53 protein-coding genes and 2 tRNA genes (1 of these 55 cut by a window edge) are annotated in these 56674 nt (G+C 64.1%); 17 read left to right on the top strand and 38 right to left on the bottom strand.

The features are described from left to right. Positions 1-369 carry the 5' portion of an ABC transporter substrate-binding protein gene (locus ABIB56_RS13345; RefSeq protein ID WP_354569706.1) on the bottom strand. The gene continues 996 nt to the left of window position 1, outside the view, so 369 of the gene's 1365 nt are visible here — the first part of the coding sequence; the start codon lies at positions 367-369; the stop codon falls past the left edge of the window. A gap of 271 nt (positions 370-640) precedes the next feature. Between ABIB56_RS13345 and ABIB56_RS13340 the strand changes: the two genes are divergently transcribed. Together ABIB56_RS13340 and xylB are read left to right on the top strand one after the other, a co-directional pair. After that, positions 641-1651: a sugar-binding transcriptional regulator gene (locus ABIB56_RS13340; RefSeq protein WP_354569705.1), complete on the top strand. Its 1011-nt coding sequence runs from the start codon at positions 641-643 to the stop codon at positions 1649-1651. Continuing rightward, the gene (gene xylB, locus ABIB56_RS13335; RefSeq protein WP_354569704.1) at positions 1648-3063 is read left to right on the top strand and encodes a xylulokinase; all 1416 of its coding nucleotides are present in this window, start codon (positions 1648-1650) and stop codon (positions 3061-3063) included. Before ABIB56_RS13340 ends, xylB begins: the two co-directional genes overlap by 4 nt. Positions 3064-3066: 3 nt before the next feature. On the opposite strand, the gene ABIB56_RS13330 is transcribed toward xylB, so the two are convergent. From ABIB56_RS13330 to ABIB56_RS13300, 7 genes are all read right to left on the bottom strand, one after another. Further along, complete coding sequence (locus ABIB56_RS13330) at positions 3067-3855, bottom strand: TrmH family RNA methyltransferase (RefSeq protein ID WP_354569703.1); 789 nt, start codon at positions 3853-3855, stop codon at positions 3067-3069. Between the two features lie 112 nt (positions 3856-3967). Continuing rightward, a complete protein-coding gene (locus ABIB56_RS13325; RefSeq protein WP_354569702.1) occupies positions 3968-5440 on the bottom strand; it encodes an NAD-dependent succinate-semialdehyde dehydrogenase in 1473 nt (490 codons plus the stop codon). A 33-nt stretch (positions 5441-5473) separates the two neighbouring features. Then, the gene (locus ABIB56_RS13320; RefSeq protein ID WP_354569701.1) at positions 5474-6052 is read right to left on the bottom strand and encodes an isochorismatase family protein; all 579 of its coding nucleotides are present in this window, start codon (positions 6050-6052) and stop codon (positions 5474-5476) included. 187 nt (positions 6053-6239) lie between these two features. Further along, a complete protein-coding gene (locus ABIB56_RS13315; RefSeq protein ID WP_354569700.1) occupies positions 6240-7949 on the bottom strand; it encodes a D-alanyl-D-alanine carboxypeptidase/D-alanyl-D-alanine-endopeptidase in 1710 nt (569 codons plus the stop codon). Between the two features lie 40 nt (positions 7950-7989). After that, a complete protein-coding gene (locus ABIB56_RS13310) occupies positions 7990-8973 on the bottom strand; it encodes a Gfo/Idh/MocA family protein (RefSeq protein WP_354569699.1) in 984 nt (327 codons plus the stop codon). Between the two features lie 55 nt (positions 8974-9028). Further along, positions 9029-9907 (bottom strand): hypothetical protein, encoded by an 879-nt coding sequence (locus ABIB56_RS13305; RefSeq protein ID WP_354569698.1) that lies wholly within the window; start codon positions 9905-9907, stop codon positions 9029-9031. Between the two features lie 192 nt (positions 9908-10099). Next, positions 10100-10579, bottom strand: a complete 480-nt coding sequence (locus ABIB56_RS13300) for an Lrp/AsnC family transcriptional regulator (protein WP_354569697.1) — start codon at positions 10577-10579, stop codon at positions 10100-10102. A gap of 101 nt (positions 10580-10680) precedes the next feature. Between ABIB56_RS13300 and ABIB56_RS13295 the strand changes: the two genes are divergently transcribed. After that, positions 10681-11580, top strand: a complete 900-nt coding sequence (locus tag ABIB56_RS13295; RefSeq protein WP_354569696.1) for a ketopantoate reductase family protein — start codon at positions 10681-10683, stop codon at positions 11578-11580. 56 nt (positions 11581-11636) lie between these two features. On the opposite strand, the gene ABIB56_RS13290 is transcribed toward ABIB56_RS13295, so the two are convergent. Further along, a complete protein-coding gene (locus tag ABIB56_RS13290; RefSeq protein ID WP_354569695.1) occupies positions 11637-12854 on the bottom strand; it encodes a serine hydrolase domain-containing protein in 1218 nt (405 codons plus the stop codon). A 140-nt stretch (positions 12855-12994) separates the two neighbouring features. Here ABIB56_RS13290 and ABIB56_RS13285 point away from each other — a divergent pair, with 140 nt between their 5' ends. Beyond that, positions 12995-13336 (top strand): DUF488 domain-containing protein, encoded by a 342-nt coding sequence (locus ABIB56_RS13285; RefSeq protein WP_354569694.1) that lies wholly within the window; start codon positions 12995-12997, stop codon positions 13334-13336. An 85-nt stretch (positions 13337-13421) separates the two neighbouring features. Then, positions 13422-13934 carry a methylated-DNA--[protein]-cysteine S-methyltransferase gene (locus tag ABIB56_RS13280; protein ID WP_354569693.1) on the top strand — a complete coding sequence of 171 codons (513 nt, stop codon included), beginning with the start codon at positions 13422-13424 and terminating at the stop codon, positions 13932-13934. 27 nt (positions 13935-13961) lie between these two features. On the opposite strand, the gene ABIB56_RS13275 is transcribed toward ABIB56_RS13280, so the two are convergent. From ABIB56_RS13275 to ABIB56_RS13265, 3 genes are all read right to left on the bottom strand, one after another. Continuing rightward, positions 13962-14360 (bottom strand): DNA glycosylase AlkZ-like family protein, encoded by a 399-nt coding sequence (locus ABIB56_RS13275; protein ID WP_354569692.1) that lies wholly within the window; start codon positions 14358-14360, stop codon positions 13962-13964. 87 nt (positions 14361-14447) lie between these two features. Continuing rightward, positions 14448-14840, bottom strand: a complete 393-nt coding sequence (locus ABIB56_RS13270; protein ID WP_502917603.1) for a PIN domain-containing protein — start codon at positions 14838-14840, stop codon at positions 14448-14450. A gap of 134 nt (positions 14841-14974) precedes the next feature. Beyond that, a complete protein-coding gene (locus tag ABIB56_RS13265; protein WP_354569691.1) occupies positions 14975-15181 on the bottom strand; it encodes a hypothetical protein in 207 nt (68 codons plus the stop codon). Between the two features lie 216 nt (positions 15182-15397). Between ABIB56_RS13265 and ABIB56_RS13260 the strand changes: the two genes are divergently transcribed. Then, positions 15398-15631 (top strand): site-specific integrase, encoded by a 234-nt coding sequence (locus tag ABIB56_RS13260; RefSeq protein ID WP_354569690.1) that lies wholly within the window; start codon positions 15398-15400, stop codon positions 15629-15631. Between the two features lie 17 nt (positions 15632-15648). On the opposite strand, the gene ABIB56_RS13255 is transcribed toward ABIB56_RS13260, so the two are convergent. From ABIB56_RS13255 to ABIB56_RS13205, 11 genes are all read right to left on the bottom strand, one after another. Continuing rightward, positions 15649-15724 (bottom strand) — tRNA-Thr (locus ABIB56_RS13255). A 63-nt stretch (positions 15725-15787) separates the two neighbouring features. After that, the gene (locus ABIB56_RS13250) at positions 15788-16432 is read right to left on the bottom strand and encodes a TetR/AcrR family transcriptional regulator (RefSeq protein ID WP_354569689.1); all 645 of its coding nucleotides are present in this window, start codon (positions 16430-16432) and stop codon (positions 15788-15790) included. Between the two features lie 216 nt (positions 16433-16648). Further along, a complete protein-coding gene (locus tag ABIB56_RS13245) occupies positions 16649-18193 on the bottom strand; it encodes an alpha/beta hydrolase (protein WP_354569688.1) in 1545 nt (514 codons plus the stop codon). After that, the gene (locus tag ABIB56_RS13240) at positions 18190-19359 is read right to left on the bottom strand and encodes a DNA polymerase III subunit delta' (protein WP_354569687.1); all 1170 of its coding nucleotides are present in this window, start codon (positions 19357-19359) and stop codon (positions 18190-18192) included. The genes ABIB56_RS13245 and ABIB56_RS13240 overlap by 4 nt, the downstream gene beginning before the upstream one ends. 231 nt (positions 19360-19590) lie before the next feature. Next, a complete protein-coding gene (gene tmk, locus ABIB56_RS13235; protein WP_354569686.1) occupies positions 19591-20220 on the bottom strand; it encodes a dTMP kinase in 630 nt (209 codons plus the stop codon). After that, positions 20217-22985 (bottom strand): type I DNA topoisomerase, encoded by a 2769-nt coding sequence (gene topA, locus ABIB56_RS13230; RefSeq protein WP_354569685.1) that lies wholly within the window; start codon positions 22983-22985, stop codon positions 20217-20219. Before topA ends, tmk begins: the two co-directional genes overlap by 4 nt. Before the next feature lie 149 nt (positions 22986-23134). After that, the gene (locus ABIB56_RS13225) at positions 23135-23479 is read right to left on the bottom strand and encodes an Rv3654c family TadE-like protein (protein WP_354569684.1); all 345 of its coding nucleotides are present in this window, start codon (positions 23477-23479) and stop codon (positions 23135-23137) included. Beyond that, complete coding sequence (locus ABIB56_RS13220) at positions 23476-23772, bottom strand: TadE family type IV pilus minor pilin (RefSeq protein ID WP_354569683.1); 297 nt, start codon at positions 23770-23772, stop codon at positions 23476-23478. The genes ABIB56_RS13225 and ABIB56_RS13220 overlap by 4 nt, the downstream gene beginning before the upstream one ends. Before the next feature lie 10 nt (positions 23773-23782). Further along, positions 23783-23959 carry a DUF4244 domain-containing protein gene (locus ABIB56_RS13215; protein WP_354569682.1) on the bottom strand — a complete coding sequence of 59 codons (177 nt, stop codon included), beginning with the start codon at positions 23957-23959 and terminating at the stop codon, positions 23783-23785. Between the two features lie 100 nt (positions 23960-24059). Further along, positions 24060-24986, bottom strand: coding sequence for a type II secretion system F family protein (locus ABIB56_RS13210; RefSeq protein WP_354569681.1), 927 nt, complete (start codon positions 24984-24986; stop codon positions 24060-24062). Further along, entirely contained in the window at positions 24979-25992 is a 1014-nt protein-coding gene (locus tag ABIB56_RS13205) for a TadA family conjugal transfer-associated ATPase (RefSeq protein ID WP_354569680.1), read from the bottom strand. Before ABIB56_RS13205 ends, ABIB56_RS13210 begins: the two co-directional genes overlap by 8 nt. A 384-nt stretch (positions 25993-26376) precedes the next feature. On the opposite strand from ABIB56_RS13205, the gene acs reads away from it, so the two are divergent. Continuing rightward, positions 26377-28362 carry an acetate--CoA ligase gene (gene acs / locus ABIB56_RS13200; RefSeq protein ID WP_354569679.1) on the top strand — a complete coding sequence of 662 codons (1986 nt, stop codon included), beginning with the start codon at positions 26377-26379 and terminating at the stop codon, positions 28360-28362. Between the two features lie 290 nt (positions 28363-28652). Beyond that, positions 28653-29573 (top strand): endonuclease domain-containing protein, encoded by a 921-nt coding sequence (locus tag ABIB56_RS13195; protein WP_354569678.1) that lies wholly within the window; start codon positions 28653-28655, stop codon positions 29571-29573. Positions 29574-29776: 203 nt separating this feature from the next. Here the strand turns inward: ABIB56_RS13195 and ABIB56_RS13190 are convergent, their stop codons facing one another. Together ABIB56_RS13190 and sp36 are read right to left on the bottom strand one after the other, a co-directional pair. After that, entirely contained in the window at positions 29777-30238 is a 462-nt protein-coding gene (locus ABIB56_RS13190) for a RidA family protein (RefSeq protein WP_354569677.1), read from the bottom strand. After that, entirely contained in the window at positions 30238-30399 is a 162-nt protein-coding gene (sp36, locus tag ABIB56_RS13185; protein WP_354569676.1) for a Sp36 family protein, read from the bottom strand. Before sp36 ends, ABIB56_RS13190 begins: the two co-directional genes overlap by 1 nt. Positions 30400-30449: 50 nt before the next feature. Here sp36 and ABIB56_RS13180 point away from each other — a divergent pair, with 50 nt between their 5' ends. The 5 genes from ABIB56_RS13180 to ABIB56_RS13160 all read left to right on the top strand — a co-directional run bounded on the left by ABIB56_RS13180 (position 30450) and on the right by ABIB56_RS13160 (position 39426). Further along, on the top strand, positions 30450-33041 hold the full coding sequence (locus ABIB56_RS13180) for a transglycosylase domain-containing protein (protein WP_354569675.1): 2592 nt from the start codon (positions 30450-30452) through the stop codon (positions 33039-33041). Between the two features lie 51 nt (positions 33042-33092). Further along, positions 33093-35726 carry a transglycosylase domain-containing protein gene (locus tag ABIB56_RS13175; protein WP_354569674.1) on the top strand — a complete coding sequence of 878 codons (2634 nt, stop codon included), beginning with the start codon at positions 33093-33095 and terminating at the stop codon, positions 35724-35726. Positions 35727-35780: 54 nt separating this feature from the next. Continuing rightward, positions 35781-38345 (top strand): transglycosylase domain-containing protein, encoded by a 2565-nt coding sequence (locus tag ABIB56_RS13170; RefSeq protein WP_354569673.1) that lies wholly within the window; start codon positions 35781-35783, stop codon positions 38343-38345. Then, positions 38345-39310 (top strand): metallophosphoesterase, encoded by a 966-nt coding sequence (locus tag ABIB56_RS13165; RefSeq protein WP_354569672.1) that lies wholly within the window; start codon positions 38345-38347, stop codon positions 39308-39310. Before ABIB56_RS13170 ends, ABIB56_RS13165 begins: the two co-directional genes overlap by 1 nt. 42 nt (positions 39311-39352) lie before the next feature. Continuing rightward, positions 39353-39426: transfer RNA gene (locus tag ABIB56_RS13160), tRNA-Pro, on the top strand. Positions 39427-39612: 186 nt separating this feature from the next. On the opposite strand, the gene ABIB56_RS13155 is transcribed toward ABIB56_RS13160, so the two are convergent. Further along, positions 39613-40275: a DedA family protein gene (locus tag ABIB56_RS13155; RefSeq protein ID WP_354569671.1), complete on the bottom strand. Its 663-nt coding sequence runs from the start codon at positions 40273-40275 to the stop codon at positions 39613-39615. Between the two features lie 161 nt (positions 40276-40436). Here ABIB56_RS13155 and ABIB56_RS13150 point away from each other — a divergent pair, with 161 nt between their 5' ends. Both ABIB56_RS13150 and ABIB56_RS13145 read left to right on the top strand, forming a co-directional pair. Then, on the top strand, positions 40437-41255 hold the full coding sequence (locus ABIB56_RS13150) for a COG4705 family protein (RefSeq protein WP_354569670.1): 819 nt from the start codon (positions 40437-40439) through the stop codon (positions 41253-41255). A gap of 127 nt (positions 41256-41382) precedes the next feature. Next, positions 41383-42729, top strand: coding sequence for a DUF2079 domain-containing protein (locus ABIB56_RS13145; RefSeq protein WP_354569669.1), 1347 nt, complete (start codon positions 41383-41385; stop codon positions 42727-42729). Here the strand turns inward: ABIB56_RS13145 and ABIB56_RS13140 are convergent. The 9 genes from ABIB56_RS13140 to ABIB56_RS13100 form a co-directional block, all read right to left on the bottom strand. Beyond that, on the bottom strand, positions 42726-43781 hold the full coding sequence (locus tag ABIB56_RS13140) for a sensor histidine kinase (protein WP_354569668.1): 1056 nt from the start codon (positions 43779-43781) through the stop codon (positions 42726-42728). The two genes, ABIB56_RS13145 and ABIB56_RS13140, sit on opposite strands and share 4 nt — an antisense overlap. After that, entirely contained in the window at positions 43778-44443 is a 666-nt protein-coding gene (locus ABIB56_RS13135; protein ID WP_354569667.1) for a response regulator transcription factor, read from the bottom strand. The genes ABIB56_RS13140 and ABIB56_RS13135 overlap by 4 nt, the downstream gene beginning before the upstream one ends. Before the next feature lie 206 nt (positions 44444-44649). Next, positions 44650-45045, bottom strand: coding sequence for a type II toxin-antitoxin system VapC family toxin (locus ABIB56_RS13130; RefSeq protein ID WP_354569666.1), 396 nt, complete (start codon positions 45043-45045; stop codon positions 44650-44652). Next, on the bottom strand, positions 45042-45293 hold the full coding sequence (locus tag ABIB56_RS13125) for a type II toxin-antitoxin system VapB family antitoxin (protein ID WP_354569665.1): 252 nt from the start codon (positions 45291-45293) through the stop codon (positions 45042-45044). Before ABIB56_RS13125 ends, ABIB56_RS13130 begins: the two co-directional genes overlap by 4 nt. 48 nt (positions 45294-45341) lie before the next feature. Beyond that, positions 45342-46019: a thymidine kinase gene (locus tag ABIB56_RS13120; RefSeq protein ID WP_354569664.1), complete on the bottom strand. Its 678-nt coding sequence runs from the start codon at positions 46017-46019 to the stop codon at positions 45342-45344. Beyond that, positions 46019-46705: a DNA-binding response regulator gene (locus tag ABIB56_RS13115; RefSeq protein WP_354569663.1), complete on the bottom strand. Its 687-nt coding sequence runs from the start codon at positions 46703-46705 to the stop codon at positions 46019-46021. The genes ABIB56_RS13120 and ABIB56_RS13115 overlap by 1 nt, the downstream gene beginning before the upstream one ends. Further along, a complete protein-coding gene (locus tag ABIB56_RS13110) occupies positions 46692-47852 on the bottom strand; it encodes a hypothetical protein (RefSeq protein WP_354569662.1) in 1161 nt (386 codons plus the stop codon). Before ABIB56_RS13110 ends, ABIB56_RS13115 begins: the two co-directional genes overlap by 14 nt. Beyond that, positions 47849-49063 carry a sensor histidine kinase gene (locus ABIB56_RS13105; protein ID WP_354569661.1) on the bottom strand — a complete coding sequence of 405 codons (1215 nt, stop codon included), beginning with the start codon at positions 49061-49063 and terminating at the stop codon, positions 47849-47851. The genes ABIB56_RS13110 and ABIB56_RS13105 overlap by 4 nt, the downstream gene beginning before the upstream one ends. A gap of 137 nt (positions 49064-49200) precedes the next feature. Continuing rightward, the gene (locus ABIB56_RS13100; RefSeq protein WP_354569660.1) at positions 49201-50286 is read right to left on the bottom strand and encodes an Rv2578c family radical SAM protein; all 1086 of its coding nucleotides are present in this window, start codon (positions 50284-50286) and stop codon (positions 49201-49203) included. 55 nt (positions 50287-50341) lie between these two features. Here ABIB56_RS13100 and ABIB56_RS13095 point away from each other — a divergent pair, with 55 nt between their 5' ends. Beyond that, positions 50342-51274, top strand: a complete 933-nt coding sequence (locus tag ABIB56_RS13095) for an IS1595 family transposase (protein ID WP_502917600.1) — start codon at positions 50342-50344, stop codon at positions 51272-51274. Positions 51275-51346: 72 nt separating this feature from the next. On the opposite strand, the gene ABIB56_RS13090 is transcribed toward ABIB56_RS13095, so the two are convergent. The 3 genes from ABIB56_RS13090 to ABIB56_RS13080 form a co-directional block, all read right to left on the bottom strand. Next, positions 51347-53071: an ABC-F family ATP-binding cassette domain-containing protein gene (locus ABIB56_RS13090; RefSeq protein ID WP_354569659.1), complete on the bottom strand. Its 1725-nt coding sequence runs from the start codon at positions 53069-53071 to the stop codon at positions 51347-51349. 273 nt (positions 53072-53344) lie between these two features. After that, entirely contained in the window at positions 53345-54823 is a 1479-nt protein-coding gene (locus tag ABIB56_RS13085) for a malate:quinone oxidoreductase (protein ID WP_354569658.1), read from the bottom strand. A 119-nt stretch (positions 54824-54942) separates the two neighbouring features. Continuing rightward, positions 54943-55665 (bottom strand): SGNH/GDSL hydrolase family protein, encoded by a 723-nt coding sequence (locus tag ABIB56_RS13080; RefSeq protein WP_354569657.1) that lies wholly within the window; start codon positions 55663-55665, stop codon positions 54943-54945. A 627-nt stretch (positions 55666-56292) separates the two neighbouring features. Here ABIB56_RS13080 and ABIB56_RS13075 point away from each other — a divergent pair. Next, a complete protein-coding gene (locus tag ABIB56_RS13075; RefSeq protein ID WP_354569656.1) occupies positions 56293-56655 on the top strand; it encodes a hypothetical protein in 363 nt (120 codons plus the stop codon). Positions 56656-56674: the final 19 nt, after the last annotated feature.

The raw sequence follows: 56674 nt of genomic DNA, 5'->3' as shown, positions 1-56674 counted from the left end.
CGCGACCGTATCGTCAAGCGGCGACAGCCAACCGTTCTTGGCGTAGGACGGCACCTCGTAGTTGCTGATCGTCGCCACGTCGTACTGGCCGGCCTGGCTGGAGAACTCCTGGCTGATCTTGGCGCGGACATCGTTCTCCGGCAGCACCGTGTAGTTGACCTTGATACCGGTCTTCTTGGTGAAGTTGTCGGCGGTGAGCTTCTGTAGGTCCACCATCTGCGGGTTGTTCACCATCAGGACATTGACCACGTCCCCGCCGCCCGAACCCGACGTGGAGCCTCCGGCGCCTCCACATCCGGTCAATGCGAGCGCTGCGACGACGCCGATCGAGGCCGCCGTCACAAGCGTCTTTGCTTTACCGTGCTTCATCACTCATTCCTCCAACTGTCTGTACTGCGTGTAGTGGTGCATGGTCGTTCGCGGGGAAAGCCGACGGGCGCCGAGTCGCGCTGGAGCCGAGGGACTGCGGGGAGAACGCGAAAGCGTGTCGTATCCCCGGAAGGTTCGAGTGAAGATCGTGCACCATTGCATCCCTTGTTTGCTCATTTGAGAGATCAATCTCAGATGTGAAGAGCATAGGCCGCCCGACTCAGAAGAGCAACCGCGCTCAAATGAGCGCTCAATGAGAGACAATGGAAGCATGTCCAAGGATGCGCAAGCGAGTGGTGACTCCAGGCCGCGACCTGAACTCGACAGGGCGATGCAGATCCGGCTCGCCGATGTTGCTCGTGCCTACTATCTCCACCGGCGCTCCAAGGTAGAGATCGCTGCGGATTTCGTACTGAGCCGCTTCCAGGTGGCCAAAATGCTGGATGACGCTCTGGAGTCCGGAGTCGTCTCCATCACCATCAGGGACCCGCGCAATCGCATCTTCGGGCTCGACGAGCAGCTGTCAGACCTGCTGGGCATCGCGAGAGTCCGTGTCGTGGAGTTGGTCGAGGAAGACCGTCCGGAGAACGCGGAACAGCTCGGCCGGGCGGTGATGGACATCCTCAAGGAGATGGCCCGTCCACGCATGACGATTGGCATCTCCTGGTCCCGTGCCCTCGATCTCGCTGTGCGTTTCCTTCCCGACCTTCCGCCGTGCGACATCGTGCAGCTGGCCGGCGCGCTACAGGTCAACGGTGCGGGATTCCTGCCCAGGGTCATCGCACAGCTCGGCGAGAGCCCCGGCATCCACACCTATCCGATCTCCGCCCCTCTCGTGGTCGACGAGAAGTCGACAGCGCTCGACCTGATGCGCCAGTCGGAGATTGCCGAAGCCCTCGCTCGTGCCGACCATCTCGATCTCGCGGTGGTCGCGATCGGGGCCTGGAAGCCGGGAGAATCCTCCGTATGGGAGAAGGTGTCACCCGCGGATCGCGACGCAGGGTCCGCCGCGGGTGCGGTCGCCGAGATCTCGGGCAGGCTACTCGGGGTCGACGGACAAGCCGTGCACACCGGCCTCGACGAGCGCACAATCGGGGTTCGCATCGAGCAGTTGGTCGGAGCATCCGAGGTGATCGCGGTCGCCAGGGGTGTGGGACGACTGGAGGCGGTGCTGGCGGCGGCGAAGGCCGGGATCGTCACCTGCCTGGTGCTCGATAGCGCACTTGCCGCCGCTATTCTTGCCACTGACAGCGCCCACACCACCGCGGAGGAGAAGAAGTGACACTGGTCGCCGGGATTGATTCATCCACGCAGAGCTGCAAGGTGGTTGTGGTCGATTCGGACACCGGATTGTTGCTGCGCAGTGGGCGGGCGAGCCACCCCGACGGAACCTCCGTCGACCCGGAGCTCTGGTGGAACGCCCTTCTCGCGGCCATCGCGGATGCCGGAGGACTCGACGACGTGGTCGCGCTATCCATCGCCGGACAGCAGCACGGCATGGTGTGTCTCGACCAGCACGGCGCGATCGTGCGACCAGCACTGCTCTGGAACGACACGCGATCCGCGGAGGCGGCGAGTGACCTCGTCGCCGAACTGGGTGCGGAATTCTGGGCGACCACCACGGGCAACGTCCCCGTCGCCTCCTTCACCGCCACCAAGCTGCGCTGGCTGCGCGACAACGAAACGCAGAATGCGGCACGCACAGTCGCGGTGGCTCTCCCCCACGACTACCTCACCTGGCGGCTGCTGGGTTTCGGGCCCGCGAACCCGGATCTCACAGCGCTGGTCACCGATCGTTCGGATGCCAGCGGCACCGGCTACTGGTCGCCATTCGACAACGCCTACCGCCCGGACCTGCTCGAGAGATCGCTGGGGCGCACGGTGATCGTGCCACGCGTGCTACCCCCGGACGAGGCAGCCGGCACGACGGCCGACACCGTGCCTGGCATTCCATCCGGGATACTCGTCGGGCCAGGCGCCGGTGACAATGCGGGCGCGGCGCTGGGCCTCGGCGCAGCCAGCGGCGATGCCGTCATCTCGATCGGAACGTCGGGGACGGTCTTCGTGGTCGCCGACCGGCCCATTGCCGACCCGACGGGAACCGTCGCCAGTTTCGCGGACGCCTCAGGGCTGTTCCTGCCACTTGTCGCCACCCTCAACGCCGCACGGGTCATTACCGCGGCCACCAGCCTGCTCGGTGGTGATCACGACGACGTTGCTACCCTCGCCCTCACCGCCCTACCCGGAGCATCCGGCGTCGTCATGCTGCCCTACCTCGAGGGGGAACGCACACCGAACCTGCCGAACGCCAGCGCGTCGATGCACGGGTTGACTCTCGCCAACACCACCCCCTCGAACATCGCCCGGGCAATGATCGAGGGAATGCTGTGCGGTCTCGCCGACGGCCTTGACTCCATCACCGCGCAGGGCCTGTCGGTGAACCGCGTCCTCATGATCGGCGGAGGAGCGAAGAACGCCGCCGTGCAGCACATCGCGCCCCAAATCTTCGGCATTCCGGTCACCGTTCCCCAGGCCGCGGAGTACGTCGCCGTCGGCGCTGCCCGCCAGGCCGCCTGGGTCCACTCCGGCACGCTCCCACAGTGGGCGCTGGCGGAGAGCGAGGTGTTCGCGGAGGCAGAGGAGCCGATAATCCGCGAGCAGTACCGCGCAGCACAGCGATCGCTCGGCTATTAGGGCTCAGGCCAGCGCCCACATCGCCACGGCACTCGCGGCTGCGACGTTGAGTGAATCGATGCCGTGCGCCATCGGGATCTGCAGGATGGTGTCGGCCGCCTCGAGCGCTTCATCCGTAAGACCTTCGCCCTCTGCGCCGAGCACGAGTGCGAGCTTCTCCGGTGCTGCGAAGTCGCGCAGGCTCACGGCATCGGGGGTCAGCGCCATCGCCGCGATGTGGAACCCGGATGCCGTGAGCAGTTCCCTGGTCGACGTCCAGTCGCCGAGCCGCGTCCACGGCACCTGCAGCACCGTGCCCATCGACACCCGGATCGCGCGCCGGTAGAACGGGTCGGAGCAGCGCGGGGTGACGAGTACCGCATCCGCGCCGATCGCCCCCACCGAGCGGAAGATCGCGCCGACGTTTGTCGGATCCGCCACATTTTCGAGGATCACCACGCGCCGGGCATCTCTCAGCAACTCCTCCGGCGCCGGCAGCGCCGGGCGGTGCATCGCGGCGATGAGTCCGCGATGCAGGATGTACCCGGTCAACTCCTCGAGCAACTCGCCAGGGCCGGAGAAGATCGGTACTTCGTCGCCGACCAGGGTTCGCGCATTATCCACCGTGTTGCCGAGAGCCAGCACGGAACGCGGAACGTGCCCGGCGCGGAGGGCACGTTCGAGCACGAGCGCCGACTCGGCGATGTACAGGCCGTGCTCGGTGCCGCGCGCTTTGCGCAGCGCGACATCCGTCTGGTGCGAGTAGTCGGCAAGGCGCGGATCGGTCAGGTCCGCGATCTCGATGACGCTCATCTGTTCCCTCCGAAAACGCAGGAGATCCGGATTGTTTCGCGGAGTTGCGGCGCAGAAGTACGGCATAACCGCCCGATGTCCTGCGTTTTCGGAGCGCGTTCAGACATCGCTGTCACACGAAGGGATCCGGCGTGAGCACGTATTTCGTCTCGAGGTATTCGCCGATGCCCTCAGCCCCGCCCTCACGGCCGAGTCCTGACTGCTTCACCCCGCCGAAGGGCGCCGCAGCGTTCGACACCACGCCGACGTTCAGGCCCATCATGCCGGTCTGCAGGCTCTCGACCAGTCGCTGGCCGCGGGCGAGGTCGCGGGTGAAGACGTAGCTCACCAGGCCGTACTCTGTGTCGTTGGCCTTCGCCACGGCATCCGCCTCATCGGTGAAGGTGACGATCGAGAGCACAGGACCGAAGATCTCCTCACGCAGGATGTCGCTGCCGGCCTGCACCTCGGTGATCACCGTCGGCTCGTAGAAGGTTCCGATGCCCTCGACCGCGGAACCTCCGGTGAGGACGCGGGCGCCCCTCGCGACGGCGTCGCGCACCAGCGTGTCTGCCTTGCTGACGGCGTCCTCGTTGATGAGCGGACCGATTCCGACGCCCTCCTCCGTGCCCCGACCGATGGTGAACTGTGTGACCCGCGCGGTCACTCGCGCCGCAAAATCTTCGGCGATCGATTCGTGCACGATGAAACGGTTGGCCGCCGTGCAGGCCTGGCCGACGTTGCGGAACTTGGCGAGCATCGCGCCATCCACCGCCTTCTCCAGGTCGGCATCCTCGAAAACCAGGAACGGAGCGTTGCCGCCGAGCTCCATCGAGGTGCGCAGCACATTGTCTGCCGCCTGTTTGAGCAGTCGCACGCCCACCGGTGTCGAGCCGGTGAAGCTCAGCTTGCGCAGGCGTGGGTCGGCGATGATCGGCGCGGAAACCTCGCCGGAGGTGGAGGTCGTGACGACGTTGAGCACGCCCTTCGGCAGCCCTGACTCTTCCAGCAGTTTCGCGAAATAGAGCGTCGTGAGTGGGGTGAGCTCCGCCGGCTTGACGATGGCGGTGCATCCCGCAGCGATGGCGGGGGCGATCTTGCGGGTGGCCATCGCGAGCGGGAAGTTCCATGGCGTGATGAGGAATGACGGCCCCACCGGCAGATGGGTCACGATCATGCGTCCGGTGCCCTCCGGGTTGACCCCGTAGTGACCTCCGATCCGCACGGCCTCCTCGCTGAACCAGCGGAGGAATTCTCCACCGTAAGCGACCTCACCACGGGCCTCTGCGAGCGGCTTACCCATCTCGAGAGTCATCAGCATGGCGAACTCGTCGGCACGTTTCTGCAGCAGATCGAAGGCTCCGCGCAGGATCTCCCCGCGCACCCGCGGTGCAGTCGACGCCCAGCCGTCCTGAGCAGCGACGGCCGCGTCGACGGCCCGTGCGCCATCCGCGACCGAGGCGTCCGCGATCGTTTTGATTACGAGACCGGTGGATGGGTCGTGCACCTCGATGGCGCGACCAGAGGTCGAATCGACCCAGTCCCCGCCGATGAAGAGCAGGTCGGGCACCTGTGCCAGCAGTTCGGATTCTTGCGCAGCAGTCATGTGGTCGAGTCTAGTTTCGATCGCGGACGGCGATCAGGAGTGGGTGACCGTCACGCCCGCGGCGGTGAGGTCCTCGAGCGCCGCCTCGCTTGTCTCGGCTGCGACGCCGGCGACGAGGTCGTCGAAGACCCGCACCCTGCGTCCGGTGCCGAGCGCGTCCAGCGCCGAGGCCAGAACGCAGTAGTCCGTTGCGATGCCGACGACGTCGATCTCGTCGACGCCGAGTTCGTCCAGTTTTTCTGGGACGGATGCGCCGTCATCCGTTGTACCCTCGAAAATCGAGTACGCCGGCTTCCCCTGGCCCTTGTGCACCTCGACGGTCACGTCGGAGGTCTCGAGGTCGGGATGGAACTCTGCACCATGGGTGCCGGCGACGCAGTGCACCGGCCAGGTGCTCACGAAGTCCGGCGGCTCGGTCGTGGCGAAGTGCCCGCCGTTGTCGTTGTCACCGTCATGCCAGTCGCGTGAGGCGAACACCTCGTCGTAGCGTTCCGGATGCTGCGACAGATACCGTGAGATCCCTGCGGCCACCGCGTTGCCGCCCTCCACTCCGAGCGCACCGCCCTCGGTGAAGTCGTTCTGCACATCGATGATGAAGAGCGCGCGGGTCATCCACCCAGTCTAGATTTCGATCCGCTCGCCGCGAGTGCCAAATGCGCGAGTGCCAAATGAAGGCCTCGCGGGGGTGCAGCCGATCCTCGGCCCCGGAAAGTCGGGACCGCCCCGTCCGCGATGCCTTCATTTGGCACTGGAAACATCGCGGAGACGCGATTGAAACCGAACGAGGAGGGCCTGCCGATCAGTTGTTCGACAGGTTGTTTCCGCAGCTGAATGCTCCGGCGGTGATCGTGTCGAGCGCCGGCTGGGTTCTGCTGTTGATCGCTCCGAGCGCGTAGAACGCGAAGGAGAGCAGCGTGCCGTCGGAGGCGTGAATGACACCGGCGAGCGCGTACTCGGTCTTGATCCATCCGGTCTTCGCGCTGATCGCACCGCGGGCGACCGCATTGGCTCCGGTGAACCGGCTGGCCAGCGTTCCCGTCTTACCGGCGACCGGCAGCGCATCCAGGATGATGTTGAGGTTCTGGCCGCCGCCGGCAACCTTGGCCATCAGCTGTGCGACGAAGGTGGCAGGCACGGCATTGTTGTTGCTGAGCCCTGAGCCATCGCGGATGACGACGCCTGTCGGCTTCAGTCCGTAAGACACGAGGGCGTTCGGGATGACCTTCGCCAGTGAGGCGGACGAGCCGTTGTCGCCAGCCACCTTCGAGGTGACCCTGGCCAGCATCTCGCCGAGCGTGTTGTCGGAGACCGGCAGCATCTGGCCGATGAGGGTTTTGACGGGCTGGGATTTGACCTCGCCGAGCGGGGTCGCTCCGGCTGGAGCGACCCCCGTTTCGACCTTAACGTCGCCAAGCCCCATCGCCGAGATGAAGGCCTTGCCTGCATCACCAATCGGGTCGTTGCTGCGCGGACTGTCCTGGGCGCGCGCGTTCGCGCGGCTACCGTCCACCATCAACGCGGTGACCTCTGGCTGGTAACCCTGGGTCTGTTCGCTGCGTTCCCAGCTCGGGTCCCAGTTGTCGGCAGGATCCCAATACGACGAGTCCAGTATGACTTTCGTCACCTCCGCGCCGACCAAGCTGCTCTTCACCTTCGCGGCCAGATCGGTCATCGTCGGCGCGCCCTTATAGACGCTGCCGCCGCCCGCACTCAGGGTGGGATCCCCGCCGCCGACGAGAACGATGCTGCCGGGCTCTGCACCGGCCACCACCTTCGTGGAGAGCTGGTAGTCCGGACCGAGCACCGCGAGTGCCGCAGCCGACGTGAGCGTCTTGAGCACGCTCGCCGTGCGTGACGGTGTCGCACCATTGCGGTCGAAGAGCACCTCGCCGGTCGTGGCGTTGATCACGCTGCCCTGGAAGGTGAGGAGGTTCGGATCGGTCGCCTTGGCGGCGATGGAGCAGGTGCGCAGGTGGGTCGGATCCGCAAGAGCTGCCGGCACCGGGCGGGGCGGCGGCGTGGTCGACTTGGGGGTCGGTGATGGCCCCACGACCTTATTGGGCGACGCCGACGCGGATGACCCTGCAGCGACGCCGGCGAAGACCGATCCCGTGCCGAGGAGCACGAACACCACGGCGGCGGCTGCGATCAGCCAGGCTTTCGGATGCTGCGAGATGGCGGCGAAGACGCCCTTGCGATCGGCGGGCGATGTGGCCACGGGAACAGGCCGCGAGATCAGCTCGGTCGCGCCGGCAGGCGGCGCCTGGGCCTCGGGTCCGACGGCTGCGATCCCCGGCAGCAGTTCGGTGGGTTCGGCGGCGGGAGTGGCATCGGAGGCCGACCCGGTCGGCCCCGCCATGGGAGTAATGCCAGGCAGAAGCTGGGTGGCCTCGGCATCCTGCACCTGGGCGGCCTCACGCGCCTCGCGACGGGTCTGCGGTTGGTCCGTCGGCCCTGTCGGGGTCGGGTTTTGCGGCTCGGTCGCCTCTGGATCTCGGGGGTCGGTCACCGATCCATGATAACCGGCGACACTGTGCGGCCCTCGATCGCTATTCCTGCGGGTATTTCAGACCGATCTGGCGGCGAATCTCGTCCAGCGTCTCCATGATCTGCAGCGACTCCGAGGGAGGCAGGATCGTGCCCTCGGTGAGGCCGGCAGCAACGAGTCGTTCCACCTCCCAAGCCTGGAACTGCATCCCTCGCGTGCGCACCGGCTGCTCGAAACGCTCGACCACCGTGTTCTCGCTGTCGAAGACGGTGAAGGAGGTCGGCATGTACCAGACCGAGTCGATCTCGATGCGCCCCTCCGTGCCGATGATGACCGCCGTGTTCGGCCCCAAGGTGTCGAGGGCGGTGTGGAGCACGGCCTGCTGGCCATCGCCATAGCCGAAGACGATCGCGTCCTGACGGTCGACGCCGGTCTCGATGAAGCTTGAAACGGCATTCACCGAGGTCGGCACACCGAACAGGTCGTAGGCGAAAGACACCGGGTAGATGCCGAGGTCGAGCAGTGCGCCACCGCCGAGGGCCGGGTTGTTGATGCGATGCTCTGGATCTTTCGGTAGGTGCTGGTTGTGGTCGGCGATGAGGGTGCGCACATCGCCGAGCGTGCCGGCGGCGATGATCTCGCGGATGCGGAGCATGTGCGGAAGGAACCGGGTCCACATCGCCTCCAGCACCACGAGCTTGTTCGCCGATGCGACGCCCACCACCTCGCGCGCTTCGGCGGCGTTGAGGGTGAACGGCTTCTCGACCAGCACGTGCTTGCCGCCGCGAAGCGCCAGCATGGCACCTGAGGCGTGGAACGGATGCGGCGTCGAGACGTAGATCACATCGACATCCGGGTCCGTGACAAGGGCCTCATAGCTGCCGTGGGCATTCGGAATATCGAACTCGGCCGCGAAGGAATCCGCCGACTGCTGGTCACGCGACCCGACGGCCGTGACCGTGAAGCCATTACCGACCAGGTCTGCGGCCTGCGCGTGTGCGATCCCACCGGTGCCGAGGATGCCCCAGCGAATGTTTCCCGACATGTCTCCCTCTCGGCGGCGCTATCGCAGCATCCGCCTGGAGAAACCTAACACCGGATCAGCAGCCGCCCCAGCGTGCCGCGGCCCGGGTGAAGCTCGCCGATTCGTTCGGGATGCCACCGTGAGTCATGGCGAAGTAGATGCAGACGCCTGCGGTGCTTCCGGTGACCGTCGGCCGGTACAGCGAGGCCCGGTGGGCCAATGAGTCCCACCACTTCTGGGCGACGGTTGCGCCGCTGTTACCGGATCCGCCAGCCAGGTTTCCGTCGCAGCCGACGCTCGGAAGCCCGTCGCTGCGAACCGAGCCCATGTGTCCCCAGGCGCTCGACGGGTCGGTACTCGGGTCTTCCGCGATCCAGAACAGCCGCTGTTCCATGCAACCGTCGTAGCGGAAGTTTCCGGAAGGGATCGGCTGCAGACAATTGGCGATCCGGATGGCGTTGAACTTGGCGGAGAAGCCCTGGATATCGGCGGTGGTCGTGCCACCGACTCCACCAGGCGAGGTGCGACCCGGCGCGCTTCCGCCGCCGCCTCCGCCGGTCGGGCATGAGGACCCGGCGGCCGCTGCTGCGGCACGACGCTGCGCGGTGCCCTGTGCGGCCGCGACCTTCGCCGAGCCGCCCTTCGACGTCGTCGGCGGAACGATGACAATCGGAACCGGAACCGGTTTCTGCGCCATGTGCTCGGTGTCCACGCTGAGGTTCGGGCCGACCTTCTTCTGCGAACTCGCGAGAACCGCGTTTCGTCCGGCGAAGGCCGAGAGCGTGGAACCGCTCGTCTGCCGTGGGGGGATGGGAGTGGTCGCGAAGATCGGCGCAGTGCGATTGGATGCCGCAGCTGTCGTGCTGTCGAGACCCGGCCCGCTGCCACCGACGAAGGGGAGCACGAGTGTCAGCACTGCGGTGATGACCACCGTCAACAGCGCGAAACGCTTCATTGCAGATTCCCCCGAATACTGGTCGGACACGTACCCCACTTGAGCTGTCCTGGCACAACGCTATGCCTGGCCGAGAGCACTCACAAGCAAATACGGGACTCTGGCCCTCAAACCACCCCCGGAATGGGGGCGTTTCGCCTCGCTACATTCCCCTCGAAGAGGGGGTGGAAGCGGCGTTTTGTCCCCCAAGCGCTACCGTTCCCGCGGCAGGGAGTGCCTCTCGAGCAGGGGGGCCATCCGGCTCGGAACGACCTCGACCATGGCGAGAGTGGTACTCGCTCGCGCGACCCCTTCGATGGTCAGGATCTCGGTGGTGATGCGATAGAGGTCGGCTGCGTCGATCGCGACGACGCGCGCGAGCAGGTCGCCATCGCCGGTGATCGCGTGCACTTCGAGCACCTCGGGAATGCGTTCGAGACCTTCAGTCACGGATGACGGCGCACTCTGCGTCGTCGAGAGCGTCATGAAGGCCAGCAGGCTGTAACCCAACGACACCGCATCCACGCGTCGGCTCGGTTTGCCCATCAGTCCGCGTTCGGCCAGCCTGGTCAGGCGTGAGTGGATGGTGTTGCGTGCCAGTCCTAGTCGCTGCGATAGCGCGAGGGTGGTCGCCTCCGGCTCATCGTCGAGTGCGAGAAGGATGCGAGCGTCGGTCGAATCGAGACCTGCCATGGTGCATCATCCATTCCCTGTGCAATTCGCTAAATTGAGCACTGTGCGCAAGTAATTCTAACGATTTGCGCACCTGCTCGATGATGGCCGATTCTAGTGACATGAGTGTCCATTGTCACGCGCCACGAGACGTCCGTCCGTCGATCGCAATCGTGGGTGCCGGGGCCATCGGCACGGTGATGGCAGACGCCCTCGCCGTGAGCGCCGAGGTCATACTGTGCCGCAGGAACCGCGCGGAGCCGATGAGCCTGCAGATCGACGGCGAGCGCCGCGTCGTGGATGCCGCCATCGCGAGCACGGCATCCGGGCTCGACCCCGTGGACTGGGTCGTGATCGCGACGAAGGCGCAGGACACCGCGGCTCTCGGCGAATGGCTCGACCCACTCATCGGCGATGAAACCTGCGTCGTCATCCTGCAGAACGGTATCGGTCACGCGGAACGCATTGCCCGCTGGGTGCCGGAGGATCGCATCGTTCCCGGGATCGTCTATCTCGTCGCAGAGAAGACCGGCCGCGACCTGGTGGTCTGCCGCGATGCGATCGGCATCGCGCTCCCCAACACGGCGCTGGCACAGAGCTTCGCCACGCTGGTCGGCGAGACGGTTCCGGTGCGCCTCACCGAGGACTTCGCGGCAGAAGCCTGGTCGAAACTGATCATGAACGTGGCCCTCAATCCGCTCACGACGCTGACCGATCGTACGATGGAGGTCACCGCCGACCCGGCCCTGCGCCCGGTGGTACAGGCCCTGCTCAGTGAGGGAGTGACAGTCGCAGAAGCCGAGGGAGTGCGGATGTCGCAGGACGCCGCCTCTACTCTCCTGGCCCACCTCGACCGCCTCCCCCGTGACGGATCCACCTCCATGCAGCTCGATCGCCGCAACGGACGCCCGCTCGAGTACCGTTTCCTGACCGGCGCGATCCTCTCGGCAGCCGAGCGTCATGCGGTTTCGGTGCCCCACCTGCGGACAATTCATGGTCTACTCGGCGCGCTGACGGCCTGACGGCTCTCGAGCCGCCCGACAGGAGCGTTCGCGCACAATAGCCAGTCGACACACCCTCAGCTGATCGCGTCGGCCATGAGCTGCTGGGTCCTTAGTTGAAACGGCGGCGCGGCCGCGGACAGCAGCTGCACGAGACCGACAAAGAGCAGGTCGTTCTCCGGATCGACCCAGAACCAGGTTCCGGCGGCGCCGTCCCACTGGTAGGTCCCGACGCCCACCGGCACGCCGGCCAACAACGGATCGGTGAAAACGGCGCCGTCGAAGCCGAACCCGAATCCCGGCCGGATGCGCTGGTTGCCTACGCCGAATCCGCCGTTCAGGATGTCGTCGGAGACGTGGTTGGCCATCTGGAGTTTCAGGCCTTCCGCGCTCACGACGCGTGCACCGTCGAACTCGCCCCCGTTAAGCAGCATCTGGGCGAAGCGCGCGTAGTCGCCGATCGTCGACAGGAGACCCGCCCCTCCTGACGCCATCGAGGGAACCGCGTCAAAATCGGGGAGCAGCGGATTGTCGAGGACCGTCAGCGGGGCACCCTCACCACTGGAGTAGAGGGTGGCCCTGCGGGCGACCTTCTCCGGCGGGGTGAAGAACGCGGTGTCGGTCATCCCCAGCGGCGCGAAGATCTGTTCATCGAAGAACTCCGGCAGCGTCATCCCCGTCAGCCGCTCGATGATGGCACCCTGGATGTCGACCGACAGGCTGTAGAGCCATTCCGTTCCCGGTTGGTAGGCAAGCGGCACCGTGGCGATGCGCTGGACCAGTTCCCTCAGGTTGCCGGATTGGTTGACCTGCGCCGCGCCGTACAGCCTGTCGATCGCGCTCTGCGGATCGGTACCGTAGCTGAACCCTGCGGTGTGGGTCATGAGTTCGGACATCGTTGGCGCATGATGCGCGTCTGCCACCGTCGGAGCGCCGTCAGCATCCAGCCCGATAAGAACCTTCGCTCCTTCGAGCTCCGGAAGGAATTTCGCGATCGGGTCCTCGGGTTTCCAGAGGCCTCGATCGTGCAGGATCATCATGGCCACACCGGTGACCGGCTTGGTCATCGAGAAGATGCGAAAGATCGTGTCGAGCGCGAGTGGTTTGCGGCTGGCGATGTCGTCGAGTCCCATCACACTTCTGTGCACCCTGCGACCGTGCCTGGCCACGAGAGTGACGGCACCCGCCAGCCTGCCCTCGTCGATGTATCCCTGAATCGCGGCATCGATTCGAGCGAGCCCCTCGGACGACAGCCCCTCGTCTTCCGGCCTCGACGGTTCCAGCGTGCGATCCATGAGCGTGCCTCCTGTGGTGGAGTTACCACGCTAGTGAAAGCTCGAGTTCGGGACCACCCGGAGCTGCGCTACCGATCAGTCCGGCTGCATGCCGACTTCACCCGACGCATGCTGAGGCCGCCGAGTGCGACGATGGACGCATGTCGTTTCTCACCAAGCGTATCTACGACGAGGTATCTCCTGCCGACGGATACCGCGTGCTCGTCGACCGCCTGTGGCCGAGAGGCGTGTCCAAGGAGCGTGCTGCGCTCGACCGGTGGTTGAAGGATGTCGCGCCGAGCGCTGATCTGCGTATCTGGTTCGACCACCGAACCGACCGCTTCGCCGAGTTCTCCGCCCGCTATGCCGCCGAACTCGACGAGAACTCCGCCGTGGACGAACTCCGGGATATCTCCCTGACGCACCCGACGGTCACGCTGCTCTACGGAGCGAAAAATCCGGAGATCAATCATGCCGCGGTGCTGGCCCGATTTCTCTCCTGACTAGCGGATTCAGGACCTCACAATCCGCGTGACTTGCGCGCCTTCATGGTGACAGCGAATATCGCCTCAGGAAGGTTTTCACCTCATGTACACGCGCCACGCGATCCTCGACACCACCCTGGGCGACCTCACCGTTGTCGCTGCGGACGACGCGATCGTCGGTCTCTACTTTCCCCGCCACTGGTACCTGCCGCCCGAGGGCAGCATCGGCGAGAAAGTGGATGCGCGCGATGATCCGCTCCTCGAACGATCATGGCTGCAGCTGAAGGAATACCTGAGCGGCGAGCGCACCTCGTTCGACCTGCCGATCGCGCTGAACGGCAACCCATTCCAACAGCAGGTCTGGACCATCCTTAACGAGATACCCTTCGGCGAGACCACGACCTATGGCGAAATCGCCGCGCGACTGGGTGACAGGAACGTCGCCCAACTGGTCGGCCAGGCCGTAGGCCATAACCCGATCAGCATCATCGTGCCCTGCCACCGGGTGGTCGGCAAGGATGGCAAGCTCACCGGCTATGCGGGCGGCCTTGAGCGCAAACAGACACTCCTCGAACTCGAGGAACCGGAGCTGCGGAAAGCCGAGAAGCTGTTCTGACCTGTTGCTGCGACGGTTGCTTCAGCCTCACCACGCGTCGAGGACGATGCCCAACCACATGGCAAGGGCGGCGATCTCGGTACGCACCATCTCATCTTCCTCCGCATCGAACGGCAGAAACTCGTGTACCGCGGTGACTTTCAACACGTCCCGCTCCCGATCGACTTCGGCGTCGAGCATGCCGACTAACCGATCACCCATCAGGATCGGATGCGCGAAGAAGCCGTACTTGCGCTGCGGTTTCGGCTTGAACTGCTCCAGCACGTACTCGAACTCGAAGATCTCGTTCAACCGCGGGCGGTCGAACAGCATGCCGTCGTACGGGCTCAGGAACGCGACGCGACCACCGTCATCCTGCTCGAGCGCAGCGATCGCCTCCGGGACAGGCACCGTGACAATCCTGACCGTTGACGGCTCAGCGGTCACAGCGCGATCTTTTGCGAACATTCGGTCAAACAGACCCATTACGCCCCCAGTCGTTGTTATCTCGCCAGCGTACGGCGGCCGTGAGCACTACTCAGCCAGGTACTCGACCTTCAGCACGCCGGGGCCGAGGACCTTCGCAATATGTTCGAAATCATGATCGCTACAGAGCACGGTCAGATCGTTCTTGATTGCATAGGCGGCAATGGTCACGTCAGCGTTTCCTGCCGAGCGCATCACGTTGTTGTCCCAGAGTGCTTGCTGAATGTCGAGGATCTCGCTCTGTGTCGGCGTCAGCGGTGCCGGTGTGTATAGCTCCATGTCCAGACGAAGCTCTGCGTACTCGACTTTTGTCTGAGCGGACCAGCAATACTCGAGGACCTGAGGAGGACAGGTGTAAATCGGGTACAGACGCGTGACCTCGTCGAACCTGAGCTTGATTGAGGGACTGCGGGAGAGCTTCTGGAGGACGCTGTTGTCGATCAGGAAGGCTGGGCCGGGTACGCGAGCCGGAGCAGGCCCTATTTTACCAGTGACGGCAGACCTCGGGTTTCGATTGCGAATGTTTACGGAGATCTACCTTCCGGACGTCGTCGCGCGGCGCGCTGCCCAAGCCACTACTCGGCGTAATCGATCTTTGGGGCGTTAATCTGATCGTCAGTGAATTCACGCGACGCGATCCGCTCTGCGGCGAGAGCTTGGCGTGCCATACGTGCGGTGAACTGCAGGGACTCGATTACGGCGTCTTTGTTGGATGACGCGCCTAGAAGCTCTTTAACGTCGCGGAGCAGCCCTGGTTCGATGTCTATGGATGTGACGGCCATGATACCTCCCTCTTGAAGGTGAATAATACGACTCTTATATAAGAGTACGTCGATTCATCGACTTATGCACCTATAGGCGTTCCAAATAGCATTCCCAAAAGGGCAAACGATCCGCAGATCTGATATTCGCAAACTCAGCCGGGAACGCGACAGGCGGCAAGAAGTGGACGCGCGCTGTCAAGTGGGCGACTCTCAATCGTGGGCGCAGGGTGCAGGGTGCAAGACCTACGTCACACGGCCGCAACCCTCGGTGTCGACCCCAAGACAGTGCAAGCCTGGCTCGGCCACTCATCGATGACGCTCGCCGTCGATACATATGCCCACTACATGGGACAGGACGCAGATATCGCTGCAATCGCGCGAATCAACGCGATTCTCGGGGACATGTCGGGAACGACGAGGAGAAAGCTGAGAGACGCAGATCAGGATGCAACGGGTGCGGATCGCTGAATTCGCGGGACTTCGAATGGAGCCGCCTGTCAGAATCGAACTGACGACCTTCTCATTACGAGTGAGATGCTCTACCGACTGAGCTAAGGCGGCGTGCGCCGGGCGAACCCGGATGGCACAGCTAGAAAGCTTAGCGGACGCGGGGCAAAGGCTGCGCTACGCGGCATCCACCGGGGTGAGGATGCGGCCGAGTTGGTCGAAGGAGTCTTTGAGCCGCTCGCCGAGACCGACCACGCCGTCGGTGTCGGCCCAGCAGGTCCAGGCGTGGCGCATGGCGCCGAAGGCCACCAGGGTGACGAGCGTGGCCTTGCTGGCAAGGGCGTCCGGATCCGCAGCGATCCCGGGATCGTCGAGGGTGAGGCGGCGGGCAACCACGTCGCGCAACTGGTCTTCGAAGTGACGCATGGCGGTCATCCGCATCGCGAACAGCTGCGGGTACTTCTTCAGCACCTCGCGCCTTCGCTGCATGAGCTCCGGGTCCTCAGCCACGCCGTCAGTGGCGGGAGCCAACAACGCGGCGATACCGGCGAAGATGCTCGACTGCCTGCCGGCGTTGATGTAACCGAGCAGAAGCTCCTCGGGGGGTAACTCCGGCGCGTCCCCGACGAGGGCGATCTCCTTGGAGGCGAAGTAATTGAAGAAGGTGCGCGGGGAGACATCCGCGATGCGGCTGATCTCATCGACAGTGACCTTGTCCAGTCCCCTGTCGGAGACGAGGTCCAGAGCTGCCAGTTGGATCGCGCGGCGCGTGGCGAGTCGTTTGCGTTCGCGCAGGCCAAAAGTCTTGGGTTCCAGGGTCACAGGTATATTCTTGCGCACTCTGCAAACTTGCACAATGGAGCGGCTACGAGATTATATCGTGATGCGTGCCAAATGAAGGGGATCTCTGCTGTTCTGGAGATCCACCTCCCGAGATCTCGGGGATTGGGCGCGAGAGTGCCTTCATTTGGCACTCGATGAACGCACTACGGGCACGGACCGGGCACCGAACGGGAAGCTACCCAGGCAGAGCCGGCGTCAGCAATCGGGATCTTTGCCGGGAACCTTGCCGTCGATAAAGAAATTATCGACGGCATTGTTCACGCAGGAGTTCGATTTGTTGTAGGCCGTATGTCCTTCGCCATGGAAGGTGACCAGGTGGCCGTTCTGCAATTGCTTCGAGAGGCTCTCGGCCCAGACGTACGGGGTGGCCGGGTCGTTTGTGGTTCCCACGACGACGATTGGTGCGGATCCATCCGCCGCGATCGTGGTGCGATTGCGGGTGGACTTAAACGGCCACTGGGCACAGGAGGTGTCGTAGGAGAGCTGCGGACCGAGCACCGGTGCGAGCTGCTTCAGCTTGGCGGCATCCGCCTGGAGGCTGGCATCGGAGGTCGCGGGCGTCTCGTAGTCGAGGCAGTTGATGGCGATGAACGCCTCGGTCGAGTTGTCGTTGTAGGTGCCTTTGGCGTTGCGGCCGTAGTAGCTGTCCGCGAGTTGGAAGGCGTAGTCCGCATCGCCCTTCATCACGCTCGTGAACAGGTCAGTGAGATACGGCCAATTGGACTTGCTGTAGAGGGGAAGGATGATCGCGTTGGTCATCGCGGAACTGCCGAGTTCGCGACCGTCAGTCGCGCGGATTGGGCTCTTGTTGAGGCTGTCGAGGAGTGAGGCCACCGTGTTCATCGCGGCATCCACTGAGCCGGTGAACGGGCACTTCTTGCCTGTCTTGCAGTCGGCGATATAGGCGCGTAGCGCGCTTTCGAAGCCTTTGGCCTGGGTGCCGCTGACATCGAAACTCGTCGTCGACGGGTCGAGCGCGCCATCCAGCACGAGCTTCCCGGTCTTCTTCGGGTAGAGGTCGGCGTAGGTGGCGCCGAGCAGCGTGCCGTAGGAGTAGCCGAGATAGTTGAGCTTCTTGTCACCGAGTACGGCACGCAACAGGTCGAGGTCGCGGGCAGCACTCACGGTATCGACGAAACCGAGGAGCTTGCCGGTGTACTTGAGGCAGTCCTGGCCGAACTTCGCGTTCGAGGCCTCCTGGTCGGCGATCCAGGCGTCAGAGCCGAACGGGTTCGGCGAGATGTCGAAGAGGTAGGAATCCATGCTCGCCGGATCTTTATAGCACTTGACCGCCGAGGACCTGTTGACGCCGCGGGGGTCGAAACCGACAATGTCGTAGTTCTGCTGAAGCTTCGAGTCGACGGCGTAGCTGAGGCTGTCTTTCACGAAGTCATAGCCGGAGCCACCGGGGCCACCGGGGTTGACGAGGAGCGAGCCCTTCGCGGTGCCGGATGTGGTCTTGCGAATGAGCGCGAGCTTGATCGAACTGGTCGCTGGGTTCTTCCAGTCCATCGGCGCCGTCGCCGTCGCACACTGGAACTCGCCCTTCTCGCAGCTCTTCCACTTCAGCACCTGGCTGTAGAACGGCTCGAGGTCGGCAGCGACCTTTTCCTTCGTGGGTGTCGAGGTCGTGCTCGATGCCTTCGGCGGGAAGGAGGAGACACAACCGCTGAGCGGCAGGATGATCGCCAGCGCGGCAGCCACGATGGCGATACGGGTTGTCCTGCGGCGGGTAATCATCGAGCCTCCTGGCGTGCGGCGGAAATGAGCATGGCCTCGAGGGCGAGTGCGGGGGCGACGTTGCCGTCGATGCGGCGTCGCGCGGTGGCGATCGCGTCCATGGTGGCGAGCGTCATCACCGCTGTGGATGTCGTGCTGGCAGCGACCAGTTCCGATTGGATGGCGAGGTTGATCGGCTCGGTGCTGACCCCGAGCTGCATGAGCAGCACGTCACGGTAGAGAGAGAGCAGGTCGACCATGATCCGGTCGATACCGTCGCGCAGGCTTCGCGTCGCACGCCGCTTCTGGTCCTCTTCGAGAGCTCTCAGCTGGGCGCGCAGGGCGGGGGGAACGGTGCCGCCCGGTTCGATTCCGAGCGATCGCAGGGCGCTCTCGCGTTCTTCGGCGTCGCGCTCCTCGGTAATCGCTTTGGCATCCTCTCCGGCGAGTTCGAGCAGTCTGGATGCCGCGATGACCGCCCCGGAGACGGACCGAATGCCGAGGGCGATCTCGAGAGTCTGCCGACGTCGCCGCCGCGCCTCCTCGTTGGTGGCGAGCCGATGGGCCATGCCGATATGGCTCTGGGCCTCGCGCGCGGCGCGCGTAGCGGTGGCGAGGTCCACACTGTCGCGACGCACGATGAGATCGGCGACCTCCGCGACATCCGGAACCCTGAGACGCACGGTGCGCACGCGGGAACGGATGGTGGGCAGCAGGTCGGCTTCACTGGGGGCGCAGAGGATCCAGACGGTGCGCGGAGGCGGCTCCTCGAGCGCCTTGAGCAGCACGTTGGAGGTGCGCTCGGCCATGCGGTCCGCGTCTTCGATGACCATCACGCGGTAACGCGAGACGGACGGCGAAAACTGCGAACTGGAGACCAGCTTGCGCACGTCATCCATCTTGATGATGACCCCTTCGGTGCTGAGCACCGCGAGATCCGGATGCGTGCGGGCCGCCACCTGGCGCCGGGTCGCCTCGTCGCCGTCAGGGTCACCCTGGCTGAGCAGCGCGGTGGCGAACGCGTAGGCGAGGTTGGAGCGCCCCGAACCGGGCGGGCCGGTGATGAGCCAGGAGTGGGTCATGGCGGAGTCACCGATGGGCGAGTCGCTGAGGCTCGAGTCGGCGGCCGCAGCACGAAAGATCGCGATCGCCTCAGACTGGCCGGTCAGTTCATCCCACACGGACATATGCCCAGCCTAGGTGGAGCGGCTGACTGCGACCTGCGCCGCACTGCCGTTGCCGCGCCAGGTGCCCGCTCGCACGCTTGCGCTGTCGTTTCGGCGGAACGCTGTCGCAAAAACGACCGCGGAAGGCCGAAACGACAGCGGACCCCGACGAGGAAGCGCGGCCGGACAGCGGCACGCACGCGCCGCAGCACGCAGGCGCGGCAGCGCGAGCGTGCAGCAGCGCGAGCCGCGCTACGCAGCGAGCAGGGCCTCGACCCGCGCGCGCACTTGCGCCGCGATCGACTCGATCGAGCCGGTGGCGCTCAGCACCAAAAACCTGTCGGGCTCCGCCTCGGCGAGCGCGAGGTATCCGGCGCGCACACGGGCATGGAAGTCGTGCGCCTCGGCCTCGAGCCTGTCGTATTTGGTGCGTGCTTCGTCGAGCCGTTCTCGCCCGATCGACTCGTCGAGGTCGAGCAGGATGGTGAGGTCGGGCATGAAACCCTCGGCCGCCCAGAGAGAGAGGTTGCGGATCTCGACCGGATCCAGTACTCGCCCGGCGCCCTGATAGGCGACGGACGAGTCGAGGTACCGGTCCTGGATCACGATCTCGCCGCGCTCGATCGCCGGACGAACCTTGGTCGCGATGTGGTGCGCGCGGTCCGCCGCGTAGATGAGCGCTTCGGCGCGCGGGGCGATATGCCCCCTGCGGTGCAGCACTATCTCGCGCAGCTCGACACCCAGCTCTGTTCCGCCAGGCTCGCGGGTTCGCACCACGGTGTGGCCGGCATCCGTCAGCCAGGTCGACAGCAGCTCAGCCTGCGTGGACTTTCCTGACCCGTCGCCACCCTCGAGGGTGATGAAGAGCCCGGTGCTCGTCACTTCGTCGCTGCCGGCTTCGCCGCCGGCTTTTTGGCTGCCGGCTTTTTGGCTGCCGGCTTCTTCTTGGCCGGGGCTTTCGCTTTGGCCTTCGGTTTAGCCGGACCCTTGGCCCGCTTGTCGGCGAGCATCTGCACGGCACGCTCGAAGTCGATCTCCTCGATCGTCTCACCGCGGGGAATGGTCACGTTGGTCACGCCGTCGGTCACGTAGGCGCCGAAACGGCCATCCTTGATCCTGATCGGCTTGCCGCTCTCCGGGTCGGCGTCGAACTCTTTCAGTGCACTCGATGCCCGACGGGCACCGTACTTGGGTTGGGAGTACAGCTCGAGAGCACCCGGCAGATCGATCTCGAAGATCTGATCCTCCTCGGTGAGCGAGCGCGTGTCGGCGCCCTTCTTGAGGTACGGCCCGAACTTGCCGTTCTGTGCGGTGATGTCCTCGCCCGTCTCCGGATCCTGCCCGACCACCCTGGGCAGCGACAGCAGCCGAAGCGCGGTGTCGAGATCGACGGCGGCGAGATCCATGGACTTGAAGATGGATGCCGTGCGCGGCTTCACCACGGCCGGCTTCTTCGCGACCTTCTTCTTCGGCTTCTCGTCGGCGACCTCGCCGGTGGCGGGGTCGGCCACGATCTCGGCGGCCACCACCTCAGGCTCTGGGTCAAGTTCTGTCACGTAGGGACCGAACCTGCCGTCCTTCGCGACAATGTTCTTGCCGTTCTCAGGATTCACGCCGATCACGCGGTCGACCACCACTGGCGCGTCGATCAGTTCCTGCGCCTTCGTGACGGTCAGTTCGTCGGGCGCAAGGTCCTGGGGGATGTTGACCCGGCGCGGGGTAGCTTCGGAGGCCGCATCCTCGTTGGCGACTTCGAGGTACGGACCGTACTTTCCGATGCGCAGCGTGATCTCGTCGTTCAGCGTGATCGAGTTGATGCTCTTCGCGTCGATGTCGCCGAGGTTGTCGATCACGTTGCGCAGGCCGCGATGCTTGTCGCTGCCGAAGTAGAAACTGGTCAGCCAGTCGACTCGGTCTTCCGTGCCGCCGGCGATGCGGTCGAGGTCGTCTTCCATGCCGGCGGTGAAGTCGTACTGCACCAGGTCGGTGAAGAAGTCCTCAAGCAGGCGCACCACGGAGAAGGCGATCCAGTTCGGCACCAGAGCGGTGCCACGGGGTGTGACGTAGCCGCGGTCGATGATCGTCGAGATGATCGAGGCATAGGTGGACGGGCGCCCGATTCCGAGCTCTTCGAGGGTCTTGACGAGGCTGGCCTCTGTGTAGCGCGGTGGCGGGCTGGTCTCATGGCCTTTGGCTTCGACATCCGCGACCGTCAATTTTTGCCCGACGGTCAGCGGAGGCAGCTTCGCCTCGGCCGGCTGAGCGGTACCATTGCGCTCCTCGTCCCTGCCCTCTTCGTAGGCCTGCAGGAATCCGCGGAAGGTGATCACCGTGCCGCTTGCCGCGAACTCCGCCGTCTTGCCCTCGACCGGACCGGCAGTGATCACGACGGATGCCGTCGAACCCTTCGCATCCGCCATCTGGGAGGCGACGGTGCGCTTCCAGATCAGGTCGTAAAGCTTCCAGTCGTTGCCGCGGAGCGTTCCCTCGAGTTCGCCTGGCGTCTTGAACACGTCGCCTGCGGGGCGGATCGCCTCGTGGGCCTCCTGCGCGTTCTTGCTCTTGCTCGCGTAGGTTCTCGGCTTCTCAGAAACGCTCTCCGCGCCGTAGAGCTTGCTCGCCTGCGACCTCGCGGCCGTCATCGCCTGCTGCGAGAGGTTGAGCGAGTCGGTTCGCATGTAGGTGATGTAGCCGTTTTCGTACAGTCCCTGGGCCACGCTCATGGTCTGGCGCGCGGAGAAGCGGAGTTTGCGTGCCGCTTCCTGCTGCAGGGTCGACGTACTGAATGGCGCGGCGGGCCTGCGCGTGTAGGGCTTCGAGTCGACGGAGGAGACCACGACGGAGACCGCAGGATCGCGAAGCGCGGTGGCGAGAGCCTCTGCGGCCTGCTCGTCGAGGGCGACGGTCTCCGACTTGAGCTGACCTTTGTCATCGAAGTCGCGACCGGTCGCCACGCGGGTGCCGTCGAGGCGAGCGAGACGCGATTCGAACGCGGTGGAATCGGCGGATGCCGCAAGCAGCGCCGAGAGATCCCAATAACCGGCGGCGACGAAAGCCAACCGCTCACGCTCGCGGTCGACGACGAGGCGGGTGGCTGCGGACTGCACTCGGCCGGCGGACAATCCCGGCCCGATCTTGCGCCAGAGAACGGGAGAGATCTCATAGCCGTAGAGGCGGTCGAGGATACGGCGGGTCTCCTGCGCGTCAACGAGGGCTGTGTCGATGTCTCGCGTGTTATCCCGAGCCAGCTGGATCGCCTCTTTGGTGATCTCGTGGAAAACCATCCGCTTGACCGGCACCTTGGGCTTCAGCTCTTCGAGGAGGTGCCAGGCGATGGCCTCGCCTTCGCGGTCCTCATCAGTTGCGAGGTACAGCTCGTCGGCGTCCTTGAGCGCACGCTTGAGTTCAGCGACCGTCTTCTTCTTCTGGTCGGAGACCACGTAATAGGGAACGAAGCCGTTATCGACGTCGATGGAGAACTTGCCGAGCGACCCCTTCTTGAGCTCCGCCGGAAGGTTTTTCGGCTCGATGAGATCGCGGATGTGGCCGACCGAAGCCAGAACCTCGTATCCGTCTCCCAGGTACTGGGCAATCGTCTTCGCCTTTGCGGGCGACTCGACAATGACCAGCTTCTTCGTGCCTGGCACCTTATTCCTCGCGTCTGCGGCGGCTGCCGCGTCAAAATACAAAACCTCGCCCAGCATAGGGTTGCCGCGCTGATGTTACGCACAGCGGGAGAGGAAGCTGGGCTGCAGGCCCGACACGCACACCATACACACAGAAACACCGAGCGCTCCTAATTCACTCCCGAACGGGGTGGGCCGGCAGTGGCGCGGGCCTGAACGTCGAAGCCGAGAATCACGATGCCGGTGGCCACGGTGACTACCGCTCCATCCAGCTCGCAGCCGCCCAGGCTGGCACCGTTGGCCGCGGCCACGGCAGCCGCCGCCTCGCAGGGGAAGCCGGGCAGCGCACCGACCGCGACGTCTGCGGCTACGAGAGCCGCGGCATCCGCAGCTCCCGCTGCCCGCTGCTTCGCTGACAGCACAACGGAGAGCGGCAGGAGAAGCGAGATGAGAGCCAGCATGGTGGCGACGATCGCGACGGCCAGGAGGGACCCCGACCCGCGCTCGTCTCTCACTTTCCGCCCGCGAACGCACAACTCGATGCTGTGACGGTGATCACGACACCGGCAACGGATCCAGGCGTGGAGCCGTTGACGCAGACCATGTCCCCTCGGCTCGAACTGTTGAAGCGCGCTCCTGGCATCAGCTGGCGAGCCACGCCGATATCGTCCCCCCGCGCCACCGACCGAGCCGCGCTCGCGGTGGCATCCTGCAGTCTCAGGTGTTGGGCAGCGAGCTGCAACCCGGCAAGACAGCAGACCAGCAGAAGGATCACCGCGGGCACTACGGCCGCGAACTCGGCTGCCACGCTCCCCCGCTCACCCGGCGAAGGTGAGCGCACGATGCACAAGGTCGGTCAGCATGCCGCGCACCTCGTCGCTGCGCATGATCGCGACCAGGAGGCCGGCGAATCCGACCGCCGCCATCGTGGCGATCGCATACTCCGCGGTGGCCGCGCCGTCATCCCGGCGGAGGATTCTCTTCAGTCGTTTCATCGGTCGTTCCTTTCGGGTTGCCGGCCTGCGGCCGGATACAGAGATGGTCGCCCCTACGGCCGGGCCAGCGGCGCGAGACGACGGGATCGGTGGCCTTCTCTCAGAAGGAGACGACTGTGGACGAGATGACGGAGATCAGGAGCGGTGCCACACCCAGCAGCATGAAGGCGGGAAGGATGCAGAGCCCGAGCGGCAGCATGAGCGTGACGGCGAGAGCGGCGGCCTTCCGCTCACCGTCGCTGCGAGCCATTCGTCGCGCCTCAGCCGCTTCGCTGCGCAGGAGACCGGCCGCCGGCACACCTGCCCTCCGGGAGAGCTCAAGAACCTCGTCGAGCACGGCGGCGGCACCCTCCGCCGGCAGACCACAGCGCTCGCGCGCCTCGTCGACGGCTGCCATGGCCCGCGGAATCGATGCCCCGCCCGACACGGCGATGGCCATCAGGTCGAGGCCGAGACCGGGGGTGAGTTGCTTCGGCCGGGCAGAGGCGATGAGACGACGGTTCCACCAGCGTGCCGCCAGCATGAGGATCACCCCGAGCGCCAGACAGATCAGGCCGGGCGCTGTGGTGAACAGGGTGCCGAGCACGTCGAACCCGAGCGCCATGCCGAACAGGATGCCGATGACCGGCAGCCCCATCACCATCCGAGCCGTCGCGGCGGGAGCCGCCAGCGCGGTCTGCACGTCCCGCTGGTTCTGCGCGAGCGACCGCAGCGAAGTGGCGAACTCCGCGAGGGTCGGGGCGAGCGGCGCCCCCGCCTCCGTCGCGACGTGCCAGGCGGCGGCGAGACCGCGCCAGGCCGACGCGTTGGATCGAGCCGAGCCTGCGACATCCGCTATCGCATCGGAGATCGACTCGCCGCCGGCAGCCGCGGAGGCGACCGCTCGCACCCGGTCGGCATCCGAACCGTGGACGGACTCCGCGACATAACCCCAACCCGAGACAGGCGCAACCCCGGCCGCGAGCAGAACCCCGAGACGCTGAACCACGGCGGCGAGCGGGTCAAGCTCTCGCTTCTCTTTAGGCATCCGTGATCTCGACCATTCGAAGGCGATCACGATCGTCCAGTTCGAAACGCCCCAACTGCACAAGTCGACGACTGTCGTCGCGTCGCTCCAGGTGCAGCACGCGACCGATCGCGCTGACTGTCTGCCGAGCGATCGCCGTAGGACTCATACCGGCAAGCGCGCCAAGAGCTTCGATGCGCGCGGGCACATCGGCCAGCGAATTCGCGTGCAGCGTGCCTGCCCCGCCATCGTGCCCGGTGTTCAACGCGGCGAGCAGTTCGCGGATCTCGGCCCCGCGACACTCGCCGAGAACGAGTCTGTCAGGGCGCATCCGCAGTGCTTCGCGCACCAGTCTCTCCAGCCCCAGCTGCCCCGCACCCTCGAGATTGGCCTGCCGCGCCTCGAGCGAGACGAAGTGCGGATGCGTCACTTGCAGTTCGGCGACATCCTCGATAGCGATGATGCGATCGGATACCGACGCGCTCGAGAGCAACGCGGCGAGGAACGTGGTCTTGCCGCTGCCGCCCGCGCCGGTGATCAGCAGGTTCTCGCGACGTTCGACGAGGCCGGTGACCCGCTCCAGCGGGATACGAGTGAAGAAGCCGGCAGCGTCCAGCTCGGTGAGCCCGAGACGAGCCACGCGCGGCAGTCGTATAGAGAGGAGCGTGCCACCGGTGGAGATCGGCGGCAACACCGCGTGCACGCGGATACCCTCGTGCAACCGCACATCGACGCAGGGCGTTGCTTCGTCGATGTGCCGGCCGCCGAGAGCGATCAGACGCACGGCGAGCTCGCGGATCGACGGCTCGTCCATGCCTGACGCCGGTTGCTTCGTGAGACCGCCGCCCCGATCCGTCCACAGGCCGCCAGCACCGTTGACGAACACGTCGGTGACATCGGGATCGGAAACCAGTTCGGCGAGTTCACCGAATTCTGCGAGTTCCCGGCCCGCGAGACGAGGGGGCACACTTTCGCGTTCGGTGGATCCTGGTCGGCGGGCGACGAAACGATAGGCGGGGTCGGACATTGCTCGACAGTAAGGGGCGATGTGCAGGTGCATGCTGTCGATCGCAGCATCCGTGTACCGAGCGAGATCACACGATCCGGGGAGGAGAAGAAGGTGTTGTGAACGAAGAGGGGCGGCGCCTGTTGGGGGGAACCGGCGCCGCCACAGTAGCGCTGGATTGGGGGGAATCACTATGCGCTACTTACCGAATTTGCATTCGACGGATTTAGTGTACTCCCACGGACTCGGCGCACAAAAGAGAGCGGAGGGTGAATTCGGCCTACTCACAGGTATGAGTGACGGGATGAGACGCAACCCGGCGCGACGCCCTCAGGAGCCGGTCTAGCATGGAGTCACTATTTCCCGAGGGGGCGCCGACGCCCTCGCCTGCGCGAAGAGGAATTCATGTCCACCACCTCCATTGATAGCCTGCAGCACGAAGAGCGCCGCTTTCCGCCGAGCGAAGAATTCGCGGCGAACGCTGTCGCCAGCTCAGGGCTCTATGACGAGGCACGGGCCGACCGGCTGGCCTTCTGGGCCAAGCAGTCCCGCGAGCTACTGCACTGGCACAAGGACTTCACCCAGACCCTCGACTGGTCGAACGCTCCGTTTGCCAAGTGGTTCGCGGATGGGGAACTCAACGTCGCGTACAACTGCCTCGACCGCCACGTGCTGGCCGGCAACGGCGACCGGATCGCCATCCTCTGGGAGGGCGAGCCAGGCGACAGCCGCTCGATCAGTTACGCGGAACTCACCGCGGAGGTGAAGCGGGCGGCCAACCTGCTCACGAAGCTCGGCATCGGCAAGGGCGACCGCGTTGCGATCTACCTGCCGATGATCCCCGAGGCCGTCGTCGCAATGCTCGCGGTCGCCCGCATCGGCGCCGTGCACTCGGTGATCTTCGGGGGCTTCAGCGCCGAAAGCATCCGGTCCCGGGTGGACGATGCCAGCGCGAAGCTCGTGATCACGGCGGACGGCGGATGGCGCAAGGGCAAGGTCAGCGCACTCAAGCCCGCCGTGGATGCTGCCCTCGCCAAAGAGGGTACTCACACGGTGGAGAACGTGCTCGTCGTCAAGCGCGGCGAGAACGACGTCGACTGGGTCGAGGGTCGCGACCTGTGGTGGCACGAGGCGATCGCCGACGTGGACGCCGAGCACGAGGCTGAGGCCTTCGAGGCGGAGCATCCACTGTTCATCCTGTACACCTCGGGTACCACCGGTAAGCCGAAGGGCATCCTGCACACCAGCGGCGGTTACCTCACACAGACGGCTTTCACCCACAAGAATGTCTTCGACCTGCACCCCGAGACCGACGTCTACTGGTGTTCAGCCGACGTCGGCTGGATCACCGGCCACAGCTACGTCGTCTACGGTCCGCTTGCCAATGGGGCGACCCAGGTGCTCTACGAGGGCACGCCAGACCTGCCGCATCCGGGCCGGTGGTGGGAGATCATCCAGAAGTACGGCGTCAGCATCTTCTACACGGCGCCCACCGCCATCCGCTCGTTCATGAAACTCGGGCGTGAGATTCCGGATGCTTTCGACCTCACGTCACTGCGCGTGCTCGGTAGCGTCGGCGAACCGATCAACCCCGAGGCCTGGGTCTGGTATCGCGAGGTGATCGGCGGAGGAAAGACCCCGATCGTCGACACCTGGTGGCAGACCGAGACCGGCGCCATCATGGTCTCTGCCCTGCCCGGTGTCACGATCGCGAAGCCCGGTTCGGCGCAGGTCGCGCTACCCGGCATCTCGATCGACGTGCTCGACGAGGCCGGCAACGCGGTGCCCGTCGGGGGCGGCGGACTGCTCGTCGTGAGCGAGCCGTGGCCATCGATGCTGCGCGGAATCTGGGGCGACCCCGAGCGGTTCAAGGAGACCTACTGGGAGAAGTTCGGCACCGCGTTGTTCGAGAAGCCCAAATACTTCGCCGGCGATGGTGCCCGGCTCGACGAGGACGGCGACATCTGGCTGCTCGGCCGAGTCGACGATGTGATGAACGTCTCGGGTCACCGTCTGTCCACCGCCGAGATCGAATCGGCGCTCGTCTCGCATCCGATCGTGGCAGAGTCGGCGGTCGTCGGAGCCGCAGACGAGACGACAGGACAGGCCGTCGTCGCCTTCGTCATCCTGCGTTCAGATCAGTCTGAGATGCAGACAGCGGATGAGGCGAGCGCACTGCTCAGAACCCACGTCTCCGACCAGATCGGTGCGATCGCTAGGCCGCGTCAGATCTTCATCGTCGCGGAGCTGCCGAAGACCCGCTCGGGCAAGATCATGCGCCGCCTGCTGCAGGACGTCGCGGAGGGCCGCGCAATCGGCGACACCACTACCCTTGCCGACACCAGCGTGATGCAGATCATCAGCGGGCAACTGGGTTCGACGAACGGCTGAGTTCGACGAACGGCTGGGTTCGACAGACGCGCATCCGCTCGCTCTGCCGCTCTGCCGCTCTGCGGCTCTGCCCGCGACCGTCACTCCGCGTTTCTCCGGAGGTTTTGCCGATATTCCCCTCGGCGCGCTGATCTCTCCCCAGGAATACGGCAATCTGATGAGCCGAGCCTGACGAACCTCCGGAGAAACGGATTGCCCACCCCTCCTCAACAGCGGGCCGGAGACTTGCTCTGTCACCTGGTGGCCCGGATTGAAGGGTCCCAGCAGGTCAGGAGCGACAACCTTGTCGAATGCGACGATACGTATCGATCCAACTGCTCGTCAGAGCGTTAGGAGGAGTCGCGGCCCGAAGTCAGATCCTCGACGCCGGGTTCAGTCCCAGTTCGATCTCGCGCGCGCTCAAGGACAGCGTGCTCATGCGTGTCCGCCGTGCCTGGTACGCAGTCCCGGATGCCGAGCCTGATCGTATGCGGGCCGTCATGCTCGGTGGCCGGCTGGGAGCATTTTCGGCGGCTCAGAGCTATGGAATATGGCGCGGACTCGACTCTGATCTCCACGTGAGCTGGAAGCCTCACGGCAACGTCGCCAAGCCCGGACGAGTTAAGTTCGAGTTCCCGGATTCGCAGCACCTCAGTTCTGGGCGGCGAATCATGAGCCACTGGCGACTCGGCGACTTCCAGGCCGCCGCCTTCCAGGCCACCGACTTTCCATGGCGTGAATCGGTGCAGCAGTCGCTGGCCCAGATCTTTCTGCGCGCCAACTGGGTAGATGCGATCTGCGCCTGCGATTCGGCGATCAACAGAGGGCTGCTCGATGTCTTCGAGATACACGAACTCTTCGCCCGTCTGCCTCGTAGGTTGCGCCGCCTCCAGCGACTGGTGGATGGTCGCGCTGCTTCGGGGCTCGAGACCATCGTCCGTCTGTGGCTGCGTGAGACGGCGGGATACGACCCCCGGCTTCAGGTGACGATAGGCCGCCACACGGTAGACCTGCTTGTCGGGTCATCCCTCATCATCGAGACGGATGGACAAGAAACCCATTCCGATGATGAGCGGTTCAATGAAGATCGCGTCCGCACCGCCGAGCTACAGGCGCGCGGTTACACGGTCATCAGGCTGAGCTATCGCATGATCATGCACAATTGGCCACTCGTTGAAGAAGTCATCCGCACCAATCTCGAACGAGGTCGCCACCTCGACCCGGTGCGCTAAACGCGGCATTCGCTTGCCAATCCCGCGTCTCCCACCACGGCTTTTCTCTTCCCTCGCTCTGCCTACGCGTTTCTCCGGAGGTTTCGCCTCCGAGTAGCCGAAACGCGCGGATTTGGCCCCAATTCGGCGCTATTGAGGCCAAACCTCCGGAGAAACCTGAAATGACCGAAGAACAACGGGCCGGAGGGCGTCGAACTGAGCCCCTACGCGAACTCGAGGATCAGCTCCACCTCGACGGGAGAGTCGAGCGGCAGCACCGCGACGCCGACCGCGCTCCTGGCGTGGATGCCGGCGTCTCCGAAGATCTCGCCGAGCAGGTTCGACGCGCCGTTGATCACACCGGGCTGGCCGGTGAATGAGGGGTCGGATGCCACAAACCCGACGACCTTGACCACACGGGTCACCCGATCCAGTGATCCGATCGCCGACTTCGCCGCGGCGAGCGCGTTGAGCACGCAGGTGGCCGCATAGCCCTTGGCGTCTTCTGGAGAAACGGCCGCCCCGACCTTACCGGTCGCCGGCAGCGAGCCAGCGACGAAGGGCAATTGCCCTGAGGTGAAGACGAGGTTGCCGCTGATCACCGCGGGAATGTAGCTCCCGGCGGGGGTGGCCACCTCGGGAATCTCGAGTCCGAGTTCGGCAAGCCGGTCATCCAGTTTCGACATCAGGCGTCCTCGTTCTTCTCGCGCTTGAGGTAGGCGACGAGCCCGCCCTCGGGGCCCGTGACGATCTGCACGAGCTCCCAGCCCTGTTCACCCCAGTTGTTCAGAATGGCCGCCGTGTTGTGCACGATCAACGGTGTTGTGAGGTATTCCCAGGTCGTCATCTCGGCGTCCGTTCAGGTTGAGAGGAGGTTGCAAACGTAACTTTGATTGTATGGCTCAGGATTTCAGGCGTTCCGCGCTGCCCAAAACGCTGGGCGGACTCATTGGCCTCGGCGTGCTCGCCGGCATCCTGGTGACCGCGATGGTCACCCCCGCGATCGCCGTGACGAGCGAAGCGACGAAGGCCGGCATCGGCGTCTTCGACGACATGCCCGACTATGTCGAACTCGGCACACAGTCGCAGCGGAACATCGTCTACGCCAACCGCGGCGGGGCCCCGGTACCCATCGCCACTATCTACAACCAGAACCGCGAGGAGGTCTCCGCCGACGAGATCTCGCCGTTCCTGATGGATGCCGCGGTCGCGGGTGAAGACCGCCGCTTCTACCAGCACGGCGGCATCGACATGCCGTCGGTGGCGCGCGCGGCTGCCGGCAACATCATCAGCAAATCGATCACGAGTGGAAGCTCCACCCTCGACATGCAGCTGGTGAAGAACATCCTCGTGCAGAACGCCCTCGACATCAGAGACGCCAAGAAGCAGAAGGCGGCCTACGCAGCTGCCATCGACGACAGTTTCCAACGGAAGCTCAAAGAGATGAAGCTCGCGGTTGGTCTCGACAAGCGCTACAGCAAGAAGCAGATCCTGGTCGGCTACCTGAACATCACCGGTTTCGGCGGCAACACCTATGGAGTGCAGTCCGCGGCGCAGCAGTACTTCAGCGCGAACGCCAAGGATGTCACGGTCGCCCAGGCTGCGAGCCTCGTCGCGATCGTGCAGCAGCCCAACCTGCAGAACCTCAGCGATCCCAAGTACTACGCCGCCAACAAGGTGCGCCGCGACCAGATCCTCAACGACATGCACGCGCAGAAGTACATCACCGCAGCGCAGTTCGACGAGGCCATCAGCACGAAGATCGCGGATGAGGTCAAGCTCACCGCTCCGACCAATGGATGTCTCTACGCCAGCGCTGCTCCCTTCGCCTGCGACTACGTGAAGCAGCTGGTGCCGACCCTCGAATCGCTCGGAGCCAGTGAGGCCGAGCGCAGGGCGAATTTCGCCACAGGCGGCTACAAAATCTACACGAGCATCGACCTCGATCAGCAGGATGTCGCCCAGGCGGCACTTGCCAAGAGCGCACCAGCCGACGAGGCCCGTTTCGCCCTCGGGGCGGCCGCCGATGCCGTGCAGCCCGGAACCGGACGTGTCCTGGTGATGGCCCAAAACAAGGGCTTCAATAACACTGACAGCGCGACCGCCGCCCAGACCGGCATCAATTACAGCACCGACTACGAGTATGGAAACTCCGGCGGATTCCAGACCGGGTCCACCTACAAGATCTTCACCCTGATCGACTGGCTGCAGAAAGGCCACGGACTTAACGACACGGTCAACGGCACCGTTCGCACCTTCCAACAATCCGGTTTCAAGGCCACCGGTTGTGGCGGGCCCTACGCCGGCAGCTACGCTCCAAAGAACGACTCCCCAGGCGAGGGAGGGTCGATGAGTGTGCTGAGCGCGACCTCCGCTTCGGTCAACGCGGCCTTCGTCGGTATGGCCCAGAAGCTCGACCTCTGCGACATCCGGGATGACGCGAAAGCGCTCGGAGTGCACCCGGCCAAGGGTGGCGACCTCGACACCCAACCCGCCGCGATCCTCGGCACGAACACCATCGCCCCTCTCACGATGGCCGCGGCGATCGCCACCATCGGAGCCAACGGCACCTACTGCGCGCCGACCATCGTTGACTCGATCGTCGGACCGGATGAGAAGAAACTCGATGGCCAGGCGAAAAACTGCACCGCAGCGATCGCCCCCAATATCGCGGCCACCGTCGCCTATGCCCTGGCCACGGTCATGAAGTCGGGCACGGGCACAGCCGGCAGCCCGAGGGATGGCGTGCCGATCGTCGGTAAAACAGGCACCACCGACGGTTCATACCAGAACTGGCTCATCGCCTCGACGACGAAGGCCGCTCTTGCCGTCTGGGTGGGCAACATCCAGGGAAATCCGGCGAAGGCGACCACCAATAACCCGCAGGGCGACCAGAGCCTGCGACAGATCACAGTCGCCGGCACGAACGGCTACAACACGAAGTTCAACATTTTCAAGGCGACGATGAAATCGCTCAACACCAACCCGGAGTACAAGGGCAGTGCCTTCCCCGCGGTCGACTCCACGCTGCTGCACGGCGCCGGGCTCGCGGTGCCCTCGGTGGCCGGCCAGACCCTTGCCAAGGCGCAGTCGCTGCTGGAGAGCCTGCAGTTCGACGTCGTCGACGGCGGGCCGGTGGCATCCGGTCTCCCTGCCGGCCAGGTCGTTCGTACCGATCCGGCAGCCGGAGCGGTCGCGGCGATGGGTTCGAGCGTCACCGTCTACACGAGCGACGGGTCCCTCGCGACCACGATGCCTAATGTCGTCGGGATGCCCCGCCAGGGCGCCATGGGCACCCTCGTGACCGCGGGCTTCGATTCCACCAGGGTCACCTACAGCTGGGTTGCCGGATCTCCGGCCGACGTCTGCAGGGTGACGGCGAGCGATCCCGCTGCCAGTTCAGCGACGGCGAAGGATGCCTCGATCACCCTGTCGGTGAGCAATGGCGGGCCGAACGCGGGTACTGATCCTGGCGGCCTGTGCCCCTAGTCGTGATGCATCGTTACCGAAGGCGAGCGCCCGTCCCGTACTCTTGCCACTATGTCTGGCCATAGTGTGAAGCCTTCCGGCGTGCTCGGGGGGCTAGCCGGTCTCCTCGGATTGAGTGTGATCGCGGGTGTGCTCGTCGCCGTGATGGTGACCCCCGCACTCGCCGTCACCGGCAATGCTGCCAAGGGCACTATCGGCGCCTTCCAGGACCTTCCAGAATTCATCAGGCTCAGCACACAGTCGCAGCAGAATCAGATCTACGCCATGCGTACCGGACAACCGGTGCTCATCGCGACGACCTTCAAGCAGAATCGCAAGGAAGTGGACTGGGAGCAGGTCTCCCCTTTCCTGACCCAGGCGGTCGTCGCCGGCGAGGATCGCCGGTTCTACGAACATGGTGGGGTGGATATCTCCTCCATCGCCCGCGCGGCGATCGGCAATGCACAATCGGGTCAGGTCACCAGTGGTGGCTCGACGCTCGACATGCAGCTGGTGAAGAACATCCTCATTCAGGAAGCCCAGTCCATCACAGACACCAAAAAGCGCGACACAGCAGTCAACGCGGCCAAAGAGACCTCGATCGATCGAAAGATCAAGGAGATGAAACTCGCGATCGGACTCGACAAGGAGTACACCAAGAAGGAGATCCTCCTCGGCTACCTGAACATCGTCGGCATGGGCTCCAACACCTACGGCGTGGAGTCGGCCGCGCAGCAGTATTTCAGTGTTCCCGCCAAAGACGTGACCCTGCCGCAGGCGGCCAGCCTCATCGCGATCGTGCAACAGCCCAACGCCCAGAATCTCAGCGACCCGGCCAAGTATCCGGCCAACAAGATACGACGCGACGAGATTCTCGACGCCATGCTCGACGTCAAATACATCGATCAGAAGCAGCACGACGACGCCATCGCGACGACGATCGAGTCCTACGTCAAGATCAGCCCGCCCATCAGCGGATGCCGCAATGCCGCCGACGCGAAGGTCGCCTGCGACTACGTCACCAGGCTCATCACCGCTCCGGAACTGCCGGCAGGAATGGGCGCCGCCCCGGTGGTGGAATCGCTCGGCGCGACGCCCTCGGAGCGCAGTGCCAACTGGGACAAGGGCGGCTACACCGTCTTCACGAGCATTGACCTCGGGCTGCAGGACGCCGCGCAGGATGCCCTGAACACGCAGACCCCACCCACTGAGAATCGATTCCCACTCGGCGCCGCGTCGAACACCGTGGAAGCGGGTACCGGCCGGGTGCTGGCGATGGCGCAGAACAAACCCTTCGACGACGCATTGGAAGCCGCGCCGAACTCCACTGCACTCAACCTGAGCACCGATTTCCCCTACGGCAACTCGGTCGGCTTCGAGACCGGCTCCACCTACAAGATCATCGACCTCGCCAACTGGCTGGACACCGGTCACGGCCTGAACGACCGCGTCAACGGCACGGGTCCCCAGATCTATGCACCGTCGAGGTTTTCCGCCCCATGCGATCCGGGCGCGATCCCCGGCGCTCCGTTCAAACTCCAGAACGATGGCAACTCCCGCGGCGGGTATATGACTGTGAGGTCTGCCCTCATCGGCTCGGTGAACAACGCATTCATGGACATGGCGACCAGGCAGGATCTCTGCAGCATCCGCGAGACCGCGAAGGCGATGGGTGCGCACCGTGCCGATTTCAAGAAAGACCTCGACATCAACCCGTCGACCATCCTCGGTTCCAACGAGCAGGCGCCGCTCACCATGGCCGCCGTAGCTGCGACCATCGGCGCGGGCGGCCTCCATTGCACGCCGATCATCATCGACAAGATCGTCGATCCCCAGGGCAAGGAGCTGCCTGGCCAGGCGAAGACCTGCAACCAGGCCTTCTCAGCGGATGTGGCTGCCGGAGTGGCGAACGCGATGGCCGGCAGCATGGCCGGTGGCACGAGCCGCCCGGGTAATCCAAGGGACGGAGTGCCGATCGGCGGTAAGACGGGCACGTCGCCGAGTAGCCACCAGGACTGGATCGTAGCGACGACGACGAAGCTCGGCACGGCAGTCTGGACCGGCAATATCTACGGCAACGTCGGCCTGAAGAGGTTCACCAATCCGATCACCAGGCAGAACTACTATTCGAGTTCACGCTTCAACATCATGAAGGCCGTGATGAAGACGGCTAACGCACTCCCCGGTCTCCGGGGCGAGGCGTTCCCCGCGGCGTCGGCTGCCATTCTCGGAGGTTCGTCGGCGACAGTGCCGTCTGTGATCGGCCAGACCATGGCGCAGGCGAAGGCGCTGCTGGAAAGCCTGCAGTTCGAGTTCGTGGACGGTGGGCCGGTGGCATCCGCTCTTCCCGCTGGGCGCGTCGTGAGCACGGACCCCGCACCGGGGGCGAAGGTCTCTTCTGGCAACGCCGTGACCGTCTTCTCGAGCGATGGCAGCCTGGCAACGACCATGCCGAACGTGGTCGGTCTCACCCGCCAGGCGGCCAACGATGCCCTCGCGGCCGCTGGCTTCGCCCCGGAGAATGTCAGTTATACCTGGGTGCAGGGCACCCCGGGCCCCCCGGCGAATCTCTGCCAGGTGCAGGCATCCAACCCTGCAGCGGGGGCGGTGGTGGCCAAGACGGATGCCGTCACCCTGAACGTCTACGGCACCGCGGTGGCGAACCCCAGCGGGGAATTCCGACCACCGCCGGGCGTCTGCCTGTGACGCACGACTGACGCGTTCCCGAACTATCAGTTTTCATCGCTTATCCTTGCTGCTATGCCAGCCCAAAAAGTGAAGTTTTCCCGTGCGCTCGGGGGACTCGTCGGACTCGTCGGATTCAGCGTGATCGCCGGCGTACTCGTGACAGCCATGGTCGCCCCGGCGCTTGCGGTGACGAGCGTCGCAGCCAAGAGCACCATCGGCGTCTTCGAAAACCTGCCGGACTACATCGCCCTCGGCGGCCAGGCGCAGCGCAACGACATCTATGGACTCCGCGGGGGTCAGCCGGTGCCGATCGCCACCGTCTACAACCAGAATCGTGAAGATGTCTCCTGGGACAACGTCTCCCCGTTTCTGAAGGATGCCGCGGTCGCCGGTGAGGACCGTCGTTATTACACCCACGGCGGCGTCGACCTGCAGTCGTTAATGCGTGCCGGTGTCGGTTTCGTCACCAAGACCGGTTCAACCGGTGGTTCGACCATCGCCATGCAGCTGGTCAAGAACATCCGTGTAGCACAGTCGCAGCTCATCGACGATAAAGTCAAGCGCGACAAAGCCTATGCGGATGCGATCAAGACCAGTCCCGACCGCAAGCTCGAAGAGATGAAACTTGCCATCGGGCTTGAGAAGCGATACTCCAAGAAGGAGATCCTGCTCGCCTACCTGAACATCAACGGCTTCGGCGGTGTGACCTATGGTGTGCAGGCTGCTGCGCAACGCTTCTTCGGTGGCATCAGTGCTAAAGACGTGACTATCGCGGAGGCCGCGAGCCTCATCGCGACAGTCCAACGCCCCGCAGGGCTGAACCTCGGCGATCCCAAGAATTACCCGGCGAACAAACTCCGCCGCGACACGATCATCAACGACATGCTCGACCTGAAGATGATCACCCAGGTACAGCACGACGAGGCCATTGCGACTCCGATCGAGTCCTATGTGAAGCTGCAGCCGGCCACTAACGGTTGCCTCAATGCGGCCGACGCCAAGTTCTTCTGCGACTACTCAGTCCGGAAGGTCCTGGAACAGCCGGCGCTCGGCAAGTCGAGAGAAGAGCGCCTGAAGAACTGGGCCAATGGCGGTTACAAGGTCTACACCTCCATCGATCTCGACCAGCAGGATGTGGCCCAGAACCAGCTCAGCACCGTGACGCCGGCCACCGAGACGCGGTTCGCCCTCGGTTCGTCTGCGGTCGCGCTGGAACCTGGTACCGGCAAGATCCGCGTGATGGCCCAGAATAAGGACTACAACAACACCTCGGCCGCGACGTCGGCGCAGACCTCCATCAATTTCAGCACCGACTTCGCCTATGGTCGCTCCAACGGCTTCCAGACCGGATCGACCTACAAGATCTTCACGCTCGTCGACTGGCTGCAGAGCGGTCACGGTCTGCAGGAGAGGGTGGACGGCACCCCGAAGCAGTTTGCAGCCAACAGCTTCAAGTGCAATGGTTCCCCGACGGGCAACGCCTATTTCCCCCAGAATGACTCGCCAGGTGAAGGCGGCTCCTGGTCGGTGCTACGGGCGACGACCTCGTCGGTCAACGTCGCATTCGTCGAAATGGCGAAGAAGCTCGACCTCTGCAAGATCCGTGATGACGCCACCGCGATGGGCGTGCACCGCGCCGACGGGGCCGAACTGGAAACCCTCCCCTCTTCGACGCTCGGCACGAACCTCATCGCTCCGATGACCATGGCCGCTGCCATCGCCACCATCGGTGCGAACGGCACTTACTGCAAGCCAACCGCCATCGACAAGATCGTCGGCCCTGACGGCAAGGACCTCCCAGGCGAGCCGACCGAGTGCACCAATGCCATCACCCCGCAGATCGCCGCCACTGTCGCCTATGCGCTCAAGACGGTCTTCGACTCCGGAACGGCGACGGCGGGAAACCCGCGCGACGGCGTTCAACTCGTCGGAAAGACCGGTACGACCGACGGCTCGTACCAGAACTGGTTGATCGGCACGACGACGAAGATCGCCCTCGCGGTATGGGTGGGCAATATCATCGGCAATCCGGCGAGAGCCACCTCCAAAAATCCGGGAGGCGAGCAAAGCCTCCGTCAGATCACCGTCGGTCGCACCAACGGGTACAGCCTCAAGTTCATGATCTTCAAGGCGACCATGAAATCCCTCAACGCGAACCCCGCCTACAAGGGTGGTGCTTTCCCCGGCGCTGATTCGTCACTGCTAGCCGGCCGCAGTGCATCCGTGCCGAACGTCGTCGGGCAATCCTCTGCCGCGGCTCGGAAGCTTCTGGAGAGCCTCCAGTTCAACGTGGCTGACGGCCCGACCGAGTCATCGGCGCTCCCTGCCGGAACTGTGTCGCGCTCCGATCCCGCAGCTGGAGCGAGCAGTTCGCTCGGCTCAACAGTGACGCTGTACACGAGTGATGGTTCACTCAGTACGGTTCCGGATGTGGTCACCGGCCACTCGAACAGCTTTGGCGGCGCGAAGGCCATGCTCAACAGTGCAGGCTGGAACAGTGTGAGCCAGGCATGCCAGGTCGTGACGAGCCCGGATGACGTGGGCAAGGTCGTTGCCAGCAATCCCGCCCCAGGTGCCCAGGCACGACCGACCGACGAGATCAAGCTCGCTGTCGGCCAGTTGAAACCCTGTAGTTGATGCACAGTTCGGATCGCACAGCAGTCGGCGCCGCGATAGCCGCAGTCGCTACCGCAGGACTCGGCGCGCTCGCCTGGGGCACGCTCGTGGAGCGCAACAGGTTCACGCTGGTCAAGCAGGTCGTTCCAGTGCTTCGGCCCGGCTCACGACCCCTCACCGTGCTGCATCTCTCCGACCTGCATATGGCACCTTGGCAGCGCGCCAAGCAGGATTGGATCCGTGGGCTGGCCGTGTACGAGCCCGACCTGGTGATCGACACCGGTGACAACCTCGGACACGTCGACGGCATCGAGGGCGTCGAGTACGCGCTCGAACCGTTCCGCGGTATCCCCGGTGTCTTCGTGCACGGGTCGAACGACTATCACGGCCCGGTTGCCAAAAACCCGTTCACCTACTTCACCGGTCCGTCGGAGAAGAAGCATCACGCGCCCAACCTCGACACCGCGCGCCTCAACTCCTTCCTCGAGGGACTCGGCTGGCTCGATCTCAACAACACGGCACGGGCGATGAGCATCAGGGGTTCGCGGCTCGAGTTCATGGGCGTGAACGATGCCCACATCGGCTGGGACAAGCTCGCGAAACTGCCGGGCGCGATGGACGAGATGCGCGAGAACGTGGGCTGGGAGGATGACACTACCGGCCCCGATCCGATCACCATCGGTCTCACCCACTCGCCCTACCAGCGCGTGCTCAACTCCTTCCTCACCTACGGTGCGGAACTGATCTTCGCCGGGCACACCCATGGAGGCCAGGTCTGTGTGCCAGGGTACGGCGCGCTGGTGACCAACTGCGACATCCCGCGCGACCAGGTGAGGGGCCTCAGCCTGTGGAAGCATGCGCGGCGCGCGGCCTACCTGAACGTCTCCGCGGGTCTTGGCACCTCGATCTACGCGCCGGTGCGGTTCGCCTGCCCGCCTGAGGCGACACTGTTGACACTCGTCGGTCGCGATATCAGCTATTCTTGATGAGGCTTCGGATCGAACCGCAAGGTTGGGCCTGAAATCAATCGGGGTGTGGCGCAGTTTGGTAGCGCGCTTCGTTCGGGACGAAGAGGTCGTGGGTTCAAATCCCGCTACCCCGACAGTTGTCATGTCTCGGGACATCGTTCACAGGTGTCTCGGGACGCGGCTCACATTTCGCTCTCCTTCGGGAGGGCGTTTTGTGGTTTCTGGGCTGATGGCGTTGGTTCGTCGAGTACTACTCGGAGCCCGGCACGCGCAGTGGTCTCGAGCAGATGAGCATCTGACGGCGACGCCAGTCCCAGGGCTCAGTCGACATCCTGCGTCGCTGCGGCCCGCCTCCGTACCGTGATCGTGCGCACGAGAATCGGCACGACAGACACGACCACAATTCCGATCAGGACGATGTCGATGTACTGGGAGACAAAATCGGCGACACCGGGCAAGTGAGCAAGCGCGAACCCGAGAACAATAACCGATCCGGACCAGAGTGCGGCGCCTATGAGGTTGAAAAACGTGAAGAGTCGGCGGGGCATGCGCCCGACTCCGGCTGCGACGGGAGCGAATGTGCGCACCACGGGAACGAATCGGGCGATCGTCACTGCGACGGGTCCAAATCGATCAAAGAAGTTTTGGGTGCGCGTGACACTCTTTCGGCTGAAGACGCCGGACTCGCGGCGCTCGAAGACCGCCGGCCCCGTTTTGCGCCCGATCGTGTAGCCGAGTTGGTCGCCGAGCGCCGCAGCGAGGCCCACGAGCAAGATGACCAGCCAGAGCGGCTCTCGGATGGCGCCGCTCAGGGTGAGCACTCCGGTGAAGAACAACAGTGTGTCCCCGGGCAGAAAGAAGCCGACAAGCAGGCCGGTCTCGGCGAACACCGCAGCACACACGATTGCGAGGCCCCAGGCGCCGGCCCCAGTGATCAGGGACTGCGGATCAAGAAGCCCCGTGGAGATGAGAGAAAGAGTCATGGTGCTCCAAGTATGGTCAGGTGGAATCTAAGAAACTTCGAAGTGGTGCCATTCTCCACAGCATCACAAGGCCGAACGGCGCTCTGCGCAAACCTTGGCGAATTCTTAGTCGTCGGGCAATCTACTGGCCACATCCCCCACCACTCGAAGGAGCAACCACGATGCCCAGCAACGGAACGGGCTCGCCGGCCATCGGCAGGGTCATGCTCAACAAGGTGCCAGAAGTCACCGCCATCTTCTGGATCATCAAAGTGCTCGCGACCACGGTCGGCGAAACCTTTGCGGACTTCCTGAATGTCAACCTGAATCTCGGCCTGACCATCACCAGCGTGGTAATGGCTGCCTTGCTGGCCCTCGTGCTCGTCTTCCAATTTCGAGCCCAGCGTTATTTCCCCGCCGTTTACTGGCTCGCTGTAGTTTTGATCAGCGTCGTCGGCACTCTGATCACCGACAATCTCACCGACAACTTCGGGGTGCCGCTCTGGGTCACCGCCGTGCTCTTCGCGATCGCGCTGTCCATCACCTTCATTGCCTGGTTCGCCAGCGAGAAGACCCTGTCGATTCACTCGATTTTCACGCCTCGCCGTGAGTCGTTCTACTGGCTTGCAGTGCTCTTCGCCTTTGCGCTCGGTACTGCGGCCGGCGACCTGCTCGCAGAAAGCCTGAATCTCGGGTACCTGCTCTCGCTTGTGGTGTTTGCGGCAGCCATCGCACTGGTCGCACTTGCTTACTACGCCTTCAAGTTGAACGCCGTGGTCGCATTCTGGATCGCGTACATCCTTACCAGGCCACTGGGAGCATCCACAGGCGACCTCCTCTCACAGAGCCCGAAGGATGGCGGACTGGGCCTCGGAACTACCGGCACGAGCGTGCTTTTCCTTGGCGTCATTCTGCTGCTCGTCGTGGGGCTCACAATTCGGGAGCGACGCGGCGGCGGCCAACTGGAATCATCGAACAACTTCGACCTGCCGACGGCTTAGATCCTGCCTGGCTGGGTGCCCGGTGGTGGAGGATGAGCGGTCGGGAGGTCGGCGTTTCACGGGGGCGGTCTCCCCGTCTGTGAAGAGGGGTCAGGCGGAGCGGCTTCGGGCCCGGGTTCACGTTCGCGTGATACCCCTCGCGTTTGTCGTCGTACTGACGGCCATGTATTCGGTGCTCGCAATCCGGCGCCACGTCACCTACCATTCAGCGGGATGGGACCTGGGGATTTTCGAGCAGGCAATCCGCAACTATGCTGCGTTTCGGCCGCCCATTGTCGCCTTGAAAGGGGCGGGCTATAACCTTCTCGGAGATCATTTCCACCCGATTCTTGTCACGCTTGCACCGCTCTACCGCCTCTTCCCCAGTCCGATAACGCTCCTGATTGCCCAGTCCGTGTTGCTGGCCGTGAGTGCGTGGCCCTTGGTCGCGTGGGCGCAACGCTCCCTGGGGCGCCGCGGCGCGGTCGCTGTGGGAATGATCTACGGCCTCTCGTTTGGGATCGGATCCGCCGCGGGTTTCGATTTTCACGAGGTCGCCTTCGCTGTACCGCTCATTTCGTTCGCTCTGTGCTCACTAGGCCTGGGACGGTTGCGCTCGGCGGCAGCATTTGCCCTGCCGCTGGTGCTCGTCAAGGAAGATCTCGGCGTCACCGTGGTTGCGGTCATCGGCGTACTTCTATTCCTCCGCGGCGCCCGTCGACTCGGCATCGCGCTGGTCATTGTCGGCGTGGCTGCGACGGCACTCGAGGTGGGAATATTGCTCCCGCTGCTGAATAGCGCCGGGGGATACTCCTACTGGGCCAAACTTTCCGCGCACCCCCTTCCCACCGTGTTCTTCAGCTCCGCGGGCGAAAAAATCGGCACCCTTGCGCTGACCTTCGCGATCACGGGCTTCGCTGCGCTTTTGTCGCCGATTGCCCTCGCAGCGCTGCCGACGCTGCTCTGGAGATTCGCCAGCGACGATCCCAACTATTGGGGAACGGACTTTCACTACAGCGCCATCCTCATGCCCATTGTGGTAGCTGCGATGATCGACGGCCTCGCTCGCTTCCGCCAGCGCTACCCCCGCGTTCGGTGGGCCATGCCCGTCGTACTCGCGATCGCATTGGCGGTGACGGTCGGTGCAGTTCCCTCGCACCGACTGGGCGAGCTGGGCAGCACTCAATTGTGGACTGCCAACCCACAGGCGGCTTCGATTGAGGCTGCACTTGCCATGATCCCCAACGGGGCCACCGTGTCGGCCTCCGACAACCTGGTGCCGCACCTCACCTCTCGCGCGACAGTGACCCTATTTGGGTTGCGGCCGCTCGCCGTAGTCAATCCCGATTGGATCATCGTCGATCCCGATTCGACGCGTCACTTCGTGGTGACGCGCTCCGCCGAGCTGAGGCGGCTGAAGGCGGCCGAGCAGTCCGGCTACACGATTCGTTTTCAGGGCGAGGGCATCACTCTCCTACGAAGAGCGAAACCCTAACGCGACCGAGGGGACTGGGGCTGCGAGCTTGACTGGGGCTGAGGTTCTCGAATCGAGGGGATGAGGAGCTGGATAGTTGTGCCGGCAGGGGATGTTGCGAACACCGTCGCCAAGCCGCCGAATCGTTCGACCGTGTCGCGCACGAGAGACAGTCCGATTCCAAAACCCGTGCGCGAGGTACCTCCGCCACCTACGGCATCGCCTGAGCGCGCGAAGCGATCGAAAATGCGGGTCGGCTCGATGCCGGTGATTCCCGGACCGTGATCACGCACCCTGACGATCACGGAACTCTTTAACTCCTCGACCGAGATCTCGATCGTCGATTCGGGCGGCGAGAAATCGAGTGCGTTGTCCAACAGGGCCACGACGCATCGATGAAGACTTGCGGCAGGAACGACCGTTGCTACCTGTTCCTCGGCCTCGAGCCTGATGAAGACGGACCGCTCCAAGGCCAGTATCCTCATGGAGTCGACGGCACGTTGCACGACGGGCGCGACCACTATCGGCTCACTGCTCGCCGGCGGCCGATCGACCTCGGCAAGCGCGAGTAAATCGTTCACGATACCGATCAGTGTTTTGGTGTCACCGCGTAGCTCGTTCACGGTGACGGTGGACGGATCATCGTCAGCCAGTCCCCGCTGAAGCAACTGCAGCCGCGCATCGAGAACAGTGAGTGGGGTGCGGAGTTCGTGGCTAGCATCCGCGACGAACGCTCGCTGGAGCCTGAGGGCGTCGCCGAGTGGCCGCACTGCCCGCCGCGTAGCGAACCAGCTCATCGTGCCGGCGAGAATGATGGCGATAGTACCGATCACGAGGCCACCAACGAGAATTTCGAGGCCACCGACATCGATCGACGTCTCGTGGGATCCCACCGGGGAAAACAGGCGTCCTGGCTTGATGTGTGAGAAGACGAAAGCGAAAGCGGCGATCAGCACCGCGATAACGAGGACGCTGGAAGCAATGGTGATCTGGAGCCCCACCGCGCGGGAGGCCCGCCGAATCGCACGAAGGTCAGAGTCATCCGCGCGTAGTGAATTGTCCGTTCTCGTCATGGTGCTCCCAATCGGTACCCTTGGCCGCGCACAGTAGTGATGAGGTCGGCGTCAGTCTTGCGGCGAACATAATGTACGTAGGTATCCACGGTGCCGGGTTGATCGCTCGTGCCGAATACCTCGCCCAGGATCTGTTCTCGCGAGAAGGTGCGATGCGGGTTCTCGGCGAAGAGGCGCAGCAACTCGTTCTCCCGCTCCGTGAGGATCGTGCGCCCATCGTACGGCGAATAGACCGTGCGGCTCTCAGGGTAGAACTCCCATAGCCCAATTCGAACGAATGGCCCCTCCCCCGTATAGACCCGACGGATGGCGCGCAGTCGCGCGAACAGCTCATCGAATTCGAAAGGCTTGACGAGGTAGTCGTTGGCGCCGGCATCGAGTCCCCGCACCTTGTCCTGGATGGTTCCCAATGCGGTGAGGATGAGCATAGGGGTGGTGATCCGCTTGCGGCGAAGAGTCTCGATCACCCCAAGTCCGTCGAGGCCGGGCAGTCGACGATCGACGATCATCACCTCGAAAGCGCCGTTCAGTGCCACCTCAACGCCGAGAGCACCGTCATCGACAAGGGTGACCGCGTATAACTCGTCAAGAATTTGGCGCATCAGCGGGCCCAGCTGCTGATCGTCCTCGATGAGGAGAAGACGTGGGCGGGCGTCTGACATGATGCTCTCCTTTGAAGCGCTTTCCGTGATTCGGTCGCCGTACGCACTATGCCGATCTGATGCACAGGATCTTCTAAGACGGTGTTGGGCTTCTTTCACATCGCTTTTCTCAGCGATTCCTGATTTCGGGCTGTGTCGAGCCTCACAGACAACTGGCCGGGCTTCAAGCAATCGCAGCCCGTCGTGTTTCCACCGCTTCCGCGCCGCTAACCGAGAGCGCTTTGCACGTCGGTGTGGACGAAGTCGTCGCCTTTGTAGAGCAGGGGTTCGCCGAGATCCTTCGCGAGAGCGTAGGCACAACAGTCACCGAAATTCAGCCCGGCCGGATGCCCGCTGCCTTTGCCGAAATCGCGATACGCCTGGCGGGCGAGAGTGGCCTGCTCCGCCGTGAATGGCTCGATGGTCACGGAACCCTCCCGCAACAGCTCGTCCAACTGGCGGCTCGCAACCGGGTCCCCCGTACGGTCGACCACGATGCTCGCCTCAAGATAGTTGGCCGATGATATGCGAGCGCGTGGGGCTGCGGCGATGGCGAGTGCCAGGGTCGCGGCATCCGGCTCGGTCCTCACGATCGCAATGAGAGCTGAACTGTCGATGATCACTGAGGCAGACCGCTCTCGTCATAGAGCAGTTCGGCATGGTCGACCGCGCTCCGCGGTCCCAGACGTGCAGAAACCTGCCGCGCGATTGCCAACATGCGCTCTGCTTTCGCCTCGGCCTCTTCGGGACGCAACTCCACCAACCGCGCTCGCACGGCTTCTTCCACGGCTTGGGTCTGGCTCACACCAGTCAACATGGCAAGTTCCCGAACAAGATCGTGGGTTTGTTGGTTCTTGATGTTCAAACTCATGTCTACCATTCTACCCGGGAGGGGTAGACGTGACTCATCACCTTATCTTTAGGTGAAGTCGGCGTCCGGGGCGGAGCTGTAGACAGTCTCGGCGGGCTCGACCAGCACGCGACGGCGACCGCTGCCGAGCAGGCCGTGGCTCTCTTCGAGATAGCAGGCACCGCAGAGGGACTCGTAGGACACCTCACCGGTGTCGATCGCCACCTGGTCGCCGTCGAAGACGAACTCGCCGTCGATCTTGCGCGGGTTGAAGATGGCCTTGCGGCCGCAGCGACAGATCGTCTTCAATTCTTCGAGCGAGTGGGCGATCTCCAGCAGGCGGCGGCTACCGGGGAAAGCGACAGTCTGGAAATCGGTGCGGATGCCGTAGGCCAGAACCGGAACACCCTCCAGGATCGCGATACGCAGCAGGTCGTCTACCTGGGTCTCGCTGAGGAACTGCGCCTCGTCGATGAGCAGGCAACTCACGTCGACGCCGGTCTCCCGCTGCACGCGTGCGCGCTCGCGCTCGAAGGTCGAGTAGATGTCCTCGTTCGGAGCGATGAGGAAGTCGACGGGTCGAGTGACGCCGAGGCGCGAGAAGATGCCCCGCTCCCCCTTGGTGTCGACGCTGGGCTTGGCGAGCAGCACCTGCTGGCCTCGCTCCTCGTAGTTGTAGGCGGCCTGGAGCATCGCTGTGCTCTTGCCACTGTTCATGGCGCCGTAGCGAAAGTAGAGCTTTGCCACTACTGGAGGTATCCGTCCTCGGCAGCCCTGCGGATGAGTTCCGCTTTCTTGCTCGCCGGTCGATTGGCTTTGGCGTACTTCTCCCGCACCCGACGCAGGTAGGTCTTCGCGGTTTCGTACTGAACATTCATCTGCTGTGCGACCTCGGTGGTGCTGAAGCCGGACACATACAGTTTAAACGCTTCAGCCTCACCATGGCTGAGTTTGGGTCGCGACTGGTTCACCGCTCCGACAGGCAGCGGACGCCAGTCCTTCTGCAGCACCTCATCGGTCTCGACTCCCATCACCGCGCGAGCACTGTCCATCACGTCGCGCATCGGGATCGATTTGCTGAGGAATGCGGATGCTCCGGCATCGAGGGCGCGATCGCGGGCCTCACGCGTGTCAAGACTGCTCAGCACGATGACCTTCGCGCCGGCGGCCCGGCAGGTGCGCACCCTGGCTTCGATCGACACCGGCTCCTTCAACTGGAAGTCGATGAAGACCAGCTCGGTGGGAAAGTTGTCGCTGTGCACGAGTTGCAGCCAGGTGTGCGCGCTGAGCACGAGGTCGAAGTCGGGAGCATTCGCGCTGATCCAGCTGCTCAGGCTGTCGAGGAGCACCTCGTGGTCGTCGAGGATCGCGAGACGAACTCGACGAGTGGAACGGATGACCGAACCAGTGCTGCTCGAACTATTGCTGCTCATAGGAGAACCTTAATGTGAGTGTCGGTTGGGCGGAATCGATCTGAAAGTCGGTGAAGACCGCACGCATGACGGCGAAGTACGGAGCCAGTGCGGAGCGGAGCAGGTGATCGGCGACATCGAGGTTCGCGACGATCTCGCCGCGGCATCCGGTGCCCTCCTTGGACAACCGGATGCGGAGGTCGTGCCGGTCGAAGTTCGGGATGTCGATCATGGCCACCAGCAGCGCCCGCACCGCCGTGCGCTGATCACTACCCATGGCCGGTGCGGCGCGGTCCGGATCGTCAACCACCGTGGCGGCGGCTCCCGCGTCGGCACCGACACCCCCGGCGAGCTCGATCAGGTTCTCCAACCAGCTGCGGTCGAACTCGGCCACCATCACCCTGCGGATGGAATCGGCGATGCTGCGGGCCTGGACACGATCCTCTTCGCTGATGACGTTTCGAGCGAGCAGGTCACTGAAGAACGGAAGCACGTCCCGGTCGAGGATGGTGACCCGGTTCTGCTGCACCGAGCGAGCGATCCCGCTGCGGAGTTCCGCCATGAGGTTTCGGGTGGCGACCACCGCACGTCGCTGCCAGCGGCGGATCGAATAGACAAGCCCGGAGGAGAAAACGGAGGCACCGAAACAGAGCGCGAGCATGGGGGTTACGGCGACGGCAACGAAGGCGAATGGTGGTGCTTGCCTCGCCAACTGCTCAGCACGCAGCAGGGTGAGAAATCCGATCAGGATGGCCGACACGACACCCGCAGCGGCGAGTTCTCTCGCCGGGCGGTAGGGGCTGAGGGCGATGATGATCACGCCGAGACAGATCGGCCCCCAGTCGTTGGTGATCATCGCATCCGACGTCCGCTGTCCGGCAGCTTCCAGCCCGATCGCCGCCAACAACCCCGCGTGGATGACGTAGTGCGTTGCTCGCGTGAATGGCGCGCGATAAGCGCTCGCCGCCATGAACAGCAGCAGGCAGGATGCCGTGAGCACAGCCAGCGCGAGGACGGCAGGCAGCGGCTGGGATATCTCTCCCCGGAACGCGATGGTCATCACCAGCGCGTAACCGACGGCACCGAGCGCAAGCGTCCCGGTGAGAGTGCGCGTGCCCGCTGTTCCTGCCGGGTCCAGTTGCTGGCGAGTCGGCTCCCTCACGCTCATGTCGCACCTCGCACACTCGCGTGACCCCCGAGCGCGGGAACCCGGATCATGATCGAGGTTCCTCGCCCCGGCGTCGACCAGACCTGCACCGCTCCGCCGACCGACTCGATCCGGCGACGCACCGACTGGCGCAGCCCGAGGCGATCCGCTCCTGTCTCCGATTCAGTGAACCCGCGACCCGTGTCGATGACCATGACCGAGATCTCCGTCTCCGACCCGTACACCGCCACCTCCGCCTGGTTGGTGTCCGCATGCTTCAGCACATTGACGAGGCATTGCTTCACCGCCAGGCCGAGCGAGTAGGAGGTCTCGCGGTCGAGCCGGGAGATGACGGTGAGATCTCCGGTCGCCTCGACCTCAAGGCCGAGCGCGCGTGACTCCTGGATAGCGGCGAAGAGGCCGCTCTGACGCCAGTCCAGGTGAGCATCTTCGTCGTCCTTCGGCAGTTCGTCGCCGAGCCACTCCTCGCCGATCAGCACCTCGAGGTCGCGTTCGATCTCGGCGCGGAGTACCGGATTCAGCGGGCCGTCGGTCGCGCTGGCGATCGCGGCGAGGTGGCTGAGAACGGTGTCGTGCAGCAGGGCAGCGGCGCGCACCTCGATGCGATACCGCATCGATGCCAGTTCTTCGTCTCTCGCGGCGCGGTGGAGTTGCGGCTGGCTGCGGCGGGCCAGTCGTCTGCTCCGGTCATTGAGCAGGAAGATCACCATCGTGACGAGGAAGGCGAGCAGTGTGGTGACGTCGAACTCGAATGGATGCCCGGTCACCAGGATGGCGGCATCCACCGACGCTTCCGCCACGGCATAACCGGCCACGCACCAGGCGATGCGCCTGCCGAGGCCGCCCCGCGGGCCACCGACCATCACCAGTGCCACTTTGAGAAGAGCGACCGAAAAAGCATCGGTGGCGACGAGTGGTGTCTGCAGAGAATAGAAGGTCGCCGCAAACCAGAAGCTGCAGGCCGCACCGACGGCGAGGTAGAGACCGGAATTGAAAGCCGTTGGCCTGCGATCCGCCAGCCAGAGCGCGACGAACATGGGGCCTAGAGCGATCATCGCCGGCCAAAGTCGGACGTCGGTGTCGGCGGCCTGGAACGCGATGGTGATGAGCAGGGTGCCGATGATCGTGGTGAATCCGATGGCGTGGAGTCCGCGTACGAACCATCGACTGACCGCCTGGGGTGCCAGGTGCGCAGGTAGACCGAGAGACATGGCTTCCCCTCCCCGGTCCACACAGAGGCTTAGTATGACATCCGAACAGAGCATTTTGTACCCCGCGAAATGGTGAAAATGGCTGATCTTGGGACCACTTCGGGGGTAATTGTGCCCCGATTTCGCTATTCGGCAAGCTAGAAGAGCGTCGGTTGCCTTCCACCGAGGGATGCTGTCGGCAGTTCGTCGGCGATAAGCGAGCGGTTGCCGTCGGCATCGCGCAGCCCCCCGAGTGCGCTGGAGCGCACGGCTCCGGTGGCCGGATCTTCATGGCCCTGATCGAGTCCGTGCGCCCGAATCAGCGGCTTGATCTTGGCCGACAACCAGCGCCGATAGTCTTTCGGCGCCGACGCGTCTTTCGCGTACATCTGCTGGTAGCGAGGCAGCAGCTCCGGTCGGGTTTCTGCAATCCACTGCATGAACCACTCTTTGACGCCGGGTCGTAGGTGCAGTGCGGTGTAGAGCACCGAACTCGCTCCGGCATCCTTGATCTGGGCCAGGGCGTTGTCGAGGTGGTCACGCGTGTCGGTGAGGTACGGCAGGATCGGCATCATGAAGACGGAGCACTCAAGGCCGAGTTCCCGCGCCGCCGTGACCGTCGCCAGTCGTGCCGCCGTCGACGGCGTTCCGGGCTCGACGGACTGCTGCAGCTCGTCGTCGTAGACCGCGATCGACATGGCGAGGTCCACTGGCACAAGCCTTGACGCTTCGGCGAGCAGCGGCAGGTCGCGCCGGAGCAGCGTGCCCTTGGTCAGGATGCTGAACGGCGTGCCGGAGTTGGCGAGCGCGGCGATGATGCCGGGCATTAACCGGTACCGCCCCTCCGCGCGCTGGTATGGGTCGGTGTTGGTGCCGAGCGCCACCGAGCGCCTGCCCCATGACGACTTGTGGAGTTCCTTCGCCAGCACTTCGGCGACATTCACCTTGACGATGATTTGGCTATCGAAATCCTTGCCGGAGTCGAGGTCGAGGTACTCGTGGGTTTTGCGGGCAAAGCAGTACACACAGGCATGACTGCATCCTCGATACGGGTTGATCGTCCAGCCGAAGGGCAGTGCGCTAGCGCCAGGCACATGGTTGAGCGCGCTCTTGGCAAGCACCTCGTGGAAGGTGATGCCGGCGAATTCCGGCGTCTGCACGGTGCGCACGAAATTGGAGAGCTTGGCCAGTCCCGGCAGGGCGGAAGCCTCCTCCGCACCGAGTTCCTGCCCGCTCCACCGCATGTCTTCAGTCGAACATATCTTCTGCATATCTGCTTGAGTGCAGTAGATTTGTTTGATGAGCGAAAAGCCTGTTGGTGGGGTGGATTATCCGCGGACGTTTCAGGAGTTTCGGGAGTGGTTCCCGCATGATTCAGCCTGCATTGCGTATCTCGAGCGGTTGCGTTGGCCCGAGGGCTTCGTCTGCCCGAGATGCCAGGCGGCGAAGGGGTGGCGAATCAAATCGGGTTCGTGGATGTGCGCGGCCTGCGGTAAGAAGACCTCGGCGACCGCGGGCACGATCTTCCACCGCTCACACACCCCGATCTCGACCTGGTTCGCGGCCGCGTGGTTCATCACCTCGCAGAAGACCGGGATTTCGGCCCTGGCATTACAACGCCAGTTCGGGTTCGGCTCCTACGAGACCGCCTGGGCCTGGATGCAAAAACTTCGCCGGGCCATGGTCCGACCCGAACGGGAACTGCTCTCCGGCGTCGTCGAGTTGGACGAGACTTTCGTCGGTGGTCGCTCGACCGGCCGACGGGGTGCATCGACTGGGAAAGTCCCGGTCATGGTCGCAGTTGAAAGAATCGGCTCACACAAACTCGGTCGGGTTCGCTTCGGCATCGACTACGCACCCGGCTCTCTCGAGCTGGTCGCCTTCGCCCAACGCACGATCGCTCCCGGCTCCACGATAAGCACCGATGGAGCGCGAATGCTTCGCCGGCTTGGCACGCTCGGATACGCCCACACCTATGCAACTGGCTACAACTCGTCCGACATCAGTGCCGAGTTACCCGGTGTGCACCTCGTCGCCAGTCTGCTGAAACGGTGGATCGCGGGAACCCTGCACCACCACATCACCGTCGAGCACCTGCCCTACTACCTCGACGAATACGCCTTCCGCTTCAACCGACGCGACTCCAAAGCTCGCGGCATGCTTTTCTACCGCCTCCTTCAACAGGCCGTCAACACCGACCCCACAACCCTCACCGACCTCTACGAAATCTAACTGCACTCAAGCAGATATGCAGAACATATCTTCGAATGTCTGTCAACCAATTCCGTCGCGACAAGGAGCCGTTCAGTCATCTATCACTTGGCGCTCTGAGCCAGTTGGCGCCCTGAGCCATTGGGCGCCCTGGACGATCGGATGCAGCATCCGCCCGCCGCTCATCGCCCAGGTCTCCCCCGTCCACCGCCGACGCAGCCAACGATCGTGACTTGCGACGATCACCGCTCCCGGATAGCTGCCGAGAGCATCCTCCAGCTCCGTCGCCAGCGACAGAGACAGGTGATTGGTCGGTTCGTCGAGCAGGAAAAGGTGGGGTGGTTTCGCGATTATCGCCGCGAGGGCGAACCGTCGCTGCTGGCCGATCGAGAGCGAACCGAGCGGCCGGTCGAGGTCGCGCGGCGCGATCAGGCCGAGGCTAGTCAGTGGCAGTGCTTCTGCCCGCCTCTCCCCCATCGTCTTCTCGTAGGCCGCCCGCGGAGTCATCGACGGATCGGCGATGCGCACATCCTGTTCCAGCACCTGCACGCGCAACCCACGGCGACGGTTCACCCGCCCGGAGTCTGGCGCCAGCGTGCCGGCAAGCACCGACAGGAGCGTCGACTTGCCCGCACCGTTCTCGCCGGTCACCAACACCCGACTCCGCGGCTGCACGACAACGCTCGGCACATCGAGTCGTGCGGTCACCACCACCTCGCTCGCCTGCACGAGGATGCCGTCAGCCAGCGCATGCGAGCCGTGCGGGATGCCGGCAAAATTCAGCAGCGCGTTCGGCTTGCGCACCTGCGTCTCGGTCAGTTCATCGAGCCGGCCCTGGGCGTTGCGCACTCTCCTGCTGATCTGGAGCTGCACCTTGTTAGCCCGCTTGTCGTAGCCCATCTTGTTGTTGTCGTTAATCGGACGGTTGTGGTTGATCTCCCGCGAGGTGACGTCGACGGAGAACTTCAGGCGATTCAACTCGTCCTGCTCCTCAGCGAACTGGGCCTCCCACCGCGCGCGCTCCGCCGACTTCTCGGCAAGGTAGTCGGTACACACGCCCCGCGAATCGGTCGGACGGCTGCCACCGAACCTCCTGGCGCCTGACTTCGATGGATCGATGTCGAGCAGGGAGGTGGCCACGTCGTCGAGAAACTGCCGATCGTGGCTCGCGAAGACGACGGGGCCTTTCCACCGCATGAGCTGGCGCTCCAGGAATTCCGCTGCGGCATCGTCGAGATGGTTGGTCGGCTCGTCCAGCAGCAGGGCTGTCGGACGCGAGAGCAGCAGGGCCGCCAGCGCGAACCGCGAACGCTGGCCGCCGGACACCTCATCCAGCCGCCGCGTCAACGGGGTATCGGCGAGACCGAGCCCTGCCAGGATCTCGTCGCGACGCGAATCGACGGTCCAGACCTCCGCGCGTTCGGCTGCGTCAAGCGCTGCCGCATAGCGCTGGTCGGCCCGGGAATCGGAGCCGAGGGCGGATGCCGCCTCCTCGAGCTCCGACTCGATTGCACGCACCTCGGCCAGGGCGTCCTCGATGAGCGCGTCGAGAGTATCACTCGGGCGAAACCGCACCTCCTGCCAGAGCAGCCCGACACGGCCGGGACCGGAGAGGTCGCCTGCATCCGGCGTCTCCATCCCTGCCATGATGCGGAGCAGCGTCGACTTGCCCGCACCGTTCTCGCCGATGAGGCCGAGACGCTGGCTGGGATCGATGACGACGCTGAGGTCGGTGAGCACCCGACGGTCGCCGTAGCTGTGGGTCAGGCCGTCGATGCGGAAGTAATCGGTGACCGGTGTTGTGGCGTGTGCTGGCACAACGGCATCCCCTCGAAGATCGAGCGATTCCCGCCGGGATGGCGCAGTAGAGCCCCGAAGCGCAAAATGTGCGCAAGCGCAAAATGTGCGCGGGCGCAACGATGTGCGCGAAAGTTGTGGGACCTCTGTCTACTGCGTCACGACGATCCACCGTTGGGTGCCGTCGTCTCTATTACCTCGGACGCGGGACGGAAGCGATTTATATCCACATAGCGGGGTCGACGATAACACCATTCATCGGTCCGTGTAAAGTGAGCCGCCTCACATCTGCAATCAGGCGATCTCGAGCGCCTTCATCGTCAGGTCGAGGGTCTTCTTCGCCAGCTTCGGGTCGTCGGAGAGCTTCTTACCCCAGGTCGGAACCATCTTCTTGAGGGTCGGGGTCCACTCCGCGATGCGGTCGGGGAAGCAACGTTCGAGCACGTCGAGCATGATCGGCACGGCGGTCGAGGCACCGGGCGAAGCGCCGAGCAGGCCGGCAATACTGCCGTCGGCCGAGGTGATGACCTCGGTGCCGAACTGCAGCACTCCACCCTTCTTGGCATCCTTCTTGATCACCTGAACGCGCTGTCCGGCTGTGATCGGATACCAGTCTTTAGGATCGGCGGTCGGCATGAACTCCTGCAGCGCCTTGAATTTCGTGGACTTGCGCGCGATGAGCTGACCAATGAGGTACTTGACCAGGCCGAGATTGGATGCACCCGCCGCCAGCATCGGCACGAGATTGTGTGGACGGATGGTCGCGAACAGGTCGAACCACGAGCCATGCTTGAGGAACTTGGTGTTGAACCCGGCGTAGGGCCCGAACATGAGGCTGGCCTGACCGTCGACGATGCGGGTGTCGAGGTGCGGCACCGACATCGGCGGCGACCCGACGGCAGCCTTGCCGTAGACCTTTGCCTTATGGCGCGCCACCACATCCGGGTTGTCGGTGCGCAGGAACTCGCCGCTCACCGGGAAACCGCCGAAACCCTTGGCCTCCGCGATACCGGACTTCTGCAGCAGCGTGAGGGCACCGCCGCCCGCCCCGACAAAGACGAAGCGGGCGTGTACCGCCTCTGGCGTTCCGCCGACCTCGTGGCGCACCGCGAGCCGCCACAGGCCGTCCTTCTCGCGTCGAAGACCGGTCACGCGCTGCTCGAGCTTGAGCACCGCACCGTTCTCGGTCAGATAGTGCAACAGACCGTGGGTGAGGGCGCCGAAGTCGACATCAGTGCCGACATCGATGCGCGTCGCCGCGATCGGCTGCGACTTCTTGCGCCCGGGAATCATCACCGGAGCCCAGGAACGGATGACCGCCGGGTCTTCGCTGAACTCCATGCCGGAGAAGAGTGGATGGTCTTTCAATGCCTCCTGGCGCTTGCGCAGGTAGGCCACGTTGTCGGCGCCCCACACGAAGCTCATGTGCGGCACGGGATTGATGAAAGCCTGCGGATCGGGCAGCAGGTGCTTGCCCACCAGGTAGGTCCAGAACTGGCGGGACAGCTGGAACTGCTCATTCACCTTGACAGCGCTCGAGATCTCTATCGATCCATCCGGCTTCTCGGGTGTGTAGTTCAATTCGCAGAGGGCGGAGTGACCCGTACCGGCGTTGTTCCACGGGTTCGAGCTCTCGAGCGCCGTGTCACCGAGCCGTTCGAAGATCTGGATCGACCAGTCGGGTTGCAACTGCTTGATCAATGCACCGAGGGTGGCACTCATGATGCCACCGCCGATCAGGGCGACATCGATGGATTTGGCTTCCTGGCTCACCCCCCCAGTTTACGTTCGCCGGGAGGGCGCACTTTCCGCCGAGGTCGTTAAGAAGCTCCCGGCCTGAGGCGGTGATAAGTTGCGAGGAATTTATCGACAGGGGCAGTCAGCAAAAGCGGTCACAGGCCGAGTTTGGCGAGCTCCTCATTCATCCGCTTGGTCATCTCCGCGTAGCCCTTGTCGTTCGGGTGCAGGCCATCGGATGCCATCCACTCAGGGTGGTGCTCGATCCAGTGCGAGGCGCCGGGGATGTAGTCCGCACCGATGGTGGCCGCGGCATCCTTCACCCATCCGGAGATCACACCGAGCGACTTCGGACGATCGTCGGTGTACCAGAACGGTTCGACCACGATGAAGCGCGCATCGGGCAGGGCCTTTTTCAGCCTGTCGAAGTCGACATCGATCTGCTTGTGGATAGCTTCGGCTGCGCGATCGTAGGAGAAGTTGTCGTTGAGACCCATCGTGATGAAGACGATGTCGGGCTTCGATGCGATCACCTGGCCTGGCTCGTCGATACCGTCACGGTTGTTGATGAACCCGAGTCCATTGGTGCTCGGGTTGTATTCGCGCCAGTTGCGCTCGGCACAGATGACTGTCGACCAGCGTTTCTTCATCGAACTGGCGCCGGTGCCGAGGGTGTAGGAGTCGCCGTAGAAGGCGACCCTGGGGCCTGTCGCGGTCGTCGTGGTTCCCGATGGCTTCGGCTCTGTGCTGGACGGCTCGGTACTTGACGAGTCCGTGCTGGACGGCTCGGTGCTTGACGAGTTGATCACAATTACCCCCGCAACAGCCAACCCGACAACCGCCAGCCCCGCAACCAGGGCGATCAAACGACGGTTCATAGTGACTATTCGACACCGCCGGTCGCTCCGATTGCTATTCGAGGCTGCGGATTCCTAGCGAGAGCCCGGCGCTGGTCCTCCGTCTTTTCTCCGTCCCTCGGCCCGTCAAACAAGCTCGGCCCCGTCAACAGGATGGAGGACGACAACCAGCCCCGGAACAGGACATCCGGTAAGGATCATGGCCCAGCATCCTGTCCGGCGGTTCGAGCTCCACCCCGCGGCATCCACCGTCGCCGCTCTCTTCCTCCTCAGTTCCCACACGACCCGACCTGTCCCCAAAGTCGACCGAATCTTCTGCGCCGCCCGACCAATGCCGAGATATTTGCTGGCATGACCCGAAATATCGCGGCGGACATGCGTCGATTCGGGGGAGTTGCGCTTAGGGCGGACCTGCGTGCACTCGGCCACGGCTCCTCGGCGCTCAAACGCGCGGTCGCATCAGGAAAGTTGATGGTGCCTCGCCGATATTGGGTAGCTGACGATTCGGCGCCACAGGCAGCCAGACGCGCCGTGTTGCTCGGTGGGCGGCTCGGAGGTGCCTCCGCGCTCGTGAGTTATGGCGTATGGGTAGATGACATCGAACCGTTAGTGGTGAGTTGCGCACCCACGTCCAGCCGACTGCCACCCTTGGATCCGGCAGAGAGCCGAATTTATCTACACGAGCAGTTTGCCGAGAATGGCGACTACCGCTGGCGGGTGTCGCTGCGAGATGCGGTGCTGCAACATGCCCCGACATGCTCCCCCGATGAATTGATCGCCGTGCTCGACAGCGCTTTACACCAGGGCCTGCTTCGCGTCAATCAGCTGGATTCTCTGCTTGCCGCGCTACCCCGACGAGTCCGTCCTGCGACCGGTGATCTCGATGCCAAGTCGATGTCGGGCACCGAGTCGCATATTCGAGTCGCGCTGCGCCGGGCGAATTCAGGTGGTGAGTGCAACACCCTGAGTTCTGTGGGGTGTTGTCGATGGGCAGACCGTGGTCGCCATTGAGTGTTCGTTTGTCGTTCTG

Source organism: Glaciihabitans sp. UYNi722 (assembly GCF_040549465.1).
Taxonomy (GTDB): Bacteria; Actinomycetota; Actinomycetes; order Actinomycetales; family Microbacteriaceae; genus Lacisediminihabitans.
This window is presented reverse-complemented; position numbering and strand designations above follow the sequence as displayed.

What these genes read in the sequence shown, in the direction of transcription:
- ABIB56_RS13135 (WP_354569667.1), bottom strand. Translation starts at nt 44,443, where the DNA reads ATGTCAGACGCCCGCCCACGTCTTCTCCTCATCGAGGACGATCAGCAG.
- ABIB56_RS13140 (WP_354569668.1), bottom strand. Translation starts at nt 43,781, where the DNA reads ATGACGAGAACGGACAATTCACTACGCGCGGATGACTCTGACCTTCGT.
- ABIB56_RS13110 (WP_354569662.1), bottom strand. Translation starts at nt 47,852, where the DNA reads ATGAGCGTGAGGGAGCCGACTCGCCAGCAACTGGACCCGGCAGGAACA.
- ABIB56_RS13205 (WP_354569680.1), bottom strand. Translation starts at nt 25,992, where the DNA reads ATGTCCGACCCCGCCTATCGTTTCGTCGCCCGCCGACCAGGATCCACC.
- ABIB56_RS13295 (WP_354569696.1), top strand. Translation starts at nt 10,681, where the DNA reads ATGAGTGTCCATTGTCACGCGCCACGAGACGTCCGTCCGTCGATCGCA.
- ABIB56_RS13320 (WP_354569701.1), bottom strand. Translation starts at nt 6,052, where the DNA reads ATGACCCGCGCGCTCTTCATCATCGATGTGCAGAACGACTTCACCGAG.
- ABIB56_RS13265 (WP_354569691.1), bottom strand. Translation starts at nt 15,181, where the DNA reads ATGGCCGTCACATCCATAGACATCGAACCAGGGCTGCTCCGCGACGTT.
- ABIB56_RS13195 (WP_354569678.1), top strand. Translation starts at nt 28,653, where the DNA reads ATGCGACGATACGTATCGATCCAACTGCTCGTCAGAGCGTTAGGAGGA.
- ABIB56_RS13330 (WP_354569703.1), bottom strand. Translation starts at nt 3,855, where the DNA reads ATGAGCGTCATCGAGATCGCGGACCTGACCGATCCGCGCCTTGCCGAC.
- ABIB56_RS13325 (WP_354569702.1), bottom strand. Translation starts at nt 5,440, where the DNA reads ATGACTGCTGCGCAAGAATCCGAACTGCTGGCACAGGTGCCCGACCTG.
- ABIB56_RS13155 (WP_354569671.1), bottom strand. Translation starts at nt 40,275, where the DNA reads ATGACTCTTTCTCTCATCTCCACGGGGCTTCTTGATCCGCAGTCCCTG.
- ABIB56_RS13215 (WP_354569682.1), bottom strand. Translation starts at nt 23,959, where the DNA reads ATGAAACGACTGAAGAGAATCCTCCGCCGGGATGACGGCGCGGCCACC.
- ABIB56_RS13095 (WP_502917600.1), top strand. Translation starts at nt 50,342, where the DNA reads ATGAGCGAAAAGCCTGTTGGTGGGGTGGATTATCCGCGGACGTTTCAG.
- ABIB56_RS13190 (WP_354569677.1), bottom strand. Translation starts at nt 30,238, where the DNA reads ATGTCGAAACTGGATGACCGGCTTGCCGAACTCGGACTCGAGATTCCC.
- ABIB56_RS13280 (WP_354569693.1), top strand. Translation starts at nt 13,422, where the DNA reads ATGTACACGCGCCACGCGATCCTCGACACCACCCTGGGCGACCTCACC.
- ABIB56_RS13285 (WP_354569694.1), top strand. Translation starts at nt 12,995, where the DNA reads ATGTCGTTTCTCACCAAGCGTATCTACGACGAGGTATCTCCTGCCGAC.
- sp36 (WP_354569676.1), bottom strand. Translation starts at nt 30,399, where the DNA reads ATGACGACCTGGGAATACCTCACAACACCGTTGATCGTGCACAACACG.
- ABIB56_RS13240 (WP_354569687.1), bottom strand. Translation starts at nt 19,359, where the DNA reads ATGTCCGTGTGGGATGAACTGACCGGCCAGTCTGAGGCGATCGCGATC.
- ABIB56_RS13340 (WP_354569705.1), top strand. Translation starts at nt 641, where the DNA reads ATGTCCAAGGATGCGCAAGCGAGTGGTGACTCCAGGCCGCGACCTGAA.
- ABIB56_RS13170 (WP_354569673.1), top strand. Translation starts at nt 35,781, where the DNA reads ATGCCAGCCCAAAAAGTGAAGTTTTCCCGTGCGCTCGGGGGACTCGTC.
- ABIB56_RS13150 (WP_354569670.1), top strand. Translation starts at nt 40,437, where the DNA reads ATGCCCAGCAACGGAACGGGCTCGCCGGCCATCGGCAGGGTCATGCTC.
- ABIB56_RS13210 (WP_354569681.1), bottom strand. Translation starts at nt 24,986, where the DNA reads ATGCCTAAAGAGAAGCGAGAGCTTGACCCGCTCGCCGCCGTGGTTCAG.
- ABIB56_RS13105 (WP_354569661.1), bottom strand. Translation starts at nt 49,063, where the DNA reads ATGTCTCTCGGTCTACCTGCGCACCTGGCACCCCAGGCGGTCAGTCGA.
- acs (WP_354569679.1), top strand. Translation starts at nt 26,377, where the DNA reads ATGTCCACCACCTCCATTGATAGCCTGCAGCACGAAGAGCGCCGCTTT.
- ABIB56_RS13115 (WP_354569663.1), bottom strand. Translation starts at nt 46,705, where the DNA reads ATGAGCAGCAATAGTTCGAGCAGCACTGGTTCGGTCATCCGTTCCACT.
- ABIB56_RS13310 (WP_354569699.1), bottom strand. Translation starts at nt 8,973, where the DNA reads ATGTCGGGAAACATTCGCTGGGGCATCCTCGGCACCGGTGGGATCGCA.
- ABIB56_RS13125 (WP_354569665.1), bottom strand. Translation starts at nt 45,293, where the DNA reads ATGAGTTTGAACATCAAGAACCAACAAACCCACGATCTTGTTCGGGAA.
- ABIB56_RS13290 (WP_354569695.1), bottom strand. Translation starts at nt 12,854, where the DNA reads ATGGATCGCACGCTGGAACCGTCGAGGCCGGAAGACGAGGGGCTGTCG.
- ABIB56_RS13245 (WP_354569688.1), bottom strand. Translation starts at nt 18,193, where the DNA reads ATGATTACCCGCCGCAGGACAACCCGTATCGCCATCGTGGCTGCCGCG.
- ABIB56_RS13080 (WP_354569657.1), bottom strand. Translation starts at nt 55,665, where the DNA reads ATGAACCGTCGTTTGATCGCCCTGGTTGCGGGGCTGGCGGTTGTCGGG.
- ABIB56_RS13175 (WP_354569674.1), top strand. Translation starts at nt 33,093, where the DNA reads ATGTCTGGCCATAGTGTGAAGCCTTCCGGCGTGCTCGGGGGGCTAGCC.
- ABIB56_RS13100 (WP_354569660.1), bottom strand. Translation starts at nt 50,286, where the DNA reads ATGCGGTGGAGCGGGCAGGAACTCGGTGCGGAGGAGGCTTCCGCCCTG.
- ABIB56_RS13180 (WP_354569675.1), top strand. Translation starts at nt 30,450, where the DNA reads ATGGCTCAGGATTTCAGGCGTTCCGCGCTGCCCAAAACGCTGGGCGGA.
- ABIB56_RS13300 (WP_354569697.1), bottom strand. Translation starts at nt 10,579, where the DNA reads ATGGCAGGTCTCGATTCGACCGACGCTCGCATCCTTCTCGCACTCGAC.
- ABIB56_RS13165 (WP_354569672.1), top strand. Translation starts at nt 38,345, where the DNA reads ATGCACAGTTCGGATCGCACAGCAGTCGGCGCCGCGATAGCCGCAGTC.
- ABIB56_RS13305 (WP_354569698.1), bottom strand. Translation starts at nt 9,907, where the DNA reads ATGAAGCGTTTCGCGCTGTTGACGGTGGTCATCACCGCAGTGCTGACA.